General features: G+C 66.7%; 67 protein-coding genes, 1 other RNA gene and 1 pseudogene (1 of these 69 only partly in view). 53 read left to right on the forward strand and 16 right to left on the reverse strand.

Annotated features, from left to right (window positions below; genetic code table 11):
- The 12 genes from BUR94_RS17800 to BUR94_RS17855 form a co-directional block, all read left to right on the forward strand.
- The coding region (locus BUR94_RS17800) for an EF-Tu C-terminal domain-related protein (RefSeq protein ID WP_211330766.1) at nt 1-92 on the forward strand (92 nt) is incomplete at its 5' end.
- Between the two features lie 118 nt (nt 93-210).
- Complete coding sequence (gene rpsJ / locus BUR94_RS17805) at nt 211-519, forward strand: 30S ribosomal protein S10 (protein WP_074258233.1); 309 nt, start codon at nt 211-213, stop codon at nt 517-519.
- A gap of 15 nt (nt 520-534) precedes the next feature.
- Nucleotides 535-1413 (forward strand): 50S ribosomal protein L3, encoded by an 879-nt coding sequence (gene rplC / locus BUR94_RS17810; RefSeq protein WP_074257794.1) that lies wholly within the window; start codon nt 535-537, stop codon nt 1411-1413.
- Nucleotides 1410-2030 carry a 50S ribosomal protein L4 gene (rplD, locus tag BUR94_RS17815; RefSeq protein WP_074257795.1) on the forward strand — a complete coding sequence of 207 codons (621 nt, stop codon included), beginning with the start codon at nt 1410-1412 and terminating at the stop codon, nt 2028-2030. The genes rplC and rplD overlap by 4 nt, the downstream gene beginning before the upstream one ends.
- A complete protein-coding gene (locus BUR94_RS17820) occupies nt 2027-2323 on the forward strand; it encodes a 50S ribosomal protein L23 (RefSeq protein ID WP_074257796.1) in 297 nt (98 codons plus the stop codon). The genes rplD and BUR94_RS17820 overlap by 4 nt, the downstream gene beginning before the upstream one ends.
- Nucleotides 2324-2495: 172 nt before the next feature.
- Entirely contained in the window at nt 2496-2849 is a 354-nt protein-coding gene (locus BUR94_RS17825) for a hypothetical protein (protein ID WP_074257797.1), read from the forward strand.
- Nucleotides 2850-3059: 210 nt separating this feature from the next.
- Nucleotides 3060-3902 (forward strand): 50S ribosomal protein L2, encoded by an 843-nt coding sequence (gene rplB, locus BUR94_RS17830; protein ID WP_074257798.1) that lies wholly within the window; start codon nt 3060-3062, stop codon nt 3900-3902.
- 3 nt (nt 3903-3905) lie between these two features.
- Entirely contained in the window at nt 3906-4184 is a 279-nt protein-coding gene (gene rpsS, locus BUR94_RS17835) for a 30S ribosomal protein S19 (protein ID WP_074257799.1), read from the forward strand.
- Nucleotides 4185-4186: 2 nt separating this feature from the next.
- Nucleotides 4187-4567 (forward strand): 50S ribosomal protein L22, encoded by a 381-nt coding sequence (rplV, locus tag BUR94_RS17840; protein WP_074257800.1) that lies wholly within the window; start codon nt 4187-4189, stop codon nt 4565-4567.
- The gene (gene rpsC, locus BUR94_RS17845) at nt 4567-5271 is read left to right on the forward strand and encodes a 30S ribosomal protein S3 (RefSeq protein ID WP_074257801.1); all 705 of its coding nucleotides are present in this window, start codon (nt 4567-4569) and stop codon (nt 5269-5271) included. The genes rplV and rpsC overlap by 1 nt, the downstream gene beginning before the upstream one ends.
- Before the next feature lie 12 nt (nt 5272-5283).
- Entirely contained in the window at nt 5284-5697 is a 414-nt protein-coding gene (gene rplP / locus BUR94_RS17850; protein ID WP_074257802.1) for a 50S ribosomal protein L16, read from the forward strand.
- 90 nt (nt 5698-5787) lie between these two features.
- Nucleotides 5788-6015: a DUF6552 family protein gene (locus tag BUR94_RS17855; RefSeq protein ID WP_074257803.1), complete on the forward strand. Its 228-nt coding sequence runs from the start codon at nt 5788-5790 to the stop codon at nt 6013-6015.
- A 278-nt stretch (nt 6016-6293) separates the two neighbouring features.
- Here BUR94_RS17855 and BUR94_RS17860 read toward each other — a convergent pair whose 3' ends face one another.
- From BUR94_RS17860 to BUR94_RS20535, 4 genes are read right to left on the reverse strand one after another with little or no spacing between them, the layout of a single operon-like run.
- Nucleotides 6294-6557, reverse strand: a complete 264-nt coding sequence (locus BUR94_RS17860) for a CopG family antitoxin (protein WP_074257804.1) — start codon at nt 6555-6557, stop codon at nt 6294-6296.
- Complete coding sequence (locus tag BUR94_RS17865; protein WP_074257805.1) at nt 6517-6825, reverse strand: BrnT family toxin; 309 nt, start codon at nt 6823-6825, stop codon at nt 6517-6519. The genes BUR94_RS17860 and BUR94_RS17865 overlap by 41 nt, the downstream gene beginning before the upstream one ends.
- Nucleotides 6826-6866: 41 nt before the next feature.
- A complete protein-coding gene (locus BUR94_RS17870) occupies nt 6867-7487 on the reverse strand; it encodes a TIGR02466 family protein (protein ID WP_074257806.1) in 621 nt (206 codons plus the stop codon).
- A 6-nt stretch (nt 7488-7493) separates the two neighbouring features.
- Nucleotides 7494-8369, reverse strand: coding sequence for a DUF7946 domain-containing protein (locus tag BUR94_RS20535; protein WP_139301350.1), 876 nt, complete (start codon nt 8367-8369; stop codon nt 7494-7496).
- A gap of 230 nt (nt 8370-8599) precedes the next feature.
- Here BUR94_RS20535 and rpmC point away from each other — a divergent pair, with 230 nt between their 5' ends.
- The 13 genes from rpmC to BUR94_RS17940 all read left to right on the forward strand — a co-directional run bounded on the left by rpmC (nt 8600) and on the right by BUR94_RS17940 (nt 14625).
- Nucleotides 8600-8797: a 50S ribosomal protein L29 gene (gene rpmC, locus BUR94_RS17875; protein ID WP_074257807.1), complete on the forward strand. Its 198-nt coding sequence runs from the start codon at nt 8600-8602 to the stop codon at nt 8795-8797.
- Nucleotides 8798-8800: 3 nt separating this feature from the next.
- Nucleotides 8801-9031, forward strand: coding sequence for a 30S ribosomal protein S17 (gene rpsQ / locus BUR94_RS17880; protein WP_074257808.1), 231 nt, complete (start codon nt 8801-8803; stop codon nt 9029-9031).
- Between the two features lie 76 nt (nt 9032-9107).
- Nucleotides 9108-9476 (forward strand): 50S ribosomal protein L14, encoded by a 369-nt coding sequence (gene rplN / locus BUR94_RS17885; RefSeq protein ID WP_074257809.1) that lies wholly within the window; start codon nt 9108-9110, stop codon nt 9474-9476.
- A 1-nt stretch (nt 9477) separates the two neighbouring features.
- Nucleotides 9478-9789 carry a 50S ribosomal protein L24 gene (rplX, locus tag BUR94_RS17890; protein ID WP_074257810.1) on the forward strand — a complete coding sequence of 104 codons (312 nt, stop codon included), beginning with the start codon at nt 9478-9480 and terminating at the stop codon, nt 9787-9789.
- Nucleotides 9782-10345, forward strand: coding sequence for a 50S ribosomal protein L5 (rplE, locus tag BUR94_RS17895; RefSeq protein ID WP_074257811.1), 564 nt, complete (start codon nt 9782-9784; stop codon nt 10343-10345). Before rplX ends, rplE begins: the two co-directional genes overlap by 8 nt.
- Before the next feature lie 10 nt (nt 10346-10355).
- Nucleotides 10356-10661: a 30S ribosomal protein S14 gene (gene rpsN / locus BUR94_RS17900; RefSeq protein ID WP_074257812.1), complete on the forward strand. Its 306-nt coding sequence runs from the start codon at nt 10356-10358 to the stop codon at nt 10659-10661.
- 12 nt (nt 10662-10673) lie between these two features.
- The gene (rpsH, locus tag BUR94_RS17905; protein ID WP_074257813.1) at nt 10674-11063 is read left to right on the forward strand and encodes a 30S ribosomal protein S8; all 390 of its coding nucleotides are present in this window, start codon (nt 10674-10676) and stop codon (nt 11061-11063) included.
- Between the two features lie 11 nt (nt 11064-11074).
- Nucleotides 11075-11605 carry a 50S ribosomal protein L6 gene (gene rplF / locus BUR94_RS17910; protein WP_074257814.1) on the forward strand — a complete coding sequence of 177 codons (531 nt, stop codon included), beginning with the start codon at nt 11075-11077 and terminating at the stop codon, nt 11603-11605.
- Nucleotides 11606-11616: 11 nt separating this feature from the next.
- Nucleotides 11617-11976 carry a 50S ribosomal protein L18 gene (gene rplR / locus BUR94_RS17915; RefSeq protein WP_074257815.1) on the forward strand — a complete coding sequence of 120 codons (360 nt, stop codon included), beginning with the start codon at nt 11617-11619 and terminating at the stop codon, nt 11974-11976.
- A gap of 133 nt (nt 11977-12109) precedes the next feature.
- On the forward strand, nt 12110-12691 hold the full coding sequence (gene rpsE, locus BUR94_RS17920) for a 30S ribosomal protein S5 (protein ID WP_074257816.1): 582 nt from the start codon (nt 12110-12112) through the stop codon (nt 12689-12691).
- A gap of 12 nt (nt 12692-12703) precedes the next feature.
- The gene (rpmD, locus tag BUR94_RS17925) at nt 12704-12892 is read left to right on the forward strand and encodes a 50S ribosomal protein L30 (RefSeq protein ID WP_074257817.1); all 189 of its coding nucleotides are present in this window, start codon (nt 12704-12706) and stop codon (nt 12890-12892) included.
- 420 nt (nt 12893-13312) lie between these two features.
- On the forward strand, nt 13313-13543 hold the full coding sequence (locus BUR94_RS17935) for a hypothetical protein (RefSeq protein WP_074257819.1): 231 nt from the start codon (nt 13313-13315) through the stop codon (nt 13541-13543).
- Nucleotides 13544-13848: 305 nt separating this feature from the next.
- Nucleotides 13849-14625, forward strand: a complete 777-nt coding sequence (locus BUR94_RS17940) for an MBL fold metallo-hydrolase (protein WP_074257820.1) — start codon at nt 13849-13851, stop codon at nt 14623-14625.
- A 61-nt stretch (nt 14626-14686) separates the two neighbouring features.
- Here BUR94_RS17940 and BUR94_RS17945 read toward each other — a convergent pair whose 3' ends face one another.
- Nucleotides 14687-16012, reverse strand: a complete 1326-nt coding sequence (locus tag BUR94_RS17945; RefSeq protein WP_245794626.1) for a DEAD/DEAH box helicase — start codon at nt 16010-16012, stop codon at nt 14687-14689.
- Between the two features lie 342 nt (nt 16013-16354).
- Nucleotides 16355-17533 carry an ammonium transporter gene (locus BUR94_RS17950; protein ID WP_074257821.1) on the reverse strand — a complete coding sequence of 393 codons (1179 nt, stop codon included), beginning with the start codon at nt 17531-17533 and terminating at the stop codon, nt 16355-16357.
- A gap of 360 nt (nt 17534-17893) precedes the next feature.
- On the opposite strand from BUR94_RS17950, the gene rplO reads away from it, so the two are divergent.
- The 7 genes from rplO to rplQ all read left to right on the forward strand — a co-directional run bounded on the left by rplO (nt 17894) and on the right by rplQ (nt 23350).
- Nucleotides 17894-18367 (forward strand): 50S ribosomal protein L15, encoded by a 474-nt coding sequence (gene rplO / locus BUR94_RS17955; RefSeq protein ID WP_074257822.1) that lies wholly within the window; start codon nt 17894-17896, stop codon nt 18365-18367.
- Between the two features lie 109 nt (nt 18368-18476).
- Complete coding sequence (secY, locus tag BUR94_RS17960; RefSeq protein ID WP_074257823.1) at nt 18477-19856, forward strand: preprotein translocase subunit SecY; 1380 nt, start codon at nt 18477-18479, stop codon at nt 19854-19856.
- Nucleotides 19853-20434: an adenylate kinase gene (locus BUR94_RS17965; RefSeq protein ID WP_074257824.1), complete on the forward strand. Its 582-nt coding sequence runs from the start codon at nt 19853-19855 to the stop codon at nt 20432-20434. The genes secY and BUR94_RS17965 overlap by 4 nt, the downstream gene beginning before the upstream one ends.
- 414 nt (nt 20435-20848) lie before the next feature.
- Nucleotides 20849-21217 carry a 30S ribosomal protein S13 gene (gene rpsM, locus BUR94_RS17970; protein WP_074257825.1) on the forward strand — a complete coding sequence of 123 codons (369 nt, stop codon included), beginning with the start codon at nt 20849-20851 and terminating at the stop codon, nt 21215-21217.
- 15 nt (nt 21218-21232) lie between these two features.
- Entirely contained in the window at nt 21233-21628 is a 396-nt protein-coding gene (gene rpsK / locus BUR94_RS17975) for a 30S ribosomal protein S11 (RefSeq protein WP_074257826.1), read from the forward strand.
- A gap of 109 nt (nt 21629-21737) precedes the next feature.
- Entirely contained in the window at nt 21738-22754 is a 1017-nt protein-coding gene (locus tag BUR94_RS17980; protein ID WP_074257827.1) for a DNA-directed RNA polymerase subunit alpha, read from the forward strand.
- A 173-nt stretch (nt 22755-22927) separates the two neighbouring features.
- Nucleotides 22928-23350: a 50S ribosomal protein L17 gene (gene rplQ, locus BUR94_RS17985; protein WP_074257828.1), complete on the forward strand. Its 423-nt coding sequence runs from the start codon at nt 22928-22930 to the stop codon at nt 23348-23350.
- Nucleotides 23351-23462: 112 nt separating this feature from the next.
- Here the strand turns inward: rplQ and BUR94_RS20790 are convergent, their stop codons facing one another.
- Nucleotides 23463-23633: a hypothetical protein gene (locus BUR94_RS20790; RefSeq protein ID WP_175570498.1), complete on the reverse strand. Its 171-nt coding sequence runs from the start codon at nt 23631-23633 to the stop codon at nt 23463-23465.
- A gap of 79 nt (nt 23634-23712) precedes the next feature.
- Here BUR94_RS20790 and BUR94_RS17995 point away from each other — a divergent pair, with 79 nt between their 5' ends.
- The 14 genes and pseudogenes from BUR94_RS17995 to BUR94_RS18060 all read left to right on the forward strand — a co-directional run bounded on the left by BUR94_RS17995 (nt 23713) and on the right by BUR94_RS18060 (nt 37422).
- The gene (locus BUR94_RS17995) at nt 23713-24324 is read left to right on the forward strand and encodes an autoinducer binding domain-containing protein (protein WP_074257830.1); all 612 of its coding nucleotides are present in this window, start codon (nt 23713-23715) and stop codon (nt 24322-24324) included.
- A 67-nt stretch (nt 24325-24391) separates the two neighbouring features.
- A complete protein-coding gene (locus tag BUR94_RS18000; protein WP_074257831.1) occupies nt 24392-24979 on the forward strand; it encodes an acyl-homoserine-lactone synthase in 588 nt (195 codons plus the stop codon).
- Nucleotides 24980-25058: 79 nt separating this feature from the next.
- Nucleotides 25059-26375 carry a replication-associated recombination protein A gene (locus BUR94_RS18005; protein ID WP_074257832.1) on the forward strand — a complete coding sequence of 439 codons (1317 nt, stop codon included), beginning with the start codon at nt 25059-25061 and terminating at the stop codon, nt 26373-26375.
- A gap of 60 nt (nt 26376-26435) precedes the next feature.
- Nucleotides 26436-27116, forward strand: a pseudogene (locus BUR94_RS18010) (DUF3800 domain-containing protein); the annotation flags it as partial.
- 177 nt (nt 27117-27293) lie between these two features.
- Nucleotides 27294-27671, forward strand: coding sequence for a fluoride efflux transporter CrcB (crcB, locus tag BUR94_RS18015; protein WP_074257833.1), 378 nt, complete (start codon nt 27294-27296; stop codon nt 27669-27671).
- A complete protein-coding gene (locus tag BUR94_RS18020; RefSeq protein WP_074257834.1) occupies nt 27668-28705 on the forward strand; it encodes an RluA family pseudouridine synthase in 1038 nt (345 codons plus the stop codon). Before crcB ends, BUR94_RS18020 begins: the two co-directional genes overlap by 4 nt.
- Nucleotides 28702-29373 carry an HAD-IA family hydrolase gene (locus BUR94_RS18025; protein WP_074257835.1) on the forward strand — a complete coding sequence of 224 codons (672 nt, stop codon included), beginning with the start codon at nt 28702-28704 and terminating at the stop codon, nt 29371-29373. The genes BUR94_RS18020 and BUR94_RS18025 overlap by 4 nt, the downstream gene beginning before the upstream one ends.
- 2 nt (nt 29374-29375) lie before the next feature.
- Entirely contained in the window at nt 29376-30092 is a 717-nt protein-coding gene (locus BUR94_RS18030) for an ATP12 family chaperone protein (protein ID WP_074257836.1), read from the forward strand.
- Nucleotides 30093-30341: 249 nt separating this feature from the next.
- The gene (locus BUR94_RS18035) at nt 30342-31361 is read left to right on the forward strand and encodes an amino acid ABC transporter substrate-binding protein (RefSeq protein WP_074257837.1); all 1020 of its coding nucleotides are present in this window, start codon (nt 30342-30344) and stop codon (nt 31359-31361) included.
- Between the two features lie 145 nt (nt 31362-31506).
- Nucleotides 31507-32775, forward strand: coding sequence for an amino acid ABC transporter permease (locus BUR94_RS18040; protein WP_074257838.1), 1269 nt, complete (start codon nt 31507-31509; stop codon nt 32773-32775).
- A 1-nt stretch (nt 32776) separates the two neighbouring features.
- A complete protein-coding gene (locus BUR94_RS18045; protein WP_074257839.1) occupies nt 32777-34105 on the forward strand; it encodes an amino acid ABC transporter permease in 1329 nt (442 codons plus the stop codon).
- Between the two features lie 12 nt (nt 34106-34117).
- Entirely contained in the window at nt 34118-34918 is an 801-nt protein-coding gene (locus BUR94_RS18050; RefSeq protein WP_425445249.1) for an amino acid ABC transporter ATP-binding protein, read from the forward strand.
- A gap of 204 nt (nt 34919-35122) precedes the next feature.
- Nucleotides 35123-36262, forward strand: coding sequence for a WD40/YVTN/BNR-like repeat-containing protein (locus BUR94_RS18055; protein ID WP_074257840.1), 1140 nt, complete (start codon nt 35123-35125; stop codon nt 36260-36262).
- Between the two features lie 131 nt (nt 36263-36393).
- Nucleotides 36394-37422 (forward strand): trans-3-hydroxy-L-proline dehydratase, encoded by a 1029-nt coding sequence (locus BUR94_RS18060; RefSeq protein ID WP_074257841.1) that lies wholly within the window; start codon nt 36394-36396, stop codon nt 37420-37422.
- A gap of 14 nt (nt 37423-37436) precedes the next feature.
- On the opposite strand, the gene BUR94_RS18065 is transcribed toward BUR94_RS18060, so the two are convergent.
- The 6 genes from BUR94_RS18065 to BUR94_RS18090 form a co-directional block, all read right to left on the reverse strand.
- On the reverse strand, nt 37437-37946 hold the full coding sequence (locus BUR94_RS18065) for a SixA phosphatase family protein (protein WP_074257842.1): 510 nt from the start codon (nt 37944-37946) through the stop codon (nt 37437-37439).
- Nucleotides 37946-38575, reverse strand: coding sequence for a ferredoxin (locus BUR94_RS18070; RefSeq protein WP_084193180.1), 630 nt, complete (start codon nt 38573-38575; stop codon nt 37946-37948). Before BUR94_RS18070 ends, BUR94_RS18065 begins: the two co-directional genes overlap by 1 nt.
- The gene (argB, locus tag BUR94_RS18075) at nt 38572-39426 is read right to left on the reverse strand and encodes an acetylglutamate kinase (RefSeq protein ID WP_074258236.1); all 855 of its coding nucleotides are present in this window, start codon (nt 39424-39426) and stop codon (nt 38572-38574) included. The genes BUR94_RS18070 and argB overlap by 4 nt, the downstream gene beginning before the upstream one ends.
- An 80-nt stretch (nt 39427-39506) precedes the next feature.
- The gene (locus BUR94_RS18080; protein ID WP_139301351.1) at nt 39507-39896 is read right to left on the reverse strand and encodes a VOC family protein; all 390 of its coding nucleotides are present in this window, start codon (nt 39894-39896) and stop codon (nt 39507-39509) included.
- 63 nt (nt 39897-39959) lie between these two features.
- Nucleotides 39960-40625, reverse strand: coding sequence for a helix-turn-helix transcriptional regulator (locus BUR94_RS18085; protein ID WP_074258238.1), 666 nt, complete (start codon nt 40623-40625; stop codon nt 39960-39962).
- 148 nt (nt 40626-40773) lie between these two features.
- Entirely contained in the window at nt 40774-41652 is an 879-nt protein-coding gene (locus tag BUR94_RS18090) for an RNA polymerase factor sigma-32 (RefSeq protein WP_074257844.1), read from the reverse strand.
- A gap of 194 nt (nt 41653-41846) precedes the next feature.
- On the opposite strand from BUR94_RS18090, the gene BUR94_RS18095 reads away from it, so the two are divergent.
- Together BUR94_RS18095 and BUR94_RS18100 are read left to right on the forward strand one after the other, a co-directional pair.
- Complete coding sequence (locus tag BUR94_RS18095) at nt 41847-42722, forward strand: glutathione S-transferase (protein ID WP_074257845.1); 876 nt, start codon at nt 41847-41849, stop codon at nt 42720-42722.
- Between the two features lie 84 nt (nt 42723-42806).
- Entirely contained in the window at nt 42807-44318 is a 1512-nt protein-coding gene (locus BUR94_RS18100; RefSeq protein ID WP_074257846.1) for a YifB family Mg chelatase-like AAA ATPase, read from the forward strand.
- A 14-nt stretch (nt 44319-44332) separates the two neighbouring features.
- Here BUR94_RS18100 and BUR94_RS18105 read toward each other — a convergent pair whose 3' ends face one another.
- Together BUR94_RS18105 and nudC are read right to left on the reverse strand one after the other, a co-directional pair.
- Nucleotides 44333-44800, reverse strand: a complete 468-nt coding sequence (locus tag BUR94_RS18105; protein ID WP_074257847.1) for an SRPBCC family protein — start codon at nt 44798-44800, stop codon at nt 44333-44335.
- Between the two features lie 48 nt (nt 44801-44848).
- Nucleotides 44849-45814, reverse strand: coding sequence for an NAD(+) diphosphatase (gene nudC, locus BUR94_RS18110; protein ID WP_074257848.1), 966 nt, complete (start codon nt 45812-45814; stop codon nt 44849-44851).
- 110 nt (nt 45815-45924) lie between these two features.
- Here nudC and BUR94_RS18115 point away from each other — a divergent pair, with 110 nt between their 5' ends.
- The 3 genes from BUR94_RS18115 (at nt 45925) to ffs (ending at nt 48374) form a co-directional block, all read left to right on the forward strand.
- Nucleotides 45925-47823: a bifunctional 2',3'-cyclic-nucleotide 2'-phosphodiesterase/3'-nucleotidase gene (locus BUR94_RS18115; protein ID WP_074257849.1), complete on the forward strand. Its 1899-nt coding sequence runs from the start codon at nt 45925-45927 to the stop codon at nt 47821-47823.
- 62 nt (nt 47824-47885) lie between these two features.
- On the forward strand, nt 47886-48239 hold the full coding sequence (locus BUR94_RS18120; protein WP_074257850.1) for a hypothetical protein: 354 nt from the start codon (nt 47886-47888) through the stop codon (nt 48237-48239).
- A gap of 38 nt (nt 48240-48277) precedes the next feature.
- Nucleotides 48278-48374: signal recognition particle sRNA small type (gene ffs / locus BUR94_RS18125), an RNA gene on the forward strand.
- 55 nt (nt 48375-48429) lie between these two features.
- On the opposite strand, the gene BUR94_RS18130 is transcribed toward ffs, so the two are convergent.
- Entirely contained in the window at nt 48430-49959 is a 1530-nt protein-coding gene (locus BUR94_RS18130) for an ankyrin repeat domain-containing protein (RefSeq protein WP_074257851.1), read from the reverse strand.
- Nucleotides 49960-50151: 192 nt separating this feature from the next.
- On the opposite strand from BUR94_RS18130, the gene BUR94_RS18135 reads away from it, so the two are divergent.
- The gene (locus BUR94_RS18135; protein WP_074257852.1) at nt 50152-50538 is read left to right on the forward strand and encodes a YidH family protein; all 387 of its coding nucleotides are present in this window, start codon (nt 50152-50154) and stop codon (nt 50536-50538) included.
- 96 nt (nt 50539-50634) lie between these two features.
- Nucleotides 50635-52383, forward strand: the 5' portion of a protein-coding gene (locus tag BUR94_RS18140) for a DNA polymerase III subunit gamma/tau (protein ID WP_074257853.1). Its footprint extends 12 nt past the window's final position; the window shows 1749 of its 1761 coding nt (coding positions 1-1749); it begins with the start codon at nt 50635-50637; its stop codon lies beyond the right edge, outside the window.

Genomic DNA, 52383 nt, shown 5'->3' on the forward strand with positions numbered 1-52383 from the left:
CCCCGATCGCCATGGAAGACGGCCTCCGCTTCGCCATCCGCGAAGGCGGCCGCACCGTCGGCGCCGGCGTCGTCTCCAAGATCATCGAGTGATCTCGACGATCCGATAAGAGCGCCGGCGGGCCCAACCGCCGGCAACACTTGAAACCGGTTCGAAGAGGGGCGGGTCTTTCGCCCCTCCTCTCAATCGTAAAGGAACGCAAAAATGGCCATGCAAAGCCAGAATATCCGTATCCGCCTGAAGGCGTTCGATTACCGCGTGCTGGATGCCAGCACCCAGGAAATCGTCAACACCGCCAAGCGGACCGGCGCGCAGGTGCGCGGGCCCATCCCGCTGCCGAACAAGATCGAGAAGTTCACCGTTCTGCGCGGCCCGCACATCGACAAGAAGAGCCGTGACCAGTGGGAGATCCGCACCCACAAGCGTCTGCTCGACATCATCGACCCCACTCCGCAGACCGTGGACGCGCTCATGAAGCTCGACCTCGCCGCGGGCGTGGACGTTCAGATTTCGGTCTAAGGGAGGGCATGTGAGATGTTGCGCTCTGGAGTGATCGCAAAGAAGGTCGGCATGACCCGGCTTTTCATGGAAGACGGCAAGCAGATCCCGGTGACGGTTCTGCAGCTCGACGCGTTGCAGGTGGTGGCCCAGCGGACCGCCGAGAAGGATGGCTACTCTGCCGTTCAGCTCGGGGCCGGCACGGCCAAGGCCAAGCGCACCTCCGCGCCGATGCGCGGTGTGTTCGCGGCGGCCAAGGTGGCCCCCAAGCGCAAGCTCGCCGAGTTTCGCGTGGACCCCGAGAACCTGATCGCCGTCGGTGAGGAAATCACCGCGGACCACTACTTCGAAGGTCAGTTCGTCGACGTTTCGGGCACCTCGATCGGTAAAGGCTTTGCCGGTGCGATGAAGCGGCACAACTTCGGGGGCCTCCGCGCCTCCCACGGTGTGTCGATCTCCCACCGTTCGCACGGCTCGACCGGTCAGTGTCAGGACCCTGGCCGCGTGTTCAAGGGCAAGAAGATGGCCGGTCACATGGGCGCCGCCCGCGTGACCACGCAGAACCTGCAGGTTGTCCGCACCGACAGCGACCGTGGCCTGATCATGGTCAAGGGCGCGGTGCCGGGCTCCAAGGGTGGCTGGGTGACGATCAAGGACGCGGTGAAGAAGCCGTTCCCCGAGAACGCCATTCTGCCCGCCGCGCTGAAGTCTGCCGCCGCGGAAGCCGCCAAGGCCGCTGAAGAAGCTGCCGCCGCTGCCGCCGCCGAGGCCGAAGCCGAAGAGAAGCGCCTGGCCGAGGAGGCTGCGGCCGCCGAAGCCGCCGCTCTGCAGCAGGCCGAAGCCTCGATTGACGCCGACAAGGCCACCGAGGGCGACGCCCCGGCAGCCTCCGAGAAGAAGGACGGTGAGGAATGAAACTCGACGTGATCAAACTGGACGGCGGCAAGGCCGGGTCGGTCGATCTGGGCGATGAGGTCTTCGGCCTCGAGCCCCGCGCCGACATCCTGCACCGTGTCGTCCGCTGGCAGCGCAACAAGGCGCAGGCCGGCACCCACAAGGTGAAGACCCGTCGCGAGACGAGCTACTCGACCAAGAAGATCTATCGCCAGAAGGGCACCGGCGGTGCACGCCACGGTGACCGCAACGCGCCGATCTTCCGCAAGGGTGGTATCTACAAGGGTCCGACCCCGCGCAGCCACGGCCACGATCTTCCCAAGAAGATCCGCGCCCTGGGCCTGAAGCACGCGCTCAGCGCCAAGGCTGCCGAAGGCAAGCTGATCGTCCTGGACGAGGCCGTTCTGGCCGATGCCCGGACCTCGGTGCTGGCCAAGCAGGTGAAGGAACTCGGCTGGAAGAAGGTGCTCATCATCGATGGTGCCGAGCTGAACGAGAACTTCACCAAGGCCGCTGCCAACATCACCGGTCTGGACGTGCTCCCCTCGATGGGCGCCAACGTCTACGACATCCTGAAGCGTGACACCCTGGTCATCACCAAGGCCGGTGTCGAAGCCCTGGAGGCCCGTCTGAAATGACCGCCAAGGCAGAACATTACGACGTGATCGTGAAGCCCGTCATCACCGAGAAGGCCACCATGGCCTCGGAGTCGAACGGCGTGGTCTTCGAGGTCGCCATCGACGCCAACAAGCCCCAGATCAAGGAGGCCGTCGAGGCGCTCTTCGGTGTGAAGGTGAAGGCCGTGAACACGACCATCACCAAGGGCAAGACCAAGCGTTTCCGCGGCATCCGCGGCAAGCGCAAGGACGTCAAGAAGGCCTATGTGACCCTCGAAGAGGGCAACACGATCGACGTGTCGACCGGCCTCTGAGCCGCGTGGCGGGGTGCATCCACCCCGCGGAATGAAGAAAGGCCCCGCCCGGTGCGGGGCCTTTCGCTGTTCAGCGGCGCGCCGTTTGCCACAAAGTCATCTCACCTTTGCCGAAATTCGCCGCCAGACTTGCGGACCAGGGCTATGGACTCACCACGTTACGGGAGATGTGATGATGGAATATAGCCACCGGGAGACGATCAAGGGCAAGCCGAGTGTCCGGCCTACTGCCGTGACCAACAAGACCATCGCGGAGTTGCTTGCCGAGGAGGCCGAGCAGAGGGCGAAGGCCCCGGCGATGACCACGGCCGTCGTGAACAAGACCATCGAGGAGTTGCTGGAGGACGAGCGCCGGGAGCAGGCGGAGGCCGAGCGTGCGGCGCGCCTGGCGGCCGAACAGGCCGAGGCCGACGAGATCGCGCAGATCCGCGCGGAACGGGCAGCGGCGCTGGCGCGGGCGGCGGAGGAGGCGGAGGCCGAACCCGAGGCCAGGCCCTCGCTCCTGAAGCGTCTGTTCGGACGCTAGAGCCCGCAGACGTTGATTATTCTTGCGGCAGGTGCTTGACCTGACGCCGCGCCTCTCTTAACAGGGCGCATCCGCAGGAGCCCCGGATTCGTCCGGGGCTTTGGTTTTGGTCGGCAACGGTCAGCGCGGAGCACAAGCCGGGCACCTACGGGGGCCTACAACATCAGGGCAGCGCGCGCGCCGCCCGCACAGAAAACGGAAGACAGTCAAATGGCACTCAAGTCGTACAAACCGACGACGCCGGGCCAGCGTGGGCTGGTTCTGATCGACCGTTCGGAGCTGTGGAAAGGACGCCCTGTCAAGGCCCTCACCGAGGGTCTGACGAAGTCGGGCGGCCGGAACAACACCGGACGGATCACCGCCCGCCGCCGTGGCGGTGGTGCGAAGCGTCTCTATCGTATCGTTGATTTCAAGCGGACCAAGATGGACGTTCCGGCGACCGTCGAGCGGATCGAATACGATCCCAACCGCACCGCCTTCATCGCCCTCATCCGCTACCAGGATGGCGAGCAGGCCTACATTCTCGCGCCGCAGCGCCTCGCGGTTGGCGACTCCGTCATCTCCTCGGCCAAGACCGACGTGAAGCCGGGCAACGCGATGCAGCTGATCGGCATGCCGATCGGTACCATCATTCACAACATCGAGCTGAAGCCCGGCAAGGGTGGCCAGATCGCACGCGCCGCGGGCACCTATGCCCAGTTCGTCGGCCGTGACGGCGGCTATGCCCAGATCCGCCTCAGCTCGGGCGAGCTGCGGATGGTGCGCCAGGAATGCATGGCCACCGTTGGCGCGGTTTCGAACCCCGACAACAGCAACCAGAACCTCGGCAAGGCCGGTCGCGTGCGCCACTACGGCAAGCGCCCCTCGGTCCGCGGTGTTGCGATGAACCCGATCGACCACCCGCACGGTGGTGGTGAGGGCCGCACCTCGGGTGGCCGCACCCCGGTTACCCCCTGGGGCAAGGACACCAAGGGTCGCAAGACCCGGGACAAGAACAAGGCGTCGCAGAAGCTGATCATCCGCTCGCGTCACGCCAGAAAGAAGGGTCGCTAACACATGTCGCGTTCTGTTTGGAAAGGCCCCTTCGTTGACAGCTATGTCCTGAAGAAGGCCGAGAAATCCCGTGAGTCGGGCCGCAACGAGGTCATCAAGATCTGGTCGCGCCGCTCCACCATCCTGCCCCAGTTCGTGGGCCTCACCTTCGGCGTCTACAACGGCAAGAAGCATATCCCGGTGAACGTCACCGAGGACATGATCGGCCAGAAGTTCGGTGAATACTCCCCGACGCGGACCTACTACGGCCACGCCGCCGACAAGAAAGCGAAGAGGAAGTAACCATGGGCAAGGACAAGAATCCCCGCCGCGTGGAAGACAACGAGGCGCTCGCCAAGTCGCGCATGCTTCGCACCTCGCCGCAGAAGCTGAACCTCGTCGCCGCGATGATCCGTGGCAAGAAGGTCGAGAAGGCCCTGGCCGATCTCACCTTCTCCAAGAAGCGGATCGCCGAGGACGTGAAGAAATGCCTTCAGTCCGCGATCGCGAACGCCGAGAACAACCACAACCTGGACGTCGACGAGCTGATCGTCGCTGAGGCCTGGGTCGGCAAGAACATGACGATGAAGCGTGGACGCCCGCGTGCGCGCGGCCGTTTCGGCAAGATCGTCAAGCCGTTTGCCGAGCTGACCATCAAGGTCCGCCAGATCGAGGAGCAAGCCTGATGGGTCAGAAAGTCAATCCGATCGGCATGCGGCTGCAGGTCAACCGCACCTGGGACAGCCGCTGGTACGCCGATACCAAGGACTACGGTAACCTCCTGCTCGAGGATCTGAAGATCCGCGAGTTCATCGAGGAAGAGTGCAAGCAGGCCGGCGTCAGCCGCGTGATCATCGAGCGCCCGCACCGCAAGTGCCGGGTGACCGTGCACACCGCGCGTCCGGGCGTGATCATCGGCAAGAAAGGCGCCGATATCGAGACCCTGCGCAAGAAGCTGGCGAACATGACCGACAGCGAGCTGCACCTCAACATCGTCGAGGTCCGCAAGCCCGAGCTGGACGCCGCGCTGGTGGCCGAGTCCATCGCGCAGCAGCTCGAGCGCCGCGTGTCGTTCCGCCGTGCCATGAAGCGCTCGGTGCAGAACGCCATGCGCATGGGGGCGCTCGGCATCCGGGTCAACGTCGCGGGCCGCCTCGGCGGCGCCGAGATCGCCCGGACCGAGTGGTATCGCGAGGGCCGTGTGCCCCTGCACACCCTGCGGGCCGACATCGACTACGCCCACGCCGAAGGCGCCACGCCCTACGGCATCATCGGCATCAAGGTCTGGATCTTCAAAGGCGAGATCATGGAGCACGATCCTTCGGCCCGTGATCGCCGCGCCCAGGAAGTCCAGGACGGCGGCGGCCCGCGCCCCCGTCGTGACCGGTAAGGAGACGGAAGAATGCTGCAACCAAAACGCACGAAATTCCGCAAGATGCACAAGGGCCGCATCCGCGGCGAGGCGAAGGGCGGGTCTGACCTGAACTTCGGCACCTTCGGCCTGAAGGCGGTGGAGCCCGAGCGGATCACCGCCCGTCAGATCGAGGCCGCCCGTCGTGCCATGACGCGCCACATGAAGCGTCAGGGCCGCGTCTGGATCCGGATCTTCCCCGATCTGCCCGTGACCTCCAAGCCGGTTGAAGTCCGGATGGGTAAAGGCAAGGGCTCGGTGGACTTCTGGGCCGCCAAGGTGAAGCCTGGCCGCGTGATGTTCGAGATCGACGGCGTGAGCGAAGAGGTGGCCCGCGAGGCGCTGCGTCTCGCCGCGATGAAGCTGCCGATCAAGACCCGCACGGTGATGCGCGAAGACTGGTGATCGGATGGTGGGCGGATTGCCCACCCTGCGAGATTGAAGTCCCCGCCGGAGTGATCCGGCGGGGGTTTTCGTTTCACGGGAGAGCGAGCGATGAAAACTGTCGATACGGTCAAATGGGTTGCGACGGCCATTCAACTCGTCGGCTACGGCCTGACGGGGCTGAATGTGGTGCCGTGGAACGTTTTTGCCTTCTTCGTTGGAATCCTGCTGTGGTTTGCCGTGGGGGTCATGTGGAAGGACCGGGCGATCATGGTCGTTCACGTCGGCGCGTTCATCTCGCTCTTCGTGGGCTATCTGAACTCGGGAGCGCCGGCGTGAGGGACTGTTGAGAGCCCGCAAGCGCGCCGCTCCGGCGGCTCACTCCCTACGATCATTGGAACTCACCGAAACCCGCTGCGTCTCGCCGCGATGAAGCTACGGATCAAGACCGGCACCGTGATGCGCCAAGATGGGCGGACGGTTGGTGGGCAGATTGCCCACCCTAAGAGATCGAAGCCCCCGCTGGAGTGATCCGGCGGGAGTTTTCTTTTTGCGGTGGCGGGCTTTGCACTCGGTAAGAGGGTCGAAGACAGAGGCTATTCCATCGGCTCACCCAGTCACCCCAACGTCCGCATCCCCCGCTCCATCAACTCCCGCATGAAGCGCTGATACTTCACCCCGCGCTTTTCCGCCTCGGCGCGGATGGCGGCGAGCTGGCTTTCGGGCAGGCGCATGGTGACGCGGGCGGATTTGTCTTCGAACTCGTAAGCCACGGGCTCGGCGGCGCTCCAGTCGAACTCCGACAGGTCGGCCTCTTCCACGAAGGCTTCCGCGGCCTCGTCACTCGGGAGGCTTGGCCATGGCTTCTTTTGCGTCTTCATAGCGTCGTATCTCCTTGGCGTGCATGTAGCGCGCGCTGATCGGGCGGAGCCAAAGCGCGCCCTCTTTCTCCCGGTGCATGTAGACCAGGAACACGTGGCGGCCTTCTGCCGTGGCCCCCGCGGTGCGAAACCGGGGTTCGCCGGGGAACGGGTCGGGGATGCGGAGCGTCATGGTGCGTAGCACATGCTCGATCTCTGCCTGAGACACACCGTGCTTTCCGCATTCCGGCCAGTTTCCGGCATCCCAATCGATCCCGGCGATCTTCATGCGCTACATATGCACATTTGTATGTACAAGATCAAGGAGGGTTACTCCCACCGATAGTTGAAGGACACAGATACCCGCTCCTCCTCGGCCATGTTCATCGGCACCTCGTGGCGCAGCCAGCTTTCCCAGAGCAGCACGTCGCCCACTGCGGGGGCGACCGAGACGAAGCGTTTGAGCTCCTCGCGGCAGTGCTTGCGGCGCATCGGGGCGGCCATCATGCGGGCGGAGCGCGGGTCTTCCAGCTTCAGCGCCGAGGTGCCCTTTGGCATCGAGACGTAGGTGGTGCCCGAGATCACCGCGTGGGGGTGGATGTGGGAGCCGTGGGAGCCGCCTTCGGGGAGGATGTTGATCCAGAGGTCCTCGAGCACGAGGTTGCGGCCGTCGAGGTCGAACTGGAGATCTTCGGTGAAGGCGGCGACATGGGCGTCGAGACACTTGGCGAGCGCCTTGAAGATCGGGAAGCGCCAGGGGAGGTCGGAGAGCGAGGCGTAGGACGTATAACCCGGGTAGCCGTTTTCCTCGCACCATTCCTGCCCGGCCTCGTCATCCTCGGCGATGGTGAAGCAGGAGGTTTCGAGCTCGTCGGCGTCGATGGCAGGCCCGTGCTCGGACAGGGCGGCGCGGTAGAGACGGGTGACGAAGAGGGAGGAGATCTCGGGCATATTATATCACGGTTTGTTCTGGGGGGTTCTGAGTGGATTTTGCCCCGCATCCCAGTCGGATTGAGGCACCTCGCTTGCCGCTGATACGATGAGCTGTTTGAGTCGGCCATCAATGTTTTGTACTCGCTGTGCCGTCAGACGAATGACGCCTCGATTTCCGCTTGCGTACTGGCTCATGCTAAGGGTCAAAACCTGCGGCGTTCCGAGCATAGCCTGCGGCGACAGACTAAAAGGCACAGTTTGTTTTTCATCGGGGTGATATAGACGCCCGTTCCCGGTGAGGACATTGAATGACGTTATGTTGGTATCAATCGTTTGGAAGTCTTCGCGCGCCCTGGCCTCCAAGTACCGTTTGCTGTCCAGGTCAAGGGTAGCCAAATCCTTTGTGCGGTAAGTCAGCTGAAGTAAGTCGACGGATTTTCCTATAGCGGCGTGCGCTCTTGTTAGGGGAGGCTCCACGCGCGCAATAAGGTCGTCCACCTCATCATCCTTAAGTCGACCAATGTACTTCTTCGCGCCATGCGGTATCTGCCGAATGCCAGTTAGCGATGCATTCAGAACATACGAAACGAGGCCATTGATGAAAGGTGTAACTGTGTTGACAGCGTAGCCACCAACCATTCCGGCAAGAAACGCGTTCTCCTGTATCCAAACCTCTAGTCCGTAAAAGACACTACCTCTCTTTGGAGGCGTAATGAAAATTCTCACCGAGGAAGAGAGGTCTCCACGTTGCCGCAGCTTCCCGGAAACTCCGTAGTGGGTGATAATGGTGAGCGCCCACACTATCCCTTCGAGAGATTGAGCCGCCGCGTATGCATCGACTTTATGATTATCGGCATCTCCGCCGCTAAACTTGAGCCGTTGCTTGATCAAAATCGCCATAGTGAAAAATCCGCCTACTAGAACGCAGCTAGCGTAGTTTGTTAGCAGCTACCTTCACAAGCTACCACTTGTCGGAAGACCGCGGACGGCCTCCTGCCTTCAAACCCCGACAAAACCCTTGCCACCCACCTGATTCCCCCCTATAGGGCGGCCTTCACCATGTGAACTCCACCGGACACGGGGTCACCCACAAGGGGCCTCCCGGTGATTGTTGAAAAAGGAAGATGGCGATGAACGCCCAGGAACTGCGTGACAAGACGCCGGACCAGCTCCGCGACGCCCTTGTCGACCTCAAGAAAGAAGCCTTCAACCTGCGTTTCCAGCAGGCCGGCGGCAACATCGAGAACACCGCCCGCATGCGCCAGGTCCGTCGTGACGTGGCCCGTGTGAAGACGATCCTCAACGAAAAAGCCAAGGCGGAGGCGTAACAGATGCCCAAGCGTATCCTGCAAGGCGTCGTGACCAGCGACCAGAACGAACAGACCGTCACCGTGCTGGTGGAGCGTCGTTTCAAGCATCCGCTGCTGCACAAGACTGTGCGGAAGTCGAAGAAATACCGTGCTCATGACGAGCAGAACACCTTCAAGGTGGGCGACACCGTGCGCATCCAGGAATGCGCGCCGAAGTCGAAGACGAAACGCTGGGAGGTTCTGACGGCGTAAGCTGACAGACCTTTCGGTTTGAGCGAAACCCTGGGGGAGCTAACCAGAAAAGCCCCCATAGGTCGGGAGAAACCTAATGATCCAGATGCAGACCAATCTGGATGTTGCTGACAACTCCGGCGCCCGCCGGGTTCAGTGCATCAAGGTCCTGGGTGGTTCCAAGCGCAAGTACGCGAGCGTGGGCGACATCATCGTCGTTTCCGTGAAGGAAGCCATCCCGCGCGGCCGCGTGAAGAAGGGCGACGTCCGCAAGGCCGTTGTCGTTCGGACCGCCAAGGAAGTGCGCCGCGAGGACGGCACCGCGATCCGCTTCGATCGCAACGCCGCCGTCATCCTCAACAACAACAACGAGCCGGTGGGCACCCGTATCTTCGGACCAGTCGTTCGCGAGCTTCGCTCGAAGAACTTCATGAAGATCATCTCGCTCGCCCCGGAGGTGCTGTAAGATGGCCGCGAAACTGAAGAAGGGTGACACGGTGATCGTGCTCACCGGCAAGGACAAGGGCAAGACCGGCGAGATCCAGTCGGTGGACCCGAAGGCCGGCAAGGCCGTGGTGGAAGGGCTGAACATCTCCGTCCGTCACCAGCGCCAGAGCCAGAACACCCAGGGCGGCCGCGTGCCCACCGCCATGCCGATCGACCTCTCGAACCTCGCCTATGTGGATGCCAACGGCAAGCCCACCCGCGTGGGTTTCAAGGTGGAAGACGGCAAGAAAGTGCGCGTCGCCAAGACCACGGGAGACGTGATCGATGCTTGATGCCGCCAACTACACCCCGCGTCTGAAGGCGTATTTTGCCGAGACCGTTCGCCCCGCGCTCAAGGAAGAGTTCGGCTACAAGAACGACCTGCAGATCCCGCGTCTGGACAAGATCGTGCTCAATATCGGCTGTGGCGCCGAAGCCGTGCGCGACAGCAAGAAGGCCAAGTCGGCCCAGGAAGACCTGACCAAGATCGCCGGCCAGCAGGCCATGGTGACCAAGGCCAAGAAATCCATCGCCGGCTTCCGGGTGCGTGAAGAGATGCCGCTGGGCGCCAAGGTGACCCTCCGCGGCGACCGGATGTACGAATTCCTGGATCGTCTCATCACCGTCGCAATGCCCCGTATCCGCGACTTCCGCGGCGTTTCGGGCAAGAGCTTCGATGGCCGTGGCAACTACGCCATGGGCCTGAAAGAGCACATCGTCTTCCCCGAGATCGAGTTCGACAAGGTCGACGAAGTCTGGGGCATGGACATCATCATCTGCACCACCGCCTCCACGGATGCGGAAGCCAAGGCGCTGTTGAAGCAATTCAACATGCCCTTCACCAGCTGAGGAACCGACCATGGCAAAGAAAGCAATGATCGAACGCGAGAAGAAGCGTCAGGAGCTGGTGGAAAAATACGCCGCCAAGCGCGCCGCTCTGAAAGAGATCGCGAATGACGAGAGCAAACCGATGGAAGAGCGGTTCAAGGCCCGGCTGAAGCTGGCCAAGCTGCCCCGCAACTCCTCGGCCACCCGCCTGCACAACCGGTGCCAGCTCACCGGCCGTCCGAAGGCGTATTACCGCAAACTCAAGATGTCGCGGATCATGCTGCGCGAGCTGGCCTCCAACGGCCAGATCCCCGGCATGGTCAAGTCGTCCTGGTAAGGAGGGTATGAGATGAACGATCCTCTCGGCGATATGCTGACCCGCATCCGCAACGCGCAGATGCGTGGCAAGTCCACCGTCCGCACGCCCGCTTCCAAGCTGCGTGCCTGGGTTCTCGATGTTCTGGCTGACGAAGGCTACATCCGCGGCTACGAAGCCGTGGAAGGCACCGCCCACCCGGAAATCGAGATCAGCCTGAAGTACTACGAAGGCACCCCGGTGATCCGCGAACTCAAGCGCGTGTCCAAGCCCGGCCGTCGGGTTTACATGGGCGTTGGCGACATCCCCTCGGTCCGTCAGGGCCTGGGCGTTTCCATCGTCTCGACCTCGCGCGGCGTCATGTCCGATGCAGCAGCCCGCTCCGCCAACGTTGGCGGTGAGGTGCTCTGCACGGTGTTCTAAGGAGCCCTGCTATGTCTCGTATTGGCAAGAAACCGGTCGAGCTGCCCAGCGGTGTTTCCGCGGCTGTCTCCGGTCAGACCATCGAAGTGAAGGGCCCCAAGGGCGCCCGCAGCTTCACCGCCACCGACGACGTGACCCTCGCTGTCGAGGACAACGTGGTGACGATCAAGCCGCGCGGCACCTCCAAGCGGGCCCGCCAGCAGTGGGGCATGAGCCGCACCATGGTGGCGAACCTCGTGCAGGGCGTGACCGACGGCTTCAAGAAGGAGCTGGAGATCAACGGCGTGGGCTACCGCGCGCAGATCCAGGGCTCGACCCTGAAGCTGTCGCTGGGCTACTCGCACGAAGTCAACTTCGACGTGCCCCAGGGCGTCACGGTCACCTGCCCCAAGCAGACCGAGATCATCGTCGAAGGCTCCGATGAGCAACTCGTCGGCCAGGTCGCGGCCAACATCCGCGAATGGCGCAAGCCGGAGCCCTACAAGGGCAAGGGCATCAAATACAAGGACGAGTACATCTTCCGCAAGGAAGGCAAGAGGTAAGGAACGGACTGATGGCAAACACCAAACGCCAACTGTTCCAGAAGCGCCGCATGCGCGTCCGGAACAAGCTTCGCAAGGTGAACGCGGGCCGCGTGCGGCTCTCCGTCCACCGCTCGAACAAGAACATCAGCGTGCAGCTGATCGACGACGTGCAGGGCGTGACCCTGGCCTCGGCCTCCTCGCTGGAGAAGGATCTGGGCGTGGTCGGCAAGAACAACGTGGAGGCCGCCACCAAGGTGGGCGCCGCGATTGCCGAGCGTGCCAAGAAAGCCGGCGTGGAAGAGGCCTACTTCGACCGTGGCGGTTTTCTGTTCCACGGCCGGGTGAAGGCGCTCGCCGATGCTGCCCGCGAGGGTGGTCTGAAGATCTGACGGAAGGGCTTCGGCCCCTCCGACGAACCCTGCGAGGGGCGGCGCTGCCGGCCCTCCGATGATCCGGGGCCGCGCAGGCCACCGCGATCGGAGACAACCGGCCCCCGCGCCGACCAATTGAAGGACGCCATGCATGGCTGAACGTGACAACAATCGTGACAACCGCCGCGGCCCGCGCCGCGACCGGGAAGAGACCCCCGAGTTTGCCGATCGCCTCGTGGCGATCAACCGGGTCTCCAAGACCACCAAGGGCGGCAAGAACTTCGGCTTCGCCGCGCTCGTCGTGGTCGGTGACCAGAAGGGCCGCGTGGGCTTTGGCAAGGGCAAGGCCAAGGAGGTCCCCGAGGCCATCCGCAAGGCCACCGAGCAGGCCAAGCGCCAGATGATCCGCGTTCCGCTGCGCGAGGGCCGCACCCTGCACCACGACGTGGAAGGCCGCCACGGCGCCGGCCGCGTGGTGATGCGCACCGCCCCGCACGGTACCGGTATCATTGCCGGCGGTCCGATGCGTGCCGTGTTCGAGATGCTGGGCATCCACGACGTGGTCGCCAAGTCGATCGGCTCGCAGAACCCCTACAACATGATCCGCGCCACGCTCGACGGTCTCACCAAGGAAGCCAGCCCCCGGATGGTCGCGCAGCGTCGCGGCAAGAAGGTGGCCGACATCCTGAAGAAGCCCGAAGACGCGCCGGCCGAAGAAGCCGCTGAAGCGTAAGGAGACCGAACCATGGCAAAGACGATCGTCGTCAAGCAGATCGGTTCGCCGATCCGTCGCCCCGAGATCCAGCGCAAGACGCTGATCGGCCTCGGGCTGAACAAGATGCACCGCACCCGCGAGCTGGAGGATACCCCCTCCATCCGCGGCATGGTCGCCAAGATCCCGCACCTCGTCGAGATTATCGAAGAGCGCGGATGAGCGATCCGGCGGATCATCCGCCGCACGAATTCAGACACCCCGGTTCGAAAGAGCCGGGGTGTTTTCGTTTCGGGTGTTCAGTGGCAATGAAGGGGCTGGGAGCCCGCGTGGCAGCACTGGCCCGGAGGAGAGCTCTTACGGCAACCGCCACTGTGAAGGGCTTCGCCATTGACGGTCGCGCCACCAATGTGGGTCGGCGCACCGACGAGTGGCAGGGCAAAAACGGAAAGTGCGATAGCTGCAATAACGGGTTTCAAGCTCTCAACCTTTTCTACAGTTAACCAAATCTTAAGATCTGTGTGTCTCGGACTTTCATCACAAAGCATGTTTGCGTCAAGCATTGGTGCATCGCTTGGGATTTGTAGGGATCGGTATCGCTCGTGTACGGTCGAACCGAAACAGACAGAAACGAGCAGCCCCATGAAACCTCTCCTCCTCCTCCTCCCTCTCGCGCTTGTCGCCTGTTCCAAGGATCGCGGCCCCGATGCCGTGGCGGCCTATCCCGATCTCTACCTCTGCCAGCTCGAAGGCGGCTACGAGAAGATCGAGAACGACTACGAGCGCCGGGCCGTGGAGGGCGAGATCGCGCGGCGCGGGCTACAGTGCTACCAGGGCACCGTCAGGAAGCCGGACTCGCCGCTGTTTCGCTAGGCGAGCCCTGCGCGGCATGCATCCCGGCAATGCGGTATCGGCTGTGGTCAGAACATGGGCAGGAGGCGTAAGTCTCCGCCCATTCCGAAGCCGCTCTGGAGACTCACATGACCCGGCTCTACGCCCTTGCCGCCCTGATGGCCCGCCTCACCAAGGCCGAGCCCTGCCCGCACTGGTCCGACTACCTGCGCCAGACCGCCTCGCGCGGCTGAACGCCGATCTGCCCTGCGGCCAAACCAAGAGGTATTGGCTGCACTGACCCGGGCGCTATGTCTCCTGATACAAGCAGGAGAGGACAGCCCCACATGACCCAGACAAGACGCAGATTCCTCGCCACCGCCGCCGCAAGCGCCGGGGCGATCACCGTGTTGCCCTATGCCGCCCGCGCCGAGGCGCATGGGGCCGACACCTTCGCCACCGAGGGTAGCGAGATCACCATTCACCCGATCGACCATGCCTCCTTTGTCATGGAGACCCCGGCGGGCGTGATCTACGTGGACCCGGTGGGTGACCCGGCGGCCTATGCCGACCTGCCGCCCGCCGCGCTGATCCTCGTGACCCATGAACATGGCGACCACTTCAACGCCGAGACGCTGGCCGCGCTGCGCGGCGAGGCCCATCTCATCACCAACCCGGCCGTGGCCGAGAAGCTCGGCGATGCCGCGCCCGACGAGGTGCTGGCCAATGGCGAGAGCACGGAGTGGAACGGTGTCACCATCGACGCGATCCCGGCCTACAACCTCACCGAGGACCGGCTGAACTTTCATCCGCAGGGGCGCGACAACGGCTACGTGCTGACCATCGACGGCTTCCGCACCTATGTGTCGGGCGATACCGAGGACATCCCCGAGATGCGGGCGCTGGAGGCGATCGACCTGGCCTTCGTCTGCATGAACCTGCCCTTCACCATGTCGCTGGAGCAGGCCGCGAGCGCCGTGAAGGAGTTTGCCCCGGCCTATGTGTATCCCTACCACTACAAGGGCCGCGACGGCGACATCCAGGACCCGGAGGCCTTTGCGGCGCTGGTTGCCGATACCTCCGAGGTCAGGTTCGGCGGCTGGTACGGCGAGATGGAGACCTGAGCCACGCAAGGCGCTGAAATGCAGAAGGCCCCGGAGATTGCTCTCCGGGGCCTTCGCTGTCTCAGGAGGCTGCGCGGCTGCCGCCGCTCTTGGAGCGGCGCGGCCTGCGGCGCTTCTGCCCGGCGGGCTTGGCCGCCGCTGCGGGGCGCGCGTCTTTCTGGCCCTGTCCGCCACCGCCACCGCCGCCCCGGCGCCGGCCACCGCCACCACCGGGCTTGCCACGGCCACCGCCGCCGCCGCGGGTGGGGCGCTTCATCGGCTCCCAGGCCTCGCCGGACGCCACCGGGATGGACTTGCCCATCACCTTCTGCACGTCCTTCAGCTCGCCCATCTCCTCGGGGGAGACATAGGCGATGGCGGTGCCGTCGCGGCCCGCGCGCGCGGTGCGGCCGATGCGGTGCACGTAGTTGTCGGGCACGTTGGGCATGTCGTAGTTGTAGACGTAGCGCACCTCGGGGATGTCGATGCCACGGGCGGCCACATCGGTGGCCACCAGCACCATCAACTCGCCCTCGCGGAAGCCCGAGAGCGCACGGTCACGCTGGCCCTGGCTCTTGTTGCCGTGGATCGAGCCCGCGGCAAAGCCGGCCTTCTCGAGGTGCTTCTTGATCCGCTCCGCGCCGTGCTTGGTGCGCGAAAACACCAGCGCCGCCTCCTTGGGGTGCTTGGCGAGGTGCTCGATGAGCAGCGATTGCTTTTCGGCCTGGTCGACGAAGTGCAGGCATTGGTCGATCTTGTCGGCCGGCTTGCCGGCGGGGGCGGTTTCGATCCGCACCGGATCACTGAGGTAGGACTGCGAAAGCTCTTCCATCAGCTTGGGCATGGTGGCCGAGAACAGCATGGTCTGCCGGTCTTTCGGCAGCAGCGGCGCGATCTGGCGCAGGGCGTGGATGAAGCCCATGTCGAGCATCTGGTCGGCCTCGTCGAGCACCAGGAAGCGGGCCTGGTCGAGCCGGACGGCCTTGCGCTCCAGCAGGTCGATCAGGCGGCCGGGGGTGGCGACCAGCAGGTCGGTGCCGCGGCCCAGCTTCTGGATCTGCGGGTTGATGGAGACGCCGCCGACCACGAGGTTTGTGCGCAGCTGCGTGCCCTTGGCGAAGCCTTGCAGGTTCTCGACGATCTGCTTGGCGAGTTCGCGGGTGGGGGCGAGGATGAGGCCGCGGACAGCCTTGGGGTCGGGCTTGCCCTCGATCCGCAGCAGGGCGGAAACGATGGGCAGGCCGAAGGCGGCGGTCTTGCCGGTGCCGGTTTGCGCCAGGCCCATCACGTCACGGCCGTTCATGGCGTGGGGGATGGCCTTGGTCTGGATCGGGGTCGGCTGGGTGATGTTCATTTCGGCCAGGTTGGCCAGGAGTTTGGGCGGAAGCCCGAGCATGTCGAAATCCAAAGGATTGTCCTTTTCGGGCGGGCGGCACTGGCCACCCGCAATAGGCGGGTGCGGCCCGACACGGGCCACACGTCACAGTTGGGTTGCGCGCAAAACACCTCGCCTGGGCCGGATTGCCCCTGTGAGTGCTCTGGCGTCTGACCCCCCGCGTGATCTGGGAACCATATGTAAGGAAAGAGTGCCGTGCGGGCCGTTCTGATCGGTCTTGTCGTCGTATCGCCACGCTGCCCCGCTCACGCGGCGGGTGCGGCATGAGGGCCATATGAGGGGTAAAGGATTGAAAGTCAATGAAGAGCGAAGGCCCCGGCGCCGAAACACCGGGGCGTTGCCATTGTGCCTGCCTCAGGAGTTGTGGTCGTAGGCGCTTTCGCCGTGTACCGCGAGGTCGAGGCCGGCGTACTCGATTTCCTCGTCCACACGGAGCGGGGTGACGAGGCGGCACAGGTAGATCAGTGCGAAGGTCATCACGATGGTGAAGACCCCGACGATGGCGAGCGAGCCGAGCTGGGCCGCCCAGCTGCCCGCGCCGAAGGCCGCGATCATGATGGTGCCGAAGATGCCGCCCACGCCGTGAACCGCCATGACATCGAGCGTGTCGTCGATGCGCACCTTGTTGCGAATCAGGCCCACCGCCTCCTGGCAGAGAATGCCGGCGATACCGCCGATGACGAGCGCCGCGATCGGGCCGACGAAGCCGGAGGCGGGCGTGATCGAGGCGAGGCCGGCGATGGTGCCGGTGACCGCGCCGACAACCGAGGCCTTGCCATACTTGATCTTTTCCCAGAGCGCCCAGGTGAGGGTCGCCGTGGCGGCGGAGATATGGGTGACGGTGAGCGCCATGGCCGCGCCGCCATCGGCCGCCAGCTGCGAGCCGCCGTTGAACCCGAACCAGCCGACCCAGAGCAGCGAGGCGCCGATGACCACGTAGCCGGGGTTGTGGGGCGGCTTGTTGTCATCCTTCCGGCGGCCGAGCACGGCGGCGAGGATGAGCGCGGCGATGCCTGCGGTTTCATGCACCACGATACCGCCGGCGAAGTCCTTCACGCCGGTCTCGCCGAAGAGGCCGCCGTCGGCCAGAAAGCCGCCGCCCCAGACCCAGTGCACCACCGGAGCGTAGCAGAGCAGCATCCAGAGCCCGGAGAAGAGCAGCACGAAGCCGAAGCCGATGCGCTCGACATAGGCGCCGACGATGAGCGCGGGGGTGATGATGGCAAAGGTCATCTGGAAGGCGAAGAAGAGGATCTCGGGCAGGGTGCCCGAGAGGCTATCGGCGGTGACGCCGTTGAGGAAGACCTTGCCGAGGCCGCCCCACCAGCTCGCGGCCTCTCCGAAGGCGATGGAATAGCCCGCCACCAGCCAGAGCACGCTCATCAGGCAGGCGATGGCGTAGCAGTGCATGAAGACGCTGAGCACGTTGCGCGCCCGCACCAGCCCGCCGTAAAACAGCGCCAGCCCTGGCAGCGTCATCATCAGCACAAGCGCCGTGGCCACGATGATCCACGCGGTATCTGCTCCGTTCATGTCTGTCCCCTCCTCGGTTTGATTGCAGGGCAGAGACATTTGCCGGAGTGCAAAAGAAAGCGGCAATGCACATCCGGGCTGCCAAACAACCGGGCGCTTTTGGAAATGCCCACAAAATGTGCGCCATGCGGGGCGTGCGCCTTCATGATGTGCAGGAATATTATTCCAGCCGCGCGATCGCCGCGCGGCAACGCCGCCGGTTTGCCCCGTGCACAGAGGCAGGCCGCGAAAGCGGGCCTTGATCGGTGTGTCCCAAGGCACTATACGCCCCCGGTGGCCTGCATCGGCCCGATTCACCAACCAAGAAAAGCCGTGGCCGTCCATCTCGCTTCGGGGACGCGTCCGGCAAGGAGAAGCGACATGAAACTGAACGAACTCGCCCCCGCAGAGGGCTCCTCCCCGAAGAAAAAGCGCGTGGCTCGTGGCCCCGGCTCCGGCAAGGGCAAGATGGCCGGCCGTGGTATCAAGGGCCAGAAGTCGCGCTCGGGCGTGGCGATCAACGGCTACGAAGGCGGCCAGATGCCGCTCTACCAGCGGCTCCCCAAGCGCGGCTTCAACAAGCCGAACCGCAAGAAATTCGCCGTCGTCAACCTCGGGCTCATCCAGAAGTTCATCGACGAGAAGAAGCTCGACGCCAAGGGCACCATCGACGAGGACGCACTGGTGGCCTCCGGCCTCGTGCGCCGCAAGCTCGATGGCGTGCGCGTGCTGGCCAAGGGTGAACTGACCACCAAGGTCGCGCTCTCGGTCACCGGGGCCTCCAAATCGGCCGTCGAGGCCGTCGAGAAGGCCGGCGGCTCGCTGGCGATCACGGCTGCGCAGGCCGCCGAGTAAGACGGTTGCCCAAGGCGGCGCAGGCCCCTACATGGCTAATGACGTAACTGCGCCGCCGGTCCTGAGAGGGCCCGGCGGCGCATCGGCATAACGAAAAGAGCACATCTCCATGGCATCAGCAGCAGAGCAAATGGCCGCCAACATGAGCTGGGGGGCCATCGGCAAGGCCCCCGAGCTGCGGCAGCGGATCTTCTTCACCATCGGGTTGCTGATCATCTATCGCCTCGGAACCTACATCCCGGTGCCCGGAATCGACGGCACCGCGCTGCGGGCCTTCATGGAGCAGGCGACGCAGGGCCTTGGCGGCGTGCTCAACATGTTCACCGGGGGCGCCATCGGCCGGATGGGCATCTTTGCCCTCGGTATCATGCCCTACATCTCCGCCTCGATCATCGTTCAGCTGCTGACGGCCATGGTGCCGGCGCTGGAGCAGCTGAAGAAGGAGGGCGAGCAGGGCCGCAAGAAGATCAACCAGTACACCCGCTACGGCACCGTGGCGCTGGCGACCTTCCAGGCCTACGGCCTTGCGGTGTCGCTGCAGAACGGCTCGGCCGACGGTGTGCCCTTCGTGGCCGATCCGGGGCTCTTCTTCATCGCCTCCTGCGTCATCACGCTGGTGGGCGGCACCATGTTCCTGATGTGGCTCGGCGAGCAGATCACCGCGCGCGGCATCGGCAACGGCATCTCGCTCATCATCTTCGTCGGCATCGTTGCCGAGCTGCCCGGGGCGCTGGCGCAGTTCTTCGTGCAGGGCCAGACCGGGGCGATCTCGGGCGGGGTGGTGATCGGCGTGCTGGTGATGATCGTGGCCGTGCTGACCTTCGTGGTCTTCATGGAGCGCAGCCTGCGCAAGATCCACATCCAGTATCCGCGCCGCCAGGTCGGCATGAAGGTTTATGACGGTGGCTCCAGCCACCTGCCGATCAAGGTGAACCCGGCGGGCGTGATCCCGGCGATCTTCGCCTCGTCGCTGCTGCTGCTGCCGACCACCGTCAGCACCTTCTCCGGCAACCAGACCGGCCCGGTGATGAGCACCATCCTGGCCTACTTCGGCCCCGGACAGCCGCTCTACCTGCTGTTCTTCGCGGCGATGATCGTGTTCTTCACCTATTTCTACACCCATAACGTCTCGTTCAAGACCGACGACGTGGCCGACAACCTGAAGAACCAGAACGGCTTTGTCCCCGGCATCCGCCCCGGCAAGCGCACCGCCGAATACTTCGAGTATGTCGTCAACCGCATCCTCGTGCTCGGCTCCGCCTACCTGGCGCTTGTCTGCCTGCTGCCCGAAATGGTGCGCGGCGGCCTCGGGATCACCGCCTACTTCGGCGGCACCTCGATCCTGATCATCGTGTCGGTCGGCATGGACACGATCCAGCAGGTCCAGTCGCATCTGCTGGCGCATCAGTACGAAAATCTCATTGAGCGCTCGCAGCTTCGCGGTAAAAAGCGTGGAAGCCGAAACCGGAGGGGGGCAGCGCGCAGATGAACATCATACTTCTCGGACCGCCCGGCGCGGGCAAGGGCACCCAGGCCAAGATCCTCGTGGAGAGCGAGGGGATGGTGCAGCTGTCGACCGGCGACATGCTGCGCGCGGCCCGCACCTCGGGCACCGAGATGGGCAAGCGCGTGGCCGAGGTGATGGACCGGGGCCATCTGGTCACCGACGAGATCGTCATCGGCCTGATCCGCGAGCAGCTCGAGAAGGACCCCGAGAAGGGCTACATCTTCGACGGGTTCCCCCGCACCCTGAAGCAGGCCGACGCGCTGGGTGAGCTGCTGGCCGAGATGGGCCAGAGCCTCGACGTGGCCCTGGAGCTGCGGGTGAACGACGAGGCGCTGGTGGAGCGCATCCTCAACCGCGCCCGCGAGGCCGTGGCCGCAGGCGGCGAGGCCCGCGCCGACGACAACGAGGAAAGCCTCAAGACCCGGCTGATGGCCTATTACAAGATGACCTCGCCGCTGGTGGGCTACTACTACGCGAAAGGCCTTTACGCCGAGACCGACGGGCTCGCCCCGATCGAGCAAGTGGCGAAGGGCGTCCGCGAGAAGCTGGGCCTGGCCTGACGGCGCCGGGTCAGCCGGCCGGAGGCGCCGCCGAGGCGGCCCACAGCCTCGCCCGCTGCCCCGAACAACCCCATGCCCGAGCCGGGGTGCGCTTGCCACCGCGGCGCGCGCCTCAGGCCCATCGTCCGCCACATGCGCGGGGCTGACACGGCGAGAATGGCACAACAGGCTTTTCGCCGAGTCGGTTTTGCGGCATCCTGCCCGGACGCGCGGCTTGAGACACGTCGGGATTGACAAATCCTGAACGTGCCCTTGACGCGCCGTCCAAATCCCCTTATTTGGGCGCTTCTCATCCGGGAATCGCCATTCGCGACTCGGGTTGAGAGTGCATCGGCCCGGGGGCGCAAACCCTTCGGGCCTCTGTTGTGAAAAAAGGTTCTGGCAGCACGGAACCGCAACCGAAGGAAAACCACTTTGGCCCGTATCGCTGGGGTTAACATCCCGACCGCAAAGCGCGTTCCGATCGCGCTCACCTACATCCACGGCATCGGCCCCGATTCCGCCCGCAAGATCTGCGAGGCCGTCGGCATCGACCTGACCCGCCGCGTCAACGAGCTTTCCGACAGCGAAGTGCTCGCCGTCCGTGAGCACATCGACGCCAACTACACCGTTGAGGGCGACCTGCGCCGCGACGTGCAGATGAACATCAAGCGCCTGATGGACCTCGGCTGCTACCGCGGCCTGCGTCATCGTCGCAATCTCCCGGTGCGCGGTCAGCGGACCCACACCAACGCTCGCACCCGCAAAGGCCCCGCAAAGGCCATTGCCGGCAAGAAGAAATAAGGGAGGGTTCGACCAATGGCACGCGATACCCGTCGTGGCGCGACCAAGCGCAAGGTTTCCAAGAACATCGCCGCTGGCGTTGCTCACGTGAACTCCTCGTTCAACAACACCAAGATCCTGATCTCCGACGTGCAAGGCAACGCGATTGCCTGGTCGTCGGCAGGCACCATGGGCTTCAAGGGCTCGCGGAAATCCACGCCCTACGCGGCGCAGATGGCCGCCGAGGACGCGGGCCGCAAGGCCCAGGAGCACGGCGTCAAGACCCTCGAGGTCGAGGTGCAGGGCCCCGGTTCGGGCCGCGAGAGCGCGCTGCGCGCGCTGGCCGCAGTGGGCTTCAACATCACGTCCATCCGCGACGTGACCCCGATTGCCCACAATGGCTGCCGCCCGCCGAAACGTCGCCGGGTCTGATCTGAAACGCATTTGCCGGAGGGCTGCCCAGCCCTCCGGTCCGTCATTTTATCCTCGGGCGTTCGCAGGCAGGACATGGGCTGCGAACTGGTATGGAGGCGACATACACATGATCCACAAGAACTGGCAGGAACTGATCAAACCGACGCAGCTTGACGTGAAGCCGGGCAATGACCCCGCGCGTCAGGCCACCGTTGTCGCGGAACCGCTGGAGCGGGGCTTCGGCCTCACCCTCGGCAACGCGCTGCGCCGGGTGCTGCTCAGCTCCCTGCAAGGCGCTGCCATCACCAGCGTCCAGATCGACAACGTGCTGCACGAGTTTTCCTCGATTGCCGGTGTGCGCGAAGACGTGACCGACGTGGTGCTGAACCTCAAGGGCGTGGCCATCCGCATGGATGTGGACGGGCCGAAGCGCCTGTCGATCTCGGCCAAGGGCCCCGGCGTCGTGACCGCGGGCGACATCTCCGAGAGCGCGGGCATCGAGATCCTGAACAAGGACCACGTGATCTGCCACCTCGACGAGGGCGCCGATCTCTACGTGGAGCTGACCGTGAACACCGGCAAGGGCTACGTGGCGGCCGACAAGAACCGCCCCGAGGATGCCCCCATCGGCCTGATCCCGATCGACGCGATCTACTCGCCCGTGAAGAAGGTCAGCTACGACGTGCAGCCCACCCGTGAGGGCCAGGTGCTGGACTACGACAAGCTGACGCTGAAGCTCGAAACCGACGGCTCGGTGAGCCCCGACGATGCCGTGGCCTATGCCGCCCGCATCCTGCAGGACCAGCTCTCGATCTTCGTCAACTTCGACGAGCCCGAAAGCGCCACTCGCCAGGACGAGGACGATGGCCTCGAGTTCAACCCGCTTCTGCTGAAGAAGGTGGACGAGCTGGAACTGTCGGTGCGTTCGGCCAACTGCCTGAAGAACGACAACATCGTCTACATCGGCGACCTGATCCAGAAGACCGAAGCCGAGATGCTCCGCACCCCGAACTTTGGCCGCAAGTCGCTGAACGAGATCAAGGAGGTGCTTTCGGGCATGGGCCTGCACCTCGGCATGGATGTCGAGGAGTGGCCGCCGGAGAACATCGAGGACCTGGCGAAGAAGTTCGAAGACCAGTTCTAAGATCGGCCGCCGGGTGCGCCATGACTGCGCACCCTACGCCAACCCGCAGGGTGCGCCCTCGTGGCGCGCCCCGCGAAACACCCGGGCATCCTGCCCCAAGGAGAGCCGGCGCTACGCACGCCGGCCGGACAAAGCAAAACCGCCCGTAGAGGGCACACTCTAGGAGAAGAAACATGCGTCACGCCCGCGGATACCGCCGCCTGAACCGCACCCACGAGCACCGCAAGGCGCTCTTTGCCAACATGGCCGGCTCGCTGATCGAGCATGAGCAGATCAAGACGACCCTGCCCAAGGCCAAGGAACTCAAGCGCATCATGGACAAGCTCATCACCCTCGGCAAACGCCAGGGCGATCTGCATGCCCGCCGCCAGGCCGCCTCGCGCCTGAAGCAGGATGCCTATGTTGCCAAGCTCTTCGAAGTGCTGGGCCCCCGCTACGCCGAGCGCAACGGTGGATACACCCGCGTGCTGAAGGCCGGCTTCCGCTACGGTGACATGGCCCCGATGGCGATCATCGAGCTGGTCGACCGCGACCCCGCCGCCAAGGGTGCCGCCGACCGTGCGCGCCTCGAGGCCGAGGACGCCGCTGCCGAGTGAGGCCACAGTGCCGACCGGAACAGAAAAGGCCCGCACGATTGCCGTGCGGGCCTTTTTCTCTTTATCGCGCCGTTCGCGCGAGGGAGCGGGTTCTTCCGGCTCCGAAGGCGCCTCAGGCGGCGCGACCCAGTCCGGGGGTTTCCCCCCCGGCCAACCGCTCGATCAGGGCGATGATTTCGCCATCGGCCACCGGGGTGGACCCGATGAACTCAAGCAGGTCGGCTCGAAGCTGGACCGGCAGGCGCATCAGCTGCGCAAAGGTTTCCGGCCTCATCTGTTGCACGAATTTACACTCCATTCGGTGTGTTGTGTGCGGCTCAATTTAAGGTTGACTGGGTTTCTGGCAACTTGTCTAAAAAGACATGTCTGACAAACAAAGGATCGACAGGGAACTCGAGGCCCTCGGGAAGCTGGCCCCTGCGGGCTACTTCGCTGGTTTGCATATCCGATTCGCCTCGCCGCTCCATGTGTTCCAGACGTATGACAGGGCATGGACAGATCATTACACCGCGCAGGCCTATGCCATGCGGGATCCGATGATCGCCTGGGGGTTTTCCACAGAAGGGGAAACGCGGTGGAGCGAGATCGAATTGCCGGACCCGTTCGGTATTCTCGACGAAGCCGCGGAATTTGGCCTGAAGTACGGGATGCAGGTGTCCTGCGGACCGATCTCTTCACGCACGATCGCAGGGGCAGCGCGAGCAGACCGAGAATTCGAGGCAGATGAAATGGCCGCAATCGGCGATATCATCCGCAGGCTGCACGACCTGACAGAGCCTCCGGAGAGTCTGACCCAGGCACAGATAGATGCTCTGCGCCTGATCGCCGCGGGGGATCGCCACACTGCCGCAGCTGCCAAACTCAAGATTTCCGAAAGCGCGCTCAAGGCCCGCCTCACCGCCGCCCGGGAAAGGCTTCATGCCCGCACCACGGCCGAGGCGCTTCAGCGGGCGAAGGAATACAGACTGCTTTAGCGTGCCGATCTCTCCTGCTTGGCGCAGGGCTTGCTTTTATTACCACCCAGCAAGCAGGAGAAATGCGATGCAAACCACCACCCTTTCCTTCGCCAACCTTCACAACCACGGCGAGCTCTTTGCCAACCTCTTTCGCGCAAGGCGTCAGAGCTTCATCGTGCAGAACAATTGGGATCTGCCCGAAGCGATGGGAATGGAATACGACCAGTACGACACCCCGGCCTCGCGCTGGGTTGCCGTGCATGACGGGGCCGAGATTCTTGCCGGGATCCGTTTGACACCCACCACCGCGCGCTGCGGGATCTACAGCTACATGATCCGCGACGCGCAGCGCCACCTGCTCGAGAGCATCCCGGCCGACCTGCTGGACTACGAGGCCCCGATCTCCGACACGATCTGGGAATCGAGCCGCGTGTTCGTTTCGCACACCACGCCGATGAACATTCGTCGCCGGGTGCACGCCTACCTGATCATGGAGATGACCCGGTCGGCCCGCGAGCTGGGCGCGGCGGAGGTGCTGGGCCTGATTCCCGCCAACTGGCCCCGTTGGGCCGGGCGTTGCGGGCTCAAGGCCAAGGCCGCCGGACGGGTGATGGATTTCGACGGGCACCCGAGCCAGGTCGTCTCGATCGACCTGCGTGACAACATGCACTGAGGTGCCTTGCTCGGGGCGGTGCTGCGCCGCCCCGGGCGAAACGCTTCCCCTCGCCCCCGCGAGGCCCTACATCTGGCCCATGGCCGATCTCTTCGACACAACTGCAACCCAGTCCGCCTCAGGCAAGGCCCCACGCCCCTTGGCCGACCGGCTGCGCCCGGCAAGGCTGGGAGACGTGATCGGGCAGGAGCACCTGCTTGCGCACGAGGCCCCGCTGGGCGCGATGCTGGCGGGTGGCAGCCTGAGCTCGCTCATCCTCTGGGGCCCGCCCGGTGTGGGCAAGACCACCATCGCCCGCCTGCTCGCCCATGAGACCGACCTCGCTTTCGTGCAGATCAGCGCGATCTTCACCGGCGTGCCGGAGCTGCGGAAGGTCTTCGAGGCGGCGAAGCACCGCAGGAGCAACGGGCAGGGCACGCTGCTCTTCGTCGACGAGATCCACCGCTTCAACAAGGCGCAGCAGGATGGCTTTCTGCCGCATATGGAAGACGGCACGATCGTGCTGGTCGGAGCGACCACGGAGAACCCGAGTTTCGAGCTGAACGCGGCGATCCTCTCCCGCGCGCAGGTTCTGGTGCTGCACCGGCTTGACGGGGTAGCGCTGGACAAGCTCCTGCTCCGCGCCGAGAAGGAGCTGGGCCAGGCCCTGCCGCTCACCGGAGAGGCGCGCGAGAGCCTGCTCGGGATGGCCGATGGCGACGGGCGGGCACTGCTGAACCTGGTGGAGCAGGTGGCGGGCTGGAAGGCCGAGGCCAAGCTCGACCCGAAGGCGCTGGCGGCCCGGCTGCAACGGCGTGCGGCGCAATACGACAAGTCGGGCGACGGGCATTACAACCTGATCTCCGCCCTGCACAAGTCGGTGCGCGGGAGCGACCCCGACGCCGCGCTCTACTGGTTTGCCCGGATGCTGGAGGGCGGGGAGGATCCGCGCTTCCTGGCCCGGAGGATCACCCGCATGGCGGTGGAGGACATCGGCCTTGCCGACCCCGCGGCGCAGACCCACTGCCTGCACGCCTGGGAGGTCTACGAGCGGCTGGGGTCGCCGGAGGGCGAGCTGGCACTGGCGCAGGCGCTCACCTACATCGCGCTCGCGCCCAAGTCGAATGCCACCTACGTGGCCTACAAGGCCGCCCGTGCAGCGGCCAGGCAAACCGGCTCGGAGCCGCCGCCCAAGCACATCCTCAACGCACCCACGAAGCTGATGAGCGAGCAGGGCTATGGCGAGGGCTACGCCTATGACCATGACGCCGAAGACGGGTTCTCGGGGCAGAACTACTTTCCCGACGGGATGAAGCGCGGAATCTACTACCAGCCGGTCGAACGCGGCTTCGAGCGTGAGCTGAAGAAGCGGGTGGAGTGGTTCGCGGGGCTGAGAGCCAAGCGGAACAAGGGGTAGAGAGAGCGGTTCGTGGAGTTTTCGGACTACATTGTGTTCGTAGATTAAAGTGGTGACCACAGCCTCACTTCAATCGATTCACAGTTTCCGGTCTTCGCTCTATCATTTTGCATCGTCAGGAAGACTGACTACTTTCGGCTGGTCGTTCCCGCCGTGCAGGAGCTCAAGTTCAAATACTGGGGCCACGATGCAGTGATCCTCCATGAACATGAAATAAGAAAGTCGAAGGGCGCTTTCTCGTTTCTCTTGGCGGACCGGCAAACACGCGAGAGCTTCTACGCCGACCTACACCAGATCATGGTGGACGCGCCCATTTCGATCATCGGCGCAGTTATAGACAAGCGAGCGCTACTGAAACGTTACGCGCGCCCATGGAGCCCCTATGAACTCGCCCTTCATTTTTGCCTCGAACGCTTGGACATGTTCTTGCGCAGGAATGGCCAAGATGGACGGCGCGTTCACATCGTCTTTGAGTGTCGTGGCAAGACCGAGGACTCCGAGCTCGAACTGACATTTCGCCGTATCATCGCTGGCTCGAACCGATGGGGGTATCGCAACCACGACTTCTCGACGATGGAACTTGAACCTGTGTTCGCGAGGAAGTCAGTGAACTCGACCGGTCTACAACTGGCCGACCTCACAGCGAGGCCCCTGGCGCTTCAGGTGCTCATACCAGAGCAACGAAACCGCACCTTTGACGTCCTGCGAGAAAAGTTGGCCTACAGGAAGACCTTTCCGTAGCGGGCCAACAGCAAAGGAGCCCCGCTTGCGCAGAGCTCCATTGCCGACCGGGTAATTCCCAATCCACCAGTATTATATGGGGTATGCTTTAACAGAATGCAAACAAATGGTGGAGCAGAGCTGACCTAAATTTCCAGCGCCTTGACTCTGCCCCGCCTCCGGCGCAACACGCGGCCCATGATTTCAACGCTTGCACAGGTCGCCCTCGGCGGAGCCCTCGGGGCATCGGCCCGTTACCTCACCGGGGTGGCGGCGATCCGGGTGATGGGGCCGGGATTTCCCTGGGGGACGCTGACGGTGAACGTCCTTGGCGGGCTCGTCATGGGGCTCTTCGCCGCGCTCGTGGGCCTGCGGGGCGGCCATGTCTGGGCGCCCTTCCTGATGACCGGCGTGCTCGGCGGCTTCACCACCTTCTCCGCCTTCTCGCTCGACGCCGTCACGCTGTTCGAGCGCGGGCAGGTGGGCAGTGCGGCGCTCTACGTGGTGTGCTCGGTCACCCTTTCAATCGGGGCGCTCGTTGTCGGGCTGCTCATCGGCAGGAGCCTTTTTGCATGAGCCGTGTCCAGACCCTCCCCGTTTCGGCCGATGACGCCGGGCAGCGGCTCGACCGCTGGTTTCGCCGGATCTTTCCGCATGTTCCGCAGGGGCGGATCGAGAAGATGTGCCGTAAGGGCGAGATCCGGGTGGACGGCGGGCGCGTGAAGGCCTCGACCCGGCTGGAAGAGGGGCAGGAGGTGCGCATACCGCCGCTGCCCGAGGGCGCGGCGCCCGAGCCCGCCAAGCCGTCGCGCATCTCCGACGCCAACGCTCAGATGATCCGCGATGCGGTGATCTGGAAGGACGAGCACATCATCGCCCTCAACAAGCCGCCCGGCCTGCCCACCCAGGGCGGCTCGGGCGTGAGCACACATGTCGACGGGCTGGCGGAGGCGCTGACCTTCGGCGCCGAGGAGAAGCCGCGCCTCGTGCACCGGCTCGACAAGGACACCTCGGGCGTGCTGCTGCTGGCGCGGTCGCGCAGGATCGCTGCCGACCTCACCGCCGCGATCCGCCACAAGGAAACCCGCAAGATCTACTGGGCTGTCGTCGCAGGCGTGCCCTCGCCCTACAACGGCGAGATCAAGTTCGGCCTCGTGAAGGCGCCGGGCGGCAAGGGGGCGGGCGAGAGGATGCTCTGCATCCACCCGCGCGAGGTGGAGAGCACCGAGGGCGCCAAGCGGGCGCATACGCTCTATTCCGCGCTCTACCGCGTGGCGGGCCGGGCGACCTGGGTCGCGCTGGAGCCGATCACCGGCCGCACCCACCAGCTGCGCGCCCATATGGCCGAGATCGGCCATCCGATCGCGGGCGACGGCAAGTATGGCGGCTCGGCGCAGGAGAACATGGGCGACGGCTGGGGCGCGAAGATGGGCGGGATCATCTCGGGCAAGCTGCACCTGCACGCCCGCTCGATGACCTTTCTGCATCCCGTGACCCGCAAGCCGGTGACGATCACCGCGCCGCTGCCGGAGCACATGAAGGACACCTTCGAGACCTTCGGCTGGACCGAGGACCTCGCCGCCGACGACCCCTTCGAGGATTACCATTGAGCCGGCTGCGCTGCATCATCTTCGATGTCGACGGCACGCTGGTGGACAGCCAGAACGACATCGTCGCCGCGATGACGGCGGGCTTTGCCGCCGTGGGCCGCGCGGCGCCGGAGCGGGCCCGGGTGCTCTCCATCGTCGGCCTCTCGCTCGACCTCGCCATCGCGCGGCTCTGCCCCGAGGCCGGCGCGGCGGAGCTCGAGGCGATGGTGCAGGGCTACAAGGACAGTTTCGTGGAGATTCGGCAGAGGTCGAATGGCGCGGTGTTCTACCCCGGCATGCGCGCGCTGCTCGACAGCCTGGCCGAGACGCCGGAGAACCTGCTCTGCGTTGCCACCGGAAAGTCGCGGCGCGGGCTGGATGCGCTGTTCAGGTCCGCCGGGCTGGAGGGCCGGTTCATCTCCGAGCAGGTCTCGGATCACCACCCCTCCAAGCCGCACCCGGCGATGCTGGAGGCGGTGCTGCGCGAGACCGGCTGCGAGCCGGCGCAGGCGGTGATGATCGGGGACACGAGCTTTGACATGGAGATGGCCCGCAATGCCGGCATCGCGGGGCTGGGCGTGAGCTGGGGCTATCACCCGGTCGACGCGCTGCGCGGGGCCGGGGCGGCGGAGATCGTGGAGAGCGCCGAGGCGCTGCCCGGCGCGATCCTGCGGGCGACAGGAGGCTGAGAATGGCGGAATGGGCGGCAAAGCGGTTCTGGAAGGCGGCGGAGGCGGTGCCCGTCGAGGGTGGCTTTGCCGTGCAGCTCGACGGCCGTCCGGTGAAGACCCCTGCCAAGGCCCCGCTGCTCTTGCCGACCGAGGCGCTGGCCTGGGCGGTGGCCGCCGAATGGGAGGCGCAGGGCGAAAGGATCGACCCGCTTTCGATGCCCTTCACCCGCTCGGCCAACTCCGCGCTGGACCGGGTGGCGCCGCAGCAGGCCGAGGTGGCAGAGATCGTGGCGGCCTATGGCGAGACCGACCTGATCTGCTACCGCGCCGCCGAGCCGAGGGAGCTGGCCGCGCTTCAGGCCGAGGCCTGGAACCCGCTGATCGACTGGGCGCGCGACGTGCTCGACGCGCCGCTGATCGCGACCGAGGGGCTGATGCATGTGCCGCAGCCGGCCACGTCCGTCGAGGCGCTGCGCGCCCGAGTCGTGGGGCAGGACGCCTTCGCGCTCACCGCGTTGCACGATCTCACGGCGCTTTCGGGCTCGCTGGTGATCGGCCTCGCGGTGCAGGCCGGGCAGGCGGCCCCCGAAGCGCTTTGGGACCTCAGCCGCGTGGACGAGAACTGGCAGATCGCGCAATGGGGCGATGACGAGGAGGCCGCCGAGGTGGCGGCCCGCAAACGTGGCGATTTTCTCCATGCAGCCGAGGTTTATCGCCTGTCACGACCTGTCGGGTGATTCCCCCGGGGGCTCCGAACCGGCCTTCGACGCAGGGCCGTTGCCCAAAAAGCGGGCAAAAATTCCATTTCCGCTAAGGAACCGCGCTCCACCGCCCTTGACGTCTTGCGGCGAATTCGGCCAACTTGACCCACTTCTGCGGTGCCCCGAGGGTTCGGGCATCGTAATCACGCACATCGGCACATCCTGCCGGTACCCATTCCGGAAAGCCGTATCAAAACGGCACCGGAGGATCAGGAAGAGGTAAACATGAAAAAATCCGTATTTCTCGGCGCGCTGACCGTCGCTGGCCTTGCCGCCACCGCCGGCGCTGCGGCGACGCTTGACGACGTGAAGGCGCGCGGCAAGCTGAACTGCGGCGTGGCCACCGGCGTGCCGGGCTTCGCCGCCCCCAACGCTTCGGGCGAGTGGGAAGGCTTCGACGTGGCCGTGTGCCGTGCCGTCGCCGCCGCCGTTCTCGGTGACGCGACCGCCGTCGAGTTCGTGCCCACCACCGGCAAGACCCGCTTCACCGCGCTGGCCTCCGGCGAGATCGACATGCTGGCCCGGAACACCACCTGGACCTTCTCGCGCGACACCGACCTGAAGTTCACCTTCGTCGGCGTCAACTACTACGACGGTCAGGGCTTCATGGTGCCCAAGGCGCTCGGCGTCTCCTCGGCCAAGGAACTGGACGGCGCCACCGTCTGCATCCAGACCGGCACCACCACCGAGCTGAACCTCGCGGACTTCTTCCGCGTGAACAACATCAGCTACGAGCCGGTTCCGATCGAGACCAACGCCGAAGCGCAGCAGCAGTACCTTGCCGGTGCCTGCGACGTGTACACCACCGACGCCTCCGGCCTCGCGGCCACCCGCTCGACCTTCGAGAACGCGGCCGATCACGTGATCCTGCCCGAGATCATCTCGAAGGAGCCGCTCGGCCCGCTCGTGCGCCACGGCGATGACGAGTGGGGCGACATCGTGCGCTGGTCGCTCAACGCCATGATCGCCGCCGAAGAGTATGGCGTGACCTCCGCCAACGTCGGCGAGATGTCGGCCGCTGCCGGTGACAACCCGGAAGTGAACCGCCTGCTCGGCACCGAGGACAACCTCGGCGCGATGATCGGCCTCGACGCCGGCTGGGCCAAGAACATCATCATGTCCGTGGGCAACTACGGCGAAGTGTTCGAAAGCAACATCGGCGCGGCCACGCCGATCGGCCTGAGCCGCGGGCTCAACGCACAGTGGACCGACGGCGGCCTGCTCTACGCACCGCCCTTCCGCTAAGACAAATGCAGGGGGCGCGACCGCAAGGCCGCGCCCCTTCGCTTCGGGGACAACGGCAATCTACAAGAGCTGCACCCAGTGGCTTGCGGGCTTGCGCCTGCAAACGGGGAGAGTGTAGCCGAACATAGCTCGGGGGAGCGCCAACATGGCAACTGTCACGGATCCGCCGAAGGCCGCCTTCCGGCTTTCCATGCTCATCTACGACACCCGCTACCGGTCGATGACGATCCAGGTGGTGGCACTGATCGGGTTCCTGCTTCTGGTTGGTTTCCTGATAAGCAACACGGCGCAGAACCTTGCGACCAGCGGCAAGACGGTGAGTTTCGACTTCCTGTCCAAGCCCGCCGGCTACGACATCAACCAGACCCTGATCGAGTACAACAACCAGAACAGCCACCTGCGTGCGGCCTTCATCGGGCTGCTGAACACGCTGCTGGTGGCCGTGCTGGGCTGTGCCACCGCGACGGTGCTGGGGGTGATCATCGGCGTGCTGCGGCTCTCGCCCAACTGGCTCATCGGCCGGCTGATGACCGTTTACGTGGAGATGTTCCGCAACGTGCCGGTGCTGCTCTGGATCGTCTTCGCCATGGCGGTCCTGATCGAGACCCTGCCGCCGCCCTCCGCCTTCCGTGGCGACGAGCCCGCGGCGACGATGAAGGTCTTCGATACCGTCGCCATCACCAACCGGGGCGTCTACATCCCCGAGCCGCTGTTCTCGCGCAGCCTCGGCGACATTCACCTCTTCGGGCAAAGCGCGCTGAACTTCGACGTCAGCATCGACCTGCTGCTGATCGTCGCCGCCGTCGTCGGCGGCATCCTGGGCGCGCGTTTCATCAAGCGCCGGGCCGACCGGATCCAGGAGGCCACGGGCCTCCGCCCCACCACTTGGTACCTGCGGCTCGCCTCCTTTGTCCTGCCGGTCCTGATCGTGCTGATCGCGCTGGGCTTTCACCTTGGCTACCCCGCGCTTCAGGGCTTCAATTTCCAGGACGGCACCTATCTGCGCAACTCGCTGATCGCGCTCTGGCTGGCGCTGTCGCTCTACACCGCGGCCTTCATCGCCGAGAACGTGCGGGCGGGCATCCTGGCCATCTCCTCCGGCCAGACAGAGGCCGCCGGGGCACTGGGCCTGCGGCCCAAGCGCATCATGAGCCTGGTGATCCTGCCGCAGGCGCTGCGGGTCATCATCCCGCCGCTGATCTCGCAGTACCTCAACCTGACCAAGAACAGTTCGCTGGCCATCGCCGTGGGCTACATGGACCTCACCGGCACGCTGATGGGGATCACCCTCAACCAGACCGGCAAGGAGCTGGAGACGCTGCTGCTCGGCATGCTGATCTACCTCATCATCTCGCTGAGCATCTCGGCGCTGATGAACTGGTACAACAACCGCGTCAAACTGGTGGAGAGGTAAGATGAGCAACCTGCATGCCGATACCGTCGCCTTCGTACGCGAGACCATGCTGCCCCAGAAGGAGCCGCCGGCCTCGACCGTGGGGATCATGGGCTGGGGCAAGAAGAACCTCTTCACCGGCCCGTTCAACACCATCGTCACGGTGCTCTGCTCCGCCTTCGTGGCCTATGTGCTGTGGATGCTGATCCCCTGGTTCTTCGCGCCGACGTGGAACGCCACCTCGCTCGGGGAGTGCCGCGAGATGCTGGCCGCCGCAGGGCGGGTGGGCGATCACGGCACCTTCGGCGCCTGCTGGGGCGTGATCCGGGAGCGCTGGATCCAGCTGCTCTTCGGCTTCTATCCGGCCGAGCTCTACTGGCGCCCGATCGCGGCTTTCCTGCTGCTCTTCGTGGCGCTGGCGCCGGTGCTCTTTGCCGACAAGGTGCCGGGCAAGCTGCTGATCTTCACGGCGATCTACCCCTTCCTGTTTCCCTGGCTCCTCTGGGGCGGCACCATCTGGTCGCCGATCTGCGCGGCGCTGGGCTTCGTGATACTCTGGGCGGTCGTGAAATACGGCTCCGAGGCGATCGGGCAGTTGGGGGCCATCATCGTTGCGGTCATCGCGGCGCTGGTCTGGTGGCTGTTCCTCTCGGGCTACGTGCAGGACGCGCTGGTCTCGGTGATGCCGCTGGCCATCGAGACCGTGGCCTCGCGCGACTTTGGCGGCATGATGCTGTCGATCACCATCGGGGTCGTGGCCATCGCCTGCTCGCTGCCGCTGGGGATCATCCTGGCGCTGGGCCGCCGGTCGGACTTGCTGATCGTCAAGGCGCTCTGCGTGGGCTTCATCGAGTTCATCCGGGGCGTGCCGCTGATCACGCTGCTGTTCGTGGCCTCGACGCTGCTGAACATCTTCCTGCCGCCGGGCACCAACTTCGACATCATCCTGCGGGTCATCATCATGGCCACGCTGTTCTCGGCCGCCTACATGGCCGAGGTGATCCGGGGTGGCCTGGCCGCGCTGCCCAAGGGCCAGTACGAGGGCGCCGACAGCCTCGGCCTCGACTACTGGCAGGCACAGCGGCTGATCATCATGCCGCAGGCGCTGAAGATCTCGATCCCGGGCATCGTCAGCACCTTCATCGGGTTGTTCAAGGACACCACGCTGGTGTCGGTGATCGGCCTGCTGGACCCGCTGGGCCTGTCCAACTCGATCCGCGCCGACCAGTCGTGGAACGGCGTCGTCTGGGAGCTCTACGGCTTCATCGCCGTGCTGTTCTTCATCTTCTGCTTCGGCATGTCGCGCTACTCCATGTACCTGGAGCGCCGCCTCAAGACCGATCATCACTAGGGAAACGCATCCATGTCCGACATTTCCGAAGTTGTCGCCGAGCGCGAGATCGACCGCTCCAAGATGCAGGTGAGCGACGAGGTCGCCATCGAGATAAACAAGATGAACAAGTGGTACGGCACCTTTCACGTGCTGCGCGACATCGACCTGACGGTGTATCGCGGCGAGCGCATCGTGATCGCGGGGCCCTCGGGCTCGGGCAAGTCCACCCTCATCCGCTGCATCAACCGGCTGGAGGAGCACCAGGAGGGGCAGATCATCGTCGACGGGACCGAGCTGACCTCGGACCTCAAGAACATCGACAAGATCCGCTCGGAAGTGGGCATGTGCTTTCAGCACTTCAACCTCTTCCCGCATCTGACCATCCTCGAGAACTGCACTTTGGCCCCGATCTGGGTGCGCAAGGTGCCGAAGAAGGAGGCCGAGGCCACGGCGATGCACTTTCTCGAGAAGGTGAAGATCCCCGAGCAGGCCGACAAGTACCCGGGCCAGCTCTCGGGCGGTCAGCAGCAGCGCGTGGCCATCGCCCGCTCGCTCTGCATGAAGCCGCGGATCATGCTCTTCGACGAGCCCACCTCGGCGCTCGACCCGGAGATGATCAAGGAAGTGCTCGACACCATGATCGAGCTGGCGGAAGAGGGCATGACGATGATCTGCGTGACCCACGAGATGGGCTTTGCCCGCCAGGTCGCCAACCGCGTGATCTTCATGGACGCCGGCCAGATCGTGGAGCAGAACGAGCCCGAGGAGTTCTTCAACAACCCGAAGAGCGAGCGGACCAAACTGTTCCTCAGCCAGATTCTCGGACACTAGTCCAAACGCCACGCTACGACTGTCATCCTCGGGCTTGACCCGAGGATCTCCTGTCAAAAGAGACCCTCGGGTCAAGCCCGAGGGTGACGGCGCACCGCAGGATCGGATTCGGAGCCCTCGCGCCAAGCCTTATAGGTGGATATCAACTTTTCTTCCCGATCCGCACGGGGAGTGCTAGCCTTCCGGCAACAGGAGGGCGATTCCATGGTCAAGTTACTGGTCGGCACCACCAAGGGGGCGTTCATCCTGGACGGGGGCGCCGAGCGGGCGGGGTGGAAGATCACCGGGCCGCATTGCGACGGGTGGTGCATCAATCATGCCATCGGCGACCCGGGCAGCGGCACGATCTGGGCCGGGGGCGGGAGCGCCTTTACCGGCGCCGGGGTCTGGCGGTCGGAGGATGGCGGCGCGCGCTGGCAGCTCACCCGGTTGACGCGCGGCGAGATGGACGACTGGGCCGAAAACGACCCGGACACGGCCGAGTTCTTCGGGATCACCGGCGAGCCGCTGCCCTTCGGCAAGGATTTTCAGCAGGTGTGGAGCCTGCACCATGCGCACGGAACGCTGCGGGCCGGAACCAAGCCGGCGCAGCTTCTGGCCAGTGCGGACGGGGGCAAGACCTTTGCCAGGGTCGAGGGCCTGACCGACCATCCCTCCGCCAGCGACTGGCAGGGCGGCGCGGCGGGGCTGGTGCTGCACACCATCGTCAGCCACCCGACCGACGCCAGCAAGGCCTGGGTCGGCATTTCGGCCGCGGGCGTCTTCGCCACAGAGGACGGGGGGGCGACCTGGGAGCGGCGCAACCGGCTCTCCAACGCCGAGGCCTGCGAGGGCCACCAGCACCCTGCCGCGCCGCGCGACGGCGAGATCGGGCATTGCGTGCACAACATGATGCGCGCGCCGGGCGACGGCGATCTGCTCTACCAGCAGAACCACCATGGCGTCTGGCGCTCCTCCGATGGCGGACGGAGCTGGGACGACATCACCCCCGGCCTGCCCTCCACCTTCGGCTTTCCTATCCGGGTGCATCCGCATGACCCGCGCACACTCTGGACCCTGCCGCTCAACGGCGACAGCCAGGGCCGCTTTCCGCCCGATGCCGCCTGCGCCGTCTGGCGCTCGCGCGATGGCGGCGAGAGCTGGCAGGCGATGCGCAAGGGGCTGCCGCAGGAGAACGTGTTCTTCACCGTGCTGCGGCAGGCAATGGCTGGGGACGGGCAGGCGCAGGCGGGCGTCTATTTTGGCACCAACAGCGGCTCCGTCTTTGCCAGCACCGACGAGGGCGACAGCTGGCAGGAGATTGCCCGCCACCTGCCGACCATCCTTGCCGTCGAAGCAATGTAGCGGTGATCCTGGGGCTTGACCCCTGGATCTCCTGGTGGCCGAGAGATCCTCGGATCAAGCCCGAGGATGAGGGCGCTGCGTGCGTTGATGCGCACCTTGCCCTGCCGCGCGGGCTGCGTCACGCTCGGCCCATGCACAGCACGCGCGTCATCCACACGGTCTCCGCCCATGCCGAGGGCGAAGTGGGCGATGTGATCACCGGCGGCGTGGCCCCGCCCCCGGGCAAGACGCTCTGGGAGCAATCGCGCTGGATTGCCACCGACGGCAGGCTCCGAAACCTGATGCTGAACGAGCCGCGGGGCGGCGTGTTTCGCCATGTGAACCTGCTGGTGCCGCCGAAACACCCGGAAGCCGACGCCGCCTTCATCATCATGGAGCCGGAAGACACTCCGCCGATGTCGGGCTCCAACGCGATCTGCGTGGCCACCGTGCTGCTCGACACCGGGATCCTGCCGATGACCGAGCCGGTGACCGAACTGACGCTGGAGGCGCCGGGCGGGCTGGTGCGGGTGCGGGCCGATTGCGCAGGCGGCAAGGCGCGACGAATCTCCGTGGAGAACCTGCCGAGTTTCGCCGCCCGGCTCGACGCGCCCCTCGAGGTGGAGGGGATCGGCACCCTGACCGTGGACACGGCCTTTGGCGGCGACAGCTTCGTGGTGGTCGATGCGCCTGCGCTGGGCTTTGCCCTGACGCCCGACGAGGCCCGAGACCTCGCCCGCCTCGGCACCCGCATCTCCAACGCCGCCACGGATCAGCTTGGCTTCCGCCATCCGGGGCTGCCGGACTGGGCGCATATCTCCTTCTGCCTCTTCGCGGCGCCGGTGAGCGAGGGGCCGGAGGGGCTGACCAGCCGGGCCGCGGTGGCGATCCGGCCGGGCAAGATCGACCGGTCGCCCACGGGCACGGCGCTCTCGGCGCGGATGGCCCTGCTGACGGCACGGGGGCAGATGGCGGACGGCCAGAGCCTCACGGTCTCGTCGCTGATCGACAGCACCTTCACCGGGCGAATCCTGGGCCGCACCACCGTGGGCGCAACCCCCGCGATCCGGCCCGAGATCTCGGGGCGCGGCTGGGTGACCCGGACGCATCAGCACTTCGTCGAGCCGACGGATCCCTGGCCGGAGGGCTACCGGCTGAGCGACGCATGGGGTGCCGGCTGAGTGAGGCGGCCTGCTCAGGCGTGGGGCGAGGCGTGCTCGATGTCGTGCGGGGTGAGAAAGTGCAGCACCCGGCCCTGGCGCGGGCTGAGATCGGCCCAGTTCTTGATATCGAACTCGGCGACCGTGAGGGCGCAGGTCGGATAATCGCCGAAGCGGCTGTGAATGGGCGCGTTGCGCACCATCATCGCCGCGAGGGCACCCATGCCGGGGTTATGGCCCACCATCATCACGCGGGTTCCCTCGGTCAGGCCCTGGAGCGCGGCCAGCATCCTGTCGGGGCCGGCGTGGTAGAGCCCGGGCGAGTACCTCACCTCGGCTTCGAGCGCCAGCCGCTCCCAGGTTTCGACCGTGCGGGCGGCGGCGGAACAGAGCACCAGGTCGGGCGCGAGATTGGTGGAGCGTATCCAGTCGCCCATCGCCTGCGCACCGCGCTGGCCGCGCTCGTTCAGGGGGCGGTCGAAGTCATCGGCGAGTGGGTCGTCCCAGCTGGATTTGGCGTGGCGGAGAAGCATGAGCTGACGCATCAATTCGTCCCGGTCCTGTGGAAATGTGACATGTGAAAAGCCGACTGCGCCTCCACCCTAGGGAAGGTCGCCGAGACAGGGCAAGCCCTTCTCACCCGGCACCCGCGGGTCAGGCAATCGGCACCCTCCGGCGTATCGAGATAGGCGTGGCAGCGTGCCGTGTCGTACCCCGCCTCGGTGAGAGCGCCCACCGGGCAGGCGGTGGTGCAGGGGGCGTTGCAGCCGGGGCAGGGCGATGCGGTGGGCTCGGGGAGCGGGTGCAGGCCGTCGAAGGCCAGCGCGCCACGAAAGCTCACCCAGAGGCCCTGATCGGCGCCGACCAGAAGCCGCACCGGGCTTTGCCACGCCCGACCGGTCGCCAGGGCCCAGCTCTGGAACGGCAGCCAGGGCGGGCCGTCGAAGGGAAAGAGCGGCACGCCGCCGAGGTGTTCGGCCAGCCCGCCCACCACGCGGCGCGACCATGTGTCGACCGGGTCGGGCCCGGACCACTCTGGCGCGGCCTGGAGGGCGGCCCAGAAGCCGGGCTCTCGCGGGGAGAGCAGCAGGATGGTGCGGCCCGCCTCATGCAGCCCGCCGGCGATGTCGAGGTGTTCTGCCGCGCAGGCCTCCCGCGCGGCCTCGAGCCTCACTTCACCTCGCGCCGGATCAGCGAGCCTGCGCCGTGGTCGGTGAAGAGCTCCAGAAGGGTCGCATTGGGGGCGCGGCCATCGAGGATGACCACGGCGCGCACGCCGCCCGCGATCGCGTCGAGCGCGGTCTGGGTCTTGGGGATCATGCCGCCCGCGATCACGCCCGAGTCGGTCAGCTCCTTCACGTTTTCCGGGGTCAGCTGGGTCATCACCTCGCCCTCGGCGTTCTTCACGCCGGAGACATCGGTGAGCAGCAGCAGCCGGTCGGCCTTGAGTGCCGCGGCAATGGCCCCGGCGGCGGTGTCGCCGTTGATATTGAAGGTCTCGCCCTCGCGGCCTGCGCCGAGCGGCGCGACGACGGGGATGTAGCCATCCTCGTGGAGCTGCCGGATCACGTCGGGCGTGACCTCCACCGGGTCGCCCACCAGCCCCAGCTCGGGGTCGGTCGGGTCGCAGACGATCATGTTGGCATCCTTGCCCGAGAGGCCCACCGCGCGGCCCCCCTGGGCATTGATCGCCTGCACGATCCGCTTGTTCACGGTGCCCGAGAGCACCATTTCGACCACTTCCATCGTGGCGGCATCGGTCACCCGCTTGCCCCGGATGAACTGGCTCTCGACGCCGAGACGCTTGAGCATGTCGTTGATCATGGGGCCGCCGCCGTGCACCACCACCGGGTGCACGCCGACCAGGTTCATCAGAACCACGTCGCGGGCGAAGCTGGCCATGCCCTCGTCGGAGCCCATGGCGTGACCGCCGAGCTTGATGACGACGGTCGCGCCGACGTAGCGCTTGAGGTAGGGCAGAGCCTCGGAGAGGGTGCGGGCGGTGGCGATCCAATCGCGGTTCATGCTTTGTGTCTTCATCTCGGGGCTGTCTCGAAGGGTCCCCCTTTCCTAGTCCGCCGGGCCGGGCGTGCCAAGTCCGAGCTTCAGCCCGCCTTGGGATACCATGTGCCGAAGCACCACAGGTTGCCGTCGGGGTCGCGGGCGATGAACTCGCGGCTGGGGTAGGCCCGGTCGGTCGGGGGCTCCACGATCTCGGTGCCAGAGTCCCTGACGCGCGCGTGCAGGGCATCGGGGTCGTCGACCGCGATGTAGGTGACCGAGCCGCCGGGCGGCGGGGCCTTGACGCCGAAGGCATCGTCGCGGGCCTGTCCGAACATCAGGATCGAAGAGCCGAAGGCCAGCTCGGCGTGGTCGATCGGGCCGGTCTCGGGCGTGCGGAACACCTCGGTAAAACCGAGTGTCTCGATGAACCAGCGGTGCATCGCCGTGGCGTCGGAAAAGCGGAAGGTGGGGTAGATGCGGGGGGCTTCCATGATTGGTCTCCTTTTGGCGGAGCCTGTCATGGCAGGGGCAACGGGTCTTGAAGAAATGGGACCTCAGGCAAGGTTTTCGGGGGTCATGCCCGCCAGCGCCCGGAACTCCCGGACGAGGTGGGACTGGTCGGCATAGCCTGCGTCCGCGGCGATCTCGGCCCAGCTTGCGGTGCCCGCACGCGCGGAGGCGGCGGTGAAGCGGGCCACCCGCGCGGCCTGCTTGGGGCCGAGGCCGAAGGGCTGGAACTGGCGGGCGAGGTGGCGGCGGGTGATCCCGAGATGCGCGGCGATCCGGGCCACCGGAGCGCGGCCCCCGGTTGCCTCGATCAGCTGCCATGCGCGGGCGAGCGGCGGCGGCAGGGTGGCAGCGGCGAGCCGGCGGGCAAGAAAGGCCTCTGCAAGGGCGAGCCGGGTCGCCCAGCAGTTGGCCTCTACCATTCGGGCATGCAGCGCGGTGATCTGCCGGTCGCCGAAGTCGGCAAGGGCGTGCACGCCTTCGGCGGTGTCACCGAGCACCGGGCCGAGCAGGCGCATGGCACCCACGGGTGTGAGGTCGATCTGGAGCACCTGCACCGACTCGGGCGAGGCGATGCGCGCCGGCGTGACGGAGAGCCCCGCCATGAAGCTGGCGATGCGGTCGCCCCGCGCCGGATCGCGGCCCATGCCGACCTCGAACGCCCCGTCGAAGATGAAGATCAGCGGCACGACCAGCGCGGCAGGCTCGGTCATCAGGCCCGGCAGCGGCCCCTCCGACCGATAGAGGGTGATCCGTCGGACCAGGCCACGAAAGGCCGGGCGGAGCGGCGCGCGCCAGAGCGAAAACGAGGGGCCGCGGATGACCGCGGCCCCATCTAGTCCTGCAAAGGGCGTTTCCACCTCAGGAGATCAGCGCCAGCACTTCCGGCGACTGCGCCTCGAGCGAGCGGCGCATCTTCTGGAAGGCGGCGGCCTCGAGCTGGCGCACCCGCTCCTTGGACAGGCCAAGCTCCTCGCCAAGGCTCTCCAGAGTGCGCTTTTCGCGGGCCAGCCGGCGCTCGCGGATGATGAAGCGCTCGCGCTCGTTCAGCGCTGCCATCGCCTCGGCGAGCCAGTCGCGGAGCTGGGCCTTGTCGTGCTCCACCTCCACCTGCTCGGCGGCCTGCGGGCCTTCATCCTCCAGCGCGTCGATCCACTGGCGGCCGTCATCGTCGGTCGACTGGGTGACGTTGAGCGAGAAGTCGGAACCAGAGAGCCGGCCCTCCATCATCTCCACGTCGGCCAGCGGCACGCCCACTTCGACGGCGATCTTCTGGCGCAGCTGCTGGCTGTCGAGCACCACGCCCTCGGCCGCCGCCTCGCGCTCCAGCTGCGCCTGCACGCGGCGCATGTTGAAGAAGAGCGACTTCTGCGAGGAGGTCGAGCCGGTGCGCACCATGGACCAGTTGCGCATCACGAACTCCTGCACGGAGGCCTTGATCCACCACATGGCATAGGTCGAGAACCGCACGCCGCGCTCGGGGTCGAACTTGTCGGCCGCCTTCATCAGGCCCAGCGAGGCCTCCTGGATGAGGTCGTTCATCGGCGCGCCGTAGCGCTTGTACTTCGCGGCCATGGAGATCGCGAGGCGCATGTAGGCGCTGATCAGCCGGTGCAGGGCCTGCTCGTCGCGGTGGTCGCGCCAGGCACGGGCAAGCTGCTGTTCGGTTTCGGCGTCGAGCAGTTCTGCCTGACGCGCGTGGCGGGACATGGAAGTGTCGATATCGCCGTCCAAAGGCATGGGGGAGCTCCTTCTCGCGGACAGGGGCAACCTGCCGTCAGGCGCCCTTGATGTATGTTATACGCACATTAGGACCCATCGGTTCAAAATAAAGTGTCAAAGATGAAAAATCCGGTTCTCATCATGATTCGTGATGGGTTTCGGTGCGAAAATGCGTTGGTCAGAGGGGGGGATCTGTGCGTAGCGTCACAGCCATGACCCATACACTCTACATCGGCGATCCCGCCTATTCTTCGTGGTCCCTCCGGGGCTGGCTCCTGTTCGAGAGATTCGGGCTGCAGCGCAGCACCGTCTGGGTCGATTTTGCCAGCCGTGACGTGGCCGATCAACTGGCCGGGATCGCCCCGGCGCGGACGGTGCCGGCGGTGGTCTTCGACGACGGCGCGGTGATGGGCGAGAGCCTGGGCATCGCCGAGGAGCTGGCGAGCCGCTTCCCCGAGGCCGGGATCTGGCCTCAGGACAGCCGGGCGCGGGTCACGGCGCGGGCCCTGGCCTGCGAGATGCACGCCGGCTTCGGCGCGCTGCGCTCGGCCTGCCCGATGGCGCTGCGGGTGGCCTACGAGGGGTTCGAGCCCTCCGGGGAGGTGCTGGCCGATCTCGCCCGGCTCGAGGTGCTCTGGGATCATGCCCGGCGCACCGTTGGCGGCGAGGGGCCCTGGCTCTGTGGCGCCTACTCGGCGGCGGATGCCTTCTTTGCGCCGGTGGCGGCAAGGATCGCCACCTATGGCTTGCCCGTCTCGGAGGCCGCAACGGAGTATGTGGCGGCCCATCTGGCCGACCCGGCCTTCCGCCGCTGGCGGGCGATGGGCTTTGCCCGGGGCGAGGATCTGCCCTGGTACGCGATGGACCTGCCGCACCGCGAATGGCCCGGCCCCACTCCGCTGGAGGCGCGGGCGGTCGAGGCTGGCCCCTCGGAGAACGCGGACTGCCCCTATTCCGGCAAGCCGGTGACCCACTTCCTGGAGGCCGGGGGCAAGGTCTGGGGGTTCTGCAATGCCTTCTGCCGCGACAAGACCGTTGCCGACCCGCTGGCCTGGCCCCGGTTCGCGGCGCTTTACGCGGCGCGTTAACGTTTCACTAACCAACACTGGCTAGCGTTAACCGGGGTGTGAATGGCCTTGGGGATGCGTGCCATGCTGGACGGGAGCGGAGGGATGCTGGCGGCGGCCTACACGGTCGCCTTCGACGGCATCGAGGCGCGGCCTGTCGAGGTGCAATGCGCCGTCTCGCCGGGATTGCCCCATTTTGCCATCGTCGGCCTGCCCGACAAGGCGGTGAGCGAGGCCCGCGAGCGGGTCCGGGCGGCGCTGGGCTCCATGGCCATCGCGCTGCCCTCGAAAAAGATCACCGTCAACCTCTCGCCCGCCGACCTGCCCAAGGAAGGCTCGCACTTTGACCTGCCGATCGCGCTGGCGCTGCTTGCGGCGATCGAGATCCTGCCGCGCGAGGAGGTGGCGCAGGTGGTGGCGCTGGGCGAACTCTCGCTCGACGGCAAGCTGGTGCCGGTCAACGGCGCACTGCCCGCCGCCATGGCCGCCGCCGAGCAGGAGCGGCGGCTGCTCTGCCCGCGCGCCTGCGGCGCGGAGGCGGCCTGGGTCGGGGCGGCGGAGGTGATCGCGGCGCCCAGCCTGGCCGCCGTCATCCGCCATTACACCGGCGAGGCGCCAATCGAGCCGTCGCAGCCCGGCGAGGTGCAGGGCCACGCGGGCGGCAAGGATCTGCGCGACGTGAAGGGCCAGGAACGGGCCAAGCGCGCGCTCGAGATCGCCGCCGCCGGGCGGCACCATCTGCTGATGGTCGGCCCGCCCGGCTCCGGCAAGTCGATGCTCGCGGCCCGGCTGCCCGGAATCCTGCCGCCGCTCACCCCGCGCGAGGCGCTGGCCACCTCGACCGTGCACTCGCTTGCCGGCCTGCTGAAGGAAGGCGGCATCAGCCGCGAGGCGCCCTATCGCGCGCCGCATCACACCGCCTCGATGGCCGCCGTGGTGGGCGGCGGGCGACAGGCCCGGCCGGGCGAGGTTTCGCTCGCGCATAACGGCGTGCTCTTCATGGACGAATTCCCCGAGTTTCCGCGCACGGTGCTGGAGACCCTGCGCCAGCCCATCGAGACCGGGGAGATCATGGTAAGCAGGGTCAATGCCCATGTGGCCTACCCCTGCCGCTTCATGCTGGTGGCCGCCGCCAACCCTTGCAGATGCGGACACCTGACCGATCCGGCCCGAGCCTGTTCGCGCGCGCCCAACTGCGGGGAGGACTACCTCGGCCGGATCTCCGGCCCGCTGCTCGACCGTTTCGACCTGCGGCTGGAGGTGCCGCCGGTGGCCTACACCGATCTCGATCTGCCCGCGGCTGCCGAAGGCTCGGCGGAGGTGGCGGCGCGGGTGGCCGCGGCCCGGGCCGTGCAACGCGCCCGGTTCGAAGCGCTGGGCGTGGAGGCCACCACCAATGCCGATATCGAGGGCGAACTGCTCGACGAGATCGCCCGGCCCGACGCAGAGGGCATGGCGTTGCTTCAGCAGGTCGCCGAGCGGTTCGGGCTTTCGGCGCGGGGCTATCACCGGGTCATGCGGGTGGCGCGCACCATTGCCGACCTCGACGGCAGCGCGGGCGTGGCGCGGCCCCATGTGGCCGAGGCGGTGAGCTACCGGCTGGTGAAGGGCGCGTGAGGGCCTCCGGCCCGTCAGGCGGTCGGCGCGGCCCGGCCCTCGACCTGAAGTGCGAAGTCGGCCATCCGGCGGCGCAGCCCCTGCGTAAGGCTGGCGCGGCGCAGGCGAAGCGACTGCACCAGCACCCGCGCTGTGATGGTGCGCGGCATCAGCTCGATATCCAGGCTCATCCGGGTGCGCATCTTCGACAGTTCGATCAGGTCGATCTTCACCACCGCGTCGAGCCCGCCGATCGTGATGTCGAGCGCCACCACCTCGGGCCGTTCGTAGGTGGCGACCCGTGCCGTCAGGTCGCGCATCTGGCCCCGGATCGGAAAGCGCATCTTCCAGGCCATGCCCACGCCGGGCGCGGCCAGCGCATCGGTGCGCGAGATCTCGTAGCCGCGCCGCAACACCTGCTTCTCGAAGCTCTCGTGATCGGTGACGGCGGCAAAGACCTCGTCGATCGGCTTTTCGATATCTTCCTTGCCGGTGAAGTTCATTCAGCCGCTGCCCTTTTCGTCCTCACGCCCCGCCGACGTTTCTATGCGTCAATCCAGCCGGTCCGCAAGCCAGTTGGACAGCAGGAACTGCGCGATAGCGCCGCGCCGGGCGGGCTTCATCGCGGGGTTGCGGCCGGCGAAGGTGTCGAGCATCTGCTCGCGGGTGACCCAGCAGGCGGCCTCCAGTTCCTTGGGGTCGAGCACGATCTCGGTGGTCAGCGCTTCGCCGTGGCAGCCGATCATCAGCGAGGCCGGAAACGGCCAGGGCTGGGAGGAGAGGTAGCGCACCGGCCCAACGGCGATGCCCGCCTCCTCGGCGACCTCGCGCCGCACCGCCGCCTCGATGGTCTCGCCCGGCTCCATGAAGCCGGCGAGCAGCGAGAACATGCCCTCGGGCCAGCCCGGCGAGCGGCCCATCAGCACCGAGTTTCCGTGGGTGATGAGCATGATCACCACCGGGTCGGTGCGCGGAAAGTGATGCGCCCCGCAGGCCGGGCAGCGGCGCTCCCAGCCGGCGCAGGCGGCCTCGCTCGCCGCTCCGCAGCGGGCGCAGAAGCCGTGGGTCGCGTGCCAGCCGATGATCGCGCGCGCGGTGGCGGCGATCTCGGCATCGAGCGGCGTGATCCGGGCCATCGCCGCGCGCAGCTCGATGAACCTTGCGCCGTCGAGCCCGGGGTAGAACTGCTCGGATCGGTCCAGAAAGCTGTCGGGCGCCTCGAGGATCTCGTTGGGCTCCCAGGACGAGATGTCATGGGCAAACCAGGCGCCGCCCTCGGGGCACTCCCCGAGAAAGACGCGCAGGGCCGAGTGCGACAGCACCTCCGCCCCCCCTGGCTGCGGTGCGAGTATCGGGGCATCCTCCGCGCCCTGCATCAGCAGCTTGCCGCGCCACACCGCGAGGTGCCGCGCCCGGGGGTCTCGGGCCAGCGCATCGAGCCCCTCCGCATCGCCGCGCAGCTCGGCCCGCCTGTTCAGGCCGCCGCCGCCGAACGTCACCTCTTCCGCGTGCCGCATGCCCGCCCTCCCGTTTCGTTGCCCGTGTTCTGGCACGCCCGCGGCAGGGGCGCAAACCCGCATGGTCGGGCGGGCCCGACCGGCACGGCCCGCCGCGGGAGGCCTGCGGGATGACCGGAACGGAGCCCACCTCGGCCGCGCCTCGCCCCGCAGACTGGCTTCGGCTGCGGATCGTCGCCACCTCCGACCTGCACATGAACCTCCTGGCCTGGGATTATCACGCGGATGCCCCGAGCGATGCGGTCGGCCTGTCGCGCGTGGCGGGCCTGATCGCGCAGGCGCGGGCCGAGGTGCCGGGCACGGTGCTGCTCGACAACGGGGACTTCCTGCAAGGCACGGCGCTGGGCGACGTGGCGGCGGGCGAGAGGTGCGGGACGCATCCGATGATCGCGGCCATGACCGCGCTGGGCTACGACGCGGTGGGCCTGGGCAATCACGAGTTCGACTACGGGCTGGAGGTGCTGGAGCAGGCGCTGGGCGGCGCGGCCTTTCCGCTGGTTTCCTGCAATGCGCTGCGGCGGCGCGGGGCCACGCCGCTGGCCGACACGCCGCTGGTGCGGGCGCGGGTGATCCTGCGGCGGGTGCTCGCCGATGGACACGGGCGGCGGCGGGAGCTGCGCATCGGCGTGCTCTCGGTGCTGCCGCCGCAGGTGCTCAAATGGGACAGCGAAGGCCTCGCCGGGCGGATCGAGATGCGCTGCATGATCGAAGCCGCCCGCGCCCATGTGCCGGCCCTGCGCAACGAGGGTGCCGAGGTGGTGGTGCTGCTCGCGCATTGCGGCCCGAGTGCCCAGCCGGAGACCCCCGGAATGGAGCATGCGCTGCTGCCGCTCGCCGGGATTCCGGGCGTGGATGCCGTGGTGGCCGGGCATGTGCATCGCCGCCTCCCCGGCCCGGATTTTGCCGGGCTGCCGGGGGTCGAGGCAGACGCCGGGCGGGTGGCGGGAAGGCCCGTGGTGATGCCCGGAATCGCGGGCAGCCACCTGGGGGTGATCGACCTCTGGCTCGCGCCCCGCGAGGCCGGTTGGCAGGTGGCCGAGAGCCGCGCCGAACTGCGGCCCATCGCGCAGCGCGGCCCGGCGGGGGTGGTGCCGCTGGTCAAGGATGCACCCGAGGTGGTTGCCGCTGTCGCCCCGGCCCATGCAGCGACCCTGGCCCGGCTGCGCCGCCCGGTCGGGCGGAGCGAGATCGCGCTGCAGAGCTACACCAGCTTCATCGCGCCTTGCCCGGTGGTTCACGCGATCAACGCCGCGCAGGCCTGGCATCTGCGCCGGATCCTCGAACCGACCGAGGAGCCGGTGCTGTCGGCTGCGGCCCCGTTCAAATGCGGCGGGCCTGCCGGGCCGGAGCATTACACCGACATCGCGCCGGGCCAGCTCAGCCACCGCGACCTTTCGGCGCTCTACCCCTATCCCAACAGCCTGCGTGCCCTCCGCGTGACCGGGGCCGAGCTGAAGGACTGGCTCGAGCGCTCTGCCGCCGTCTTCTGCCAGCTCTCCCCGGACCGCCCCGAGCAGCCGCTGCTCGACCCGGACTTTGCCGCCTACGACTTCGACGTGATCTCCGGCCTGCAATGGGAGATCGACCTGTCCCGCCCGGCGCGGTTCGGCCCCGACGGTCTGCCGTGCGGCTCTGGTCCGGGGCGGGTGCGCGACCTGCGCCGAAATGGCGTGCCGGTGGCGGAGGATGCCCGCTTCATCGTGGCGACCAACAGCTACCGGATCGGCGGTGCCGGGCTGCATGCGCCCCGCGCCGGCGCGGAGGTGGTGCTGGCCGGATCGACCGCCAGCCGGGAGGTGCTGGTTCGGTATCTCCGGGAGGCGGGCACCCTGCGCGGCCCGGTCACCCCGTGCTGGCGGTTCGCCCCGCTTGGCGGGTGCCGCGCCATCATCGACACGGGACGCGGCGCGTTGGAGCATCTGGGAGCCTGTGCCCTGGCCGGGGTGGCGCAGGTCGTGCCCGAGCGCATCACCCCGGCGGGGTTTCAGCGCCTGAGGCTGACGCTCTGAGCCACTGGCGCCGCTGCGCGGGCCGGGGTAGGGAGAGGCAGCAAACCCAAGGAGGCGCACCGATGCGCAAACTCGTCTGGCTCATCGCCATTCTCGCCGTCGCGGCGCTCGCCGCGGCCTTCACCAAGCCGGGCGAGGCCGACGTCGAGGCCGAGCTGAAGGCGCTGTTTCTCCAGCGCCTCGCCTCCACGAACCCCAGCGCGCAGGAAAACGGCGGCGCCTTCGCCCTGACGCTCATGTGCAAGGCCGACCATGACGCCTGCTACGAGATCGTCCGCGCCGGGCTCGACGTGTCCTATGAGGACCGCACGCTCTATTCGGTGGTGGGTGTGGAGGGTTTTGGCGACAGCATCCGCTGCTACGGCGTCTTCACCCGGTTTTTCTGCAACGGCGAGATCCCGGTGCAGCAGGGCTGAGCTTGCGAATCCCGCGCCGGATCCCTAAATAACCCCTCGAGAGGTTGGCGCGGGCGAGCGCCTCGCCAACCCGGTCAGGTCCGGAAGGAAGCAGCCGTAACGAGCCCCGCTTGGGTCGTTGTCCAGCCTCTCACCCAACCGCGCAGGTGCAACTCGATGACTTGCACCGAGAGCCGGCGGGCCGTTCTCCCTACAGGTTATCCACCACCCGGTCCGGATGCGCCTCGGCATGATCCGCCAGCATCTCCGCGATCTCCTCGCTGCCGGTGAACAGCAGGTAACCCCGGTAGAGCGGCAGCCCGGCCTCCAGGGCCAGCCTCGCGCAGGCCGCGTGGTCGCGGGTCGCCCGGTCTGGTGCGTTGGCGGCGCCGTGCAGGATGGTGCCGAGCAGGTCGCCGCCGTAGCCGTTGACGTGGCCGAGGTCCGGCCCGAGCGAGAGCAGGTAGCCCATGATCTCGGGCAGGCCCTCCCATCCCGCCACCTGCACCGGCGGCACGCGCTGGCTGTCGGGCCTGTCCCACTCCATGCCGATCGCCACCAGCGCCCGTGTCCAGGCCAGCGCGCCGGGCAGGTGGATGATGTTGCGGATCAGGGCGCGGGTCTCCGGCGTCAGGCGCTCGGGGTCGACGCGCCCCGCAGGCACCCGCCCCTGCGCCGCCTCGGCGAGCAGCGCGTCGGAGGGCTCGAGCGGGCCCGCCCCGCCGGCTGCCGCGATCACCTCCGCCACCGCATCATTGCCGAAGACGCGGGCCGTGGCATAGGGGCTGCGGCCATCCCAGCGGGCGGTCAGCGAGGCGCCCGCGCCGATCAGCAGTCGCGCCATGCGGGCATCGCACCGGCGCCGGGCGCATTGGTGCAGGGCGGAGGCGGTCGTCATGACCTCGCCGCTCGGATGGTCGGCCACGCCCTCGTTGGGGTCGGCGCCCGCGTCGAGCAACATCCGCACCGCCTCGTGATCGTTGAAGTCGAGCGCCCGCAACAGCGCATTGGTCCCATCGTTCCGCGCCCCTGCCGCCAGCAGCATCTCCAGCCCCTCGTGATGGCCCAGTTCGGTGGCGTGATAGAGCGACTCGCCGTCGTTCGGGTTGGCGCCCTGCGCCAGCAGCCAGCGGCCCAACGCCATGTTGTTGCCATGGCCGATGGCGCCGTAGAGCGGCGAGAGCATGTGCCCCGATCCGCCCGGCTCGGGCTTGCCGGCGTTCACGTCGGCGCCATGGGCGCGCAGCACCTCGGCCAGCGCCAGCATGTCGGCCTCCTGCCCGTCGCCGTGGATGTGGCGGGAGAAGGCCAGGTGGCACAGCGGCGGGGCGCCGGCCACCTGCGCCGTGGCGACGCCGGGATCGGCGGCGAGCGCGGCCTGCACGGCGGCGCGGTCATAGAGCGCCGCCGCGATCCCCAGGTCGGCCCGCGCCAGGGCCGGATCGAGCGCCAGCACCTCGCGCACGGCCCAGTGGAAGCCGTTTTCCAACGCCTCCCGCAGCCGTCGAAGGCGCTGTTCGGGTGAGGCCGCCTTCAGCTCGAGCCGTGTCTTCAGCCGTGGCCAGCTCTCGGCGTCCGCCTCGCGGGCGATGACATGGAGGGCATCGACGTGCCGCAGCGGCGCAAGGCGATCGGGCGGAAGCTGCGCGGCGGCCCGCGCGCGCGCCTCCGGCGCACCGGCGGCATGGGCCTTCTTCAGCCGCTTGGCGGCCCGGCGGAAACGGTCGATTTCGGAGGTCATGGTCAGGTTTCCCTTGTCAGGGCCCGATGGTCCGCCGGTGCTGGGCCACAAGAAAAACCGGAGATCGGCTTGTGAGCGTCAGGGCGCCTTTCGGCTTTCCGCGGACCGGGGGTGCCGCCCTGCGCGGCCCCATCAGCCTAGCCCGCGTCCTGCGACATGGGCAAGGCCGGCCGACGCTGCTAGGTTGCCCCCATGCAGGACGGATGCCCCGAAGACCCCGACACCAGGACCGAATGGGCCGAGAATCGCACCGACTGGGCCGAGGACCGCACGCTCATGGCCAACGAGCGCACCTTTGCCGGGTGGATGCGCACCGGTCTGGGCGCGGTTGCGGTGGCGATCGGCCTCAAGGCCGTTTTCGGCGATTTCGAGCCGACATGGGCGGCCAAGGCGGTCGCCTCGGGGTTCCTCCTGGCGGCGCTGGTGATCTTCTGGTTCGCGCAGGCCAATGCCCGCCGCACCCACGCCCGGCTGTCCGACCATGCCGCCGAGCCGCTGAAGCACACCCATTTCGCACTGGTCGCGGCGATCTTTGCCCTCGCCACGGTGGCGGTGGGCTTTGTTCTCTGGTCGCTCTGAAGGTTCTGCCGCCCTGACGCCGCGCCGCCGCGCCCCGCGCTGGACCTCACCCGACCCAACCCCTAGATTGGCATGGACCCGCGAGAACGAGGCGCAATGAGCGACACCCCCAGCACCGGCTACCAGGTTCTTGCCCGCAAGTACCGCCCGCAGACCTTTGCCGACCTCGTCGGACAGGAGGCGATGGTGCGCACCCTGCGCAATGCCTTCGAGGCCGACCGGATCGCCCAGGCCTTCATCATGACCGGCATCCGGGGGACCGGCAAAACCACCACCGCGCGGATCATCGCCAAGGGGCTGAACTGCGAGACCGGGCCCACCACCGACCCCTGCGGCGAGTGTGCCGCCTGCAAGGCCATCGCCGAGGGCCGGCACGTGGACGTGATCGAGATGGACGCCGCGAGCAACACCGGGATCGACGACATCCGCGCCGAGGTGCTCGACACGGTGCATTACGCGCCCGCGTCGAGCCGCTACAAGGTCTACATCATCGACGAGGTCCACATGCTGTCGAAGAGCGCGTTCAACGCGCTGCTGAAGACGCTGGAGGAGCCGCCCGCCCACGCCAAGTTCATCTTCGCCACGACCGAGATCCGCAAGGTGCCGGTGACGGTGCTCTCCCGCTGCCAGCGGTTCGACCTGCGCCGGATCGAGCCCGAGGACATGATCGCCCTGATGCGCCGGATCGCCGAGGCCGAGGGCGGCAAGATCACCGATGATGCGCTGGCGCTGCTGGCGCGCGCTTCCGAGGGCTCGGCCCGCGACGCGACCTCGCTGCTCGACCAGGCGATCGGCCAGGGTGGCGAGGAGGCGAGCGCCGAGACGGTGCGGGCCATGCTGGGCCTCGCCGATCGCGGCCGCGTGCTCGATCTCTTCGAGTTGGTGCTGCGCGGCGATGCGGCGGGGGCGCTGGGCGAGCTGGCACAGCAATATGCCGAGGGTGCGGACCCGATGGCCGTGCTGCGCGACCTGGCCGAGGTGACGCATTGGGTTTCGGTGACCCAGATCACGCCGGACGCGGGCGACGACCCCACGATCTCGCCCGACGAGCGCGACCGGGGCCGGGCGCTGGCCGAGAGCCTGCCGATGCGGGTGCTCTCCCGGATGTGGCAGATGCTGCTGAAATCGCTCGAGGAGGTGAGCCAGGCGCCCAACGCGATGATGGCCGCCGAAATGGCGATCATCCGGCTCACCTATGTCTCGGAGCTGCCCACGCCCGACGAGCTGATCCGCAAGTTGCAGGACATGCCGGCACCGCCGCCCGGCCCGCCCAATGGCGGTGGCGGCGGCGGGGGCAGCCTGGCCGCACCCTCGCAGGGCGCCACGCCGGTGGCCCGCAGCGCAGCGCCGCCGCTTTCCGCTCCTGCCGGCACGCCCCACGGCACCGCCACGGCGCTGGCGGTGGAGCCCGAGGTGGCGCTGGCCCGCTATGCCCGCTTCGAGGACATGGTGGAGCTGATCCGCCACCACCGCGACGTGAAGCTGCTGGTGGAGGTCGAAACCACCCTGCGCCTGGCCCGCTACCAGCCCGGCCGCATCGAGTTTGAACCCACCGAGGATGCCGCGCCCGACCTGGCCGCCCGGCTCGGCGCGCGGCTGCAAACCTGGACAGGCGTGCGCTGGGGCGTGTCGGTCGTGGGGTCCGGCGGCGGCGAGACGATCGCCGAGCGGCGCGACGCCGCGCGGCTGGCACTGGAGGCCGAGGCGCTGAAACACCCGCTGGTGCAATCGGTTCTGGCAGAGTTTCCCGGGGCGAAGATCAAGGAGATTCGCACCGTGAAGGAGATCGAGGCGGAGGCCGCCCTGGAGGCGCTTCCGGAAGTGGACGACGAGTGGGACCCCTTC

It is taken from the genome of Vannielia litorea (genome assembly GCF_900142295.1).
Classification (GTDB): domain Bacteria; phylum Pseudomonadota; class Alphaproteobacteria; order Rhodobacterales; family Rhodobacteraceae; genus Vannielia; species Vannielia litorea.

Bases quoted from the DNA above. Each gene is read 5' to 3' on its own strand.
- BUR94_RS18130 (WP_074257851.1), bottom strand. From the start codon at position 49,959: ATGACCTCCGAAATCGACCGTTTCCGCCGGGCCGCCAAGCGGCTGAAG.
- rpmC (WP_074257807.1), top strand. From the start codon at position 8,600: ATGAACGCCCAGGAACTGCGTGACAAGACGCCGGACCAGCTCCGCGAC.
- rpsC (WP_074257801.1), top strand. From the start codon at position 4,567: ATGGGTCAGAAAGTCAATCCGATCGGCATGCGGCTGCAGGTCAACCGC.
- secY (WP_074257823.1), top strand. From the start codon at position 18,477: ATGGCATCAGCAGCAGAGCAAATGGCCGCCAACATGAGCTGGGGGGCC.
- BUR94_RS18135 (WP_074257852.1), top strand. From the start codon at position 50,152: ATGCAGGACGGATGCCCCGAAGACCCCGACACCAGGACCGAATGGGCC.
- BUR94_RS17865 (WP_074257805.1), bottom strand. From the start codon at position 6,825: ATGAAGATCGCCGGGATCGATTGGGATGCCGGAAACTGGCCGGAATGC.
- rpsJ (WP_074258233.1), top strand. From the start codon at position 211: ATGCAAAGCCAGAATATCCGTATCCGCCTGAAGGCGTTCGATTACCGC.
- rplP (WP_074257802.1), top strand. From the start codon at position 5,284: ATGCTGCAACCAAAACGCACGAAATTCCGCAAGATGCACAAGGGCCGC.
- rplX (WP_074257810.1), top strand. From the start codon at position 9,478: ATGGCCGCGAAACTGAAGAAGGGTGACACGGTGATCGTGCTCACCGGC.
- rpsK (WP_074257826.1), top strand. From the start codon at position 21,233: ATGGCACGCGATACCCGTCGTGGCGCGACCAAGCGCAAGGTTTCCAAG.
- BUR94_RS18115 (WP_074257849.1), top strand. From the start codon at position 45,925: ATGACCGGAACGGAGCCCACCTCGGCCGCGCCTCGCCCCGCAGACTGG.
- rplN (WP_074257809.1), top strand. From the start codon at position 9,108: ATGATCCAGATGCAGACCAATCTGGATGTTGCTGACAACTCCGGCGCC.
- BUR94_RS17965 (WP_074257824.1), top strand. From the start codon at position 19,853: ATGAACATCATACTTCTCGGACCGCCCGGCGCGGGCAAGGGCACCCAG.
- BUR94_RS18045 (WP_074257839.1), top strand. From the start codon at position 32,777: ATGAGCAACCTGCATGCCGATACCGTCGCCTTCGTACGCGAGACCATG.
- BUR94_RS17935 (WP_074257819.1), top strand. From the start codon at position 13,313: ATGAAACCTCTCCTCCTCCTCCTCCCTCTCGCGCTTGTCGCCTGTTCC.
- rpsS (WP_074257799.1), top strand. From the start codon at position 3,906: ATGTCGCGTTCTGTTTGGAAAGGCCCCTTCGTTGACAGCTATGTCCTG.
- BUR94_RS17950 (WP_074257821.1), bottom strand. From the start codon at position 17,533: ATGAACGGAGCAGATACCGCGTGGATCATCGTGGCCACGGCGCTTGTG.
- rpsQ (WP_074257808.1), top strand. From the start codon at position 8,801: ATGCCCAAGCGTATCCTGCAAGGCGTCGTGACCAGCGACCAGAACGAA.
- BUR94_RS17940 (WP_074257820.1), top strand. From the start codon at position 13,849: ATGACCCAGACAAGACGCAGATTCCTCGCCACCGCCGCCGCAAGCGCC.
- BUR94_RS18035 (WP_074257837.1), top strand. From the start codon at position 30,342: ATGAAAAAATCCGTATTTCTCGGCGCGCTGACCGTCGCTGGCCTTGCC.
- BUR94_RS18100 (WP_074257846.1), top strand. From the start codon at position 42,807: ATGCTGGCGGCGGCCTACACGGTCGCCTTCGACGGCATCGAGGCGCGG.
- rplB (WP_074257798.1), top strand. From the start codon at position 3,060: ATGGCACTCAAGTCGTACAAACCGACGACGCCGGGCCAGCGTGGGCTG.
- BUR94_RS17980 (WP_074257827.1), top strand. From the start codon at position 21,738: ATGATCCACAAGAACTGGCAGGAACTGATCAAACCGACGCAGCTTGAC.
- rpsH (WP_074257813.1), top strand. From the start codon at position 10,674: ATGAACGATCCTCTCGGCGATATGCTGACCCGCATCCGCAACGCGCAG.
- BUR94_RS18095 (WP_074257845.1), top strand. From the start codon at position 41,847: ATGACCCATACACTCTACATCGGCGATCCCGCCTATTCTTCGTGGTCC.
- BUR94_RS18055 (WP_074257840.1), top strand. From the start codon at position 35,123: ATGGTCAAGTTACTGGTCGGCACCACCAAGGGGGCGTTCATCCTGGAC.
- BUR94_RS17820 (WP_074257796.1), top strand. From the start codon at position 2,027: ATGACCGCCAAGGCAGAACATTACGACGTGATCGTGAAGCCCGTCATC.
- rplR (WP_074257815.1), top strand. From the start codon at position 11,617: ATGGCAAACACCAAACGCCAACTGTTCCAGAAGCGCCGCATGCGCGTC.
- rplV (WP_074257800.1), top strand. From the start codon at position 4,187: ATGGGCAAGGACAAGAATCCCCGCCGCGTGGAAGACAACGAGGCGCTC.
- BUR94_RS18030 (WP_074257836.1), top strand. From the start codon at position 29,376: ATGGCGGAATGGGCGGCAAAGCGGTTCTGGAAGGCGGCGGAGGCGGTG.
- rplO (WP_074257822.1), top strand. From the start codon at position 17,894: ATGAAACTGAACGAACTCGCCCCCGCAGAGGGCTCCTCCCCGAAGAAA.
- rplC (WP_074257794.1), top strand. From the start codon at position 535: ATGTTGCGCTCTGGAGTGATCGCAAAGAAGGTCGGCATGACCCGGCTT.
- BUR94_RS17825 (WP_074257797.1), top strand. From the start codon at position 2,496: ATGATGGAATATAGCCACCGGGAGACGATCAAGGGCAAGCCGAGTGTC.
- BUR94_RS18105 (WP_074257847.1), bottom strand. From the start codon at position 44,800: ATGAACTTCACCGGCAAGGAAGATATCGAAAAGCCGATCGACGAGGTC.
- argB (WP_074258236.1), bottom strand. From the start codon at position 39,426: ATGAACCGCGATTGGATCGCCACCGCCCGCACCCTCTCCGAGGCTCTG.
- BUR94_RS20535 (WP_139301350.1), bottom strand. From the start codon at position 8,369: ATGGCGATTTTGATCAAGCAACGGCTCAAGTTTAGCGGCGGAGATGCC.
- BUR94_RS18090 (WP_074257844.1), bottom strand. From the start codon at position 41,652: ATGCCTTTGGACGGCGATATCGACACTTCCATGTCCCGCCACGCGCGT.
- BUR94_RS17860 (WP_074257804.1), bottom strand. From the start codon at position 6,557: ATGAAGACGCAAAAGAAGCCATGGCCAAGCCTCCCGAGTGACGAGGCC.
- BUR94_RS18005 (WP_074257832.1), top strand. From the start codon at position 25,059: ATGGCCGATCTCTTCGACACAACTGCAACCCAGTCCGCCTCAGGCAAG.
- BUR94_RS17870 (WP_074257806.1), bottom strand. From the start codon at position 7,487: ATGCCCGAGATCTCCTCCCTCTTCGTCACCCGTCTCTACCGCGCCGCC.
- BUR94_RS18120 (WP_074257850.1), top strand. From the start codon at position 47,886: ATGCGCAAACTCGTCTGGCTCATCGCCATTCTCGCCGTCGCGGCGCTC.
- BUR94_RS18040 (WP_074257838.1), top strand. From the start codon at position 31,507: ATGGCAACTGTCACGGATCCGCCGAAGGCCGCCTTCCGGCTTTCCATG.
- BUR94_RS18065 (WP_074257842.1), bottom strand. From the start codon at position 37,946: ATGCGTCAGCTCATGCTTCTCCGCCACGCCAAATCCAGCTGGGACGAC.
- BUR94_RS18085 (WP_074258238.1), bottom strand. From the start codon at position 40,625: ATGACCGAGCCTGCCGCGCTGGTCGTGCCGCTGATCTTCATCTTCGAC.
- BUR94_RS18080 (WP_139301351.1), bottom strand. From the start codon at position 39,896: ATGGAAGCCCCCCGCATCTACCCCACCTTCCGCTTTTCCGACGCCACG.
- crcB (WP_074257833.1), top strand. From the start codon at position 27,294: ATGATTTCAACGCTTGCACAGGTCGCCCTCGGCGGAGCCCTCGGGGCA.
- nudC (WP_074257848.1), bottom strand. From the start codon at position 45,814: ATGCGGCACGCGGAAGAGGTGACGTTCGGCGGCGGCGGCCTGAACAGG.
- BUR94_RS18000 (WP_074257831.1), top strand. From the start codon at position 24,392: ATGCAAACCACCACCCTTTCCTTCGCCAACCTTCACAACCACGGCGAG.
- rplE (WP_074257811.1), top strand. From the start codon at position 9,782: ATGCTTGATGCCGCCAACTACACCCCGCGTCTGAAGGCGTATTTTGCC.
- BUR94_RS18060 (WP_074257841.1), top strand. From the start codon at position 36,394: ATGCACAGCACGCGCGTCATCCACACGGTCTCCGCCCATGCCGAGGGC.
- rplQ (WP_074257828.1), top strand. From the start codon at position 22,928: ATGCGTCACGCCCGCGGATACCGCCGCCTGAACCGCACCCACGAGCAC.
- rpmD (WP_074257817.1), top strand. From the start codon at position 12,704: ATGGCAAAGACGATCGTCGTCAAGCAGATCGGTTCGCCGATCCGTCGC.
- rplD (WP_074257795.1), top strand. From the start codon at position 1,410: ATGAAACTCGACGTGATCAAACTGGACGGCGGCAAGGCCGGGTCGGTC.
- rpsN (WP_074257812.1), top strand. From the start codon at position 10,356: ATGGCAAAGAAAGCAATGATCGAACGCGAGAAGAAGCGTCAGGAGCTG.
- rplF (WP_074257814.1), top strand. From the start codon at position 11,075: ATGTCTCGTATTGGCAAGAAACCGGTCGAGCTGCCCAGCGGTGTTTCC.
- rpsE (WP_074257816.1), top strand. From the start codon at position 12,110: ATGGCTGAACGTGACAACAATCGTGACAACCGCCGCGGCCCGCGCCGC.
- BUR94_RS18050 (WP_425445249.1), top strand. From the start codon at position 34,118: ATGTCCGACATTTCCGAAGTTGTCGCCGAGCGCGAGATCGACCGCTCC.
- BUR94_RS17855 (WP_074257803.1), top strand. From the start codon at position 5,788: ATGAAAACTGTCGATACGGTCAAATGGGTTGCGACGGCCATTCAACTC.
- BUR94_RS18020 (WP_074257834.1), top strand. From the start codon at position 27,668: ATGAGCCGTGTCCAGACCCTCCCCGTTTCGGCCGATGACGCCGGGCAG.
- BUR94_RS17995 (WP_074257830.1), top strand. From the start codon at position 23,713: ATGTCTGACAAACAAAGGATCGACAGGGAACTCGAGGCCCTCGGGAAG.